Origin of the sequence: Streptococcus viridans, from assembly GCF_900636365.1 — a bacterium.
Taxonomy (GTDB): Bacteria; Bacillota; Bacilli; order Lactobacillales; family Streptococcaceae; genus Streptococcus; species Streptococcus viridans_A.
Genome location: NZ_LR134266.1, coordinates 1807573 through 1865243, shown reverse-complemented (window position 1 = coordinate 1865243; position 57671 = coordinate 1807573). Strand labels below are relative to the sequence as shown.

The 57671-nt window shown below is 43.4% G+C and carries 41 protein-coding genes and 1 other RNA gene (2 of these 42 only partly in view); 37 read left to right on the top strand and 5 right to left on the bottom strand.

The genetic code is table 11. The features are described from left to right. From EL081_RS09420 to EL081_RS09375, 10 genes are all read left to right on the top strand, one after another. A protein-coding gene (locus tag EL081_RS09420; protein WP_126404943.1) for an Ig-like domain-containing protein crosses the window boundary here: on the top strand, positions 1-675 show its 3' portion. Its footprint begins 6180 nt before the window's first position; only the last 675 of its 6855 coding nucleotides appear in the window; the start codon falls outside the window, past its left edge; it ends in the stop codon at positions 673-675. A 105-nt stretch (positions 676-780) separates the two neighbouring features. Beyond that, a complete protein-coding gene (locus tag EL081_RS09415; protein ID WP_126404942.1) occupies positions 781-4476 on the top strand; it encodes an alpha-L-fucosidase in 3696 nt (1231 codons plus the stop codon). A 230-nt stretch (positions 4477-4706) separates the two neighbouring features. Continuing rightward, positions 4707-5165, top strand: a complete 459-nt coding sequence (locus EL081_RS09410; RefSeq protein ID WP_126404941.1) for a CtsR family transcriptional regulator — start codon at positions 4707-4709, stop codon at positions 5163-5165. 7 nt (positions 5166-5172) lie between these two features. Continuing rightward, positions 5173-7602 (top strand): ATP-dependent Clp protease ATP-binding subunit, encoded by a 2430-nt coding sequence (locus EL081_RS09405; protein WP_126404940.1) that lies wholly within the window; start codon positions 5173-5175, stop codon positions 7600-7602. A gap of 11 nt (positions 7603-7613) precedes the next feature. Further along, entirely contained in the window at positions 7614-8102 is a 489-nt protein-coding gene (locus tag EL081_RS09400) for an ECF transporter S component (protein WP_126404939.1), read from the top strand. Further along, a complete protein-coding gene (locus EL081_RS09395; RefSeq protein ID WP_023024640.1) occupies positions 8083-8487 on the top strand; it encodes a DUF4430 domain-containing protein in 405 nt (134 codons plus the stop codon). Before EL081_RS09400 ends, EL081_RS09395 begins: the two co-directional genes overlap by 20 nt. Positions 8488-8649: 162 nt before the next feature. Next, entirely contained in the window at positions 8650-9384 is a 735-nt protein-coding gene (locus tag EL081_RS09390) for a hypothetical protein (protein WP_126404938.1), read from the top strand. A 202-nt stretch (positions 9385-9586) separates the two neighbouring features. Continuing rightward, entirely contained in the window at positions 9587-10645 is a 1059-nt protein-coding gene (locus EL081_RS09385; protein ID WP_126404937.1) for an AAA family ATPase, read from the top strand. A 12-nt stretch (positions 10646-10657) separates the two neighbouring features. Continuing rightward, entirely contained in the window at positions 10658-11440 is a 783-nt protein-coding gene (pnuC, locus tag EL081_RS09380) for a nicotinamide riboside transporter PnuC (protein ID WP_126404936.1), read from the top strand. Continuing rightward, positions 11441-12238 carry an NUDIX domain-containing protein gene (locus tag EL081_RS09375; RefSeq protein WP_126404935.1) on the top strand — a complete coding sequence of 266 codons (798 nt, stop codon included), beginning with the start codon at positions 11441-11443 and terminating at the stop codon, positions 12236-12238. A 366-nt stretch (positions 12239-12604) separates the two neighbouring features. Here the strand turns inward: EL081_RS09375 and dusB are convergent, their stop codons facing one another. Beyond that, on the bottom strand, positions 12605-13585 hold the full coding sequence (dusB, locus tag EL081_RS09370; RefSeq protein WP_006595451.1) for a tRNA dihydrouridine synthase DusB: 981 nt from the start codon (positions 13583-13585) through the stop codon (positions 12605-12607). Next, positions 13572-14444, bottom strand: a complete 873-nt coding sequence (gene hslO / locus EL081_RS09365) for an Hsp33 family molecular chaperone HslO (protein ID WP_277870564.1) — start codon at positions 14442-14444, stop codon at positions 13572-13574. The genes dusB and hslO overlap by 14 nt, the downstream gene beginning before the upstream one ends. A 111-nt stretch (positions 14445-14555) precedes the next feature. Here hslO and EL081_RS10225 point away from each other — a divergent pair, with 111 nt between their 5' ends. After that, a complete protein-coding gene (locus tag EL081_RS10225; protein WP_003002006.1) occupies positions 14556-14684 on the top strand; it encodes a hypothetical protein in 129 nt (42 codons plus the stop codon). Between the two features lie 253 nt (positions 14685-14937). On the opposite strand, the gene gshAB is transcribed toward EL081_RS10225, so the two are convergent. Next, entirely contained in the window at positions 14938-17193 is a 2256-nt protein-coding gene (gene gshAB / locus EL081_RS09355; protein WP_126404933.1) for a bifunctional glutamate--cysteine ligase GshA/glutathione synthetase GshB, read from the bottom strand. A gap of 296 nt (positions 17194-17489) precedes the next feature. On the opposite strand from gshAB, the gene EL081_RS09350 reads away from it, so the two are divergent. The 14 genes from EL081_RS09350 to EL081_RS09280 all read left to right on the top strand — a co-directional run bounded on the left by EL081_RS09350 (position 17490) and on the right by EL081_RS09280 (position 31982). Then, positions 17490-18782: an adenylosuccinate synthase gene (locus EL081_RS09350; RefSeq protein WP_070665062.1), complete on the top strand. Its 1293-nt coding sequence runs from the start codon at positions 17490-17492 to the stop codon at positions 18780-18782. A 219-nt stretch (positions 18783-19001) separates the two neighbouring features. Continuing rightward, positions 19002-19514 carry a tRNA adenosine(34) deaminase TadA gene (tadA, locus tag EL081_RS09345; protein WP_049474207.1) on the top strand — a complete coding sequence of 171 codons (513 nt, stop codon included), beginning with the start codon at positions 19002-19004 and terminating at the stop codon, positions 19512-19514. A 38-nt stretch (positions 19515-19552) separates the two neighbouring features. Further along, positions 19553-19648: signal recognition particle sRNA small type (ffs, locus tag EL081_RS09340), an RNA gene on the top strand. A 718-nt stretch (positions 19649-20366) separates the two neighbouring features. Beyond that, complete coding sequence (locus EL081_RS09330) at positions 20367-21716, top strand: glucose-6-phosphate isomerase (RefSeq protein WP_126404932.1); 1350 nt, start codon at positions 20367-20369, stop codon at positions 21714-21716. A 182-nt stretch (positions 21717-21898) separates the two neighbouring features. After that, on the top strand, positions 21899-23002 hold the full coding sequence (locus EL081_RS09325) for a hypothetical protein (RefSeq protein ID WP_126404931.1): 1104 nt from the start codon (positions 21899-21901) through the stop codon (positions 23000-23002). Between the two features lie 21 nt (positions 23003-23023). After that, positions 23024-23818, top strand: a complete 795-nt coding sequence (locus EL081_RS09320) for a hypothetical protein (RefSeq protein ID WP_126404930.1) — start codon at positions 23024-23026, stop codon at positions 23816-23818. 209 nt (positions 23819-24027) lie between these two features. Next, on the top strand, positions 24028-24759 hold the full coding sequence (locus tag EL081_RS09315) for a hypothetical protein (protein ID WP_126404929.1): 732 nt from the start codon (positions 24028-24030) through the stop codon (positions 24757-24759). Positions 24760-24769: 10 nt separating this feature from the next. After that, positions 24770-25507, top strand: a complete 738-nt coding sequence (locus EL081_RS09310) for a hypothetical protein (protein WP_126404928.1) — start codon at positions 24770-24772, stop codon at positions 25505-25507. A 21-nt stretch (positions 25508-25528) separates the two neighbouring features. Next, positions 25529-26509, top strand: coding sequence for a hypothetical protein (locus tag EL081_RS09305; RefSeq protein ID WP_126404927.1), 981 nt, complete (start codon positions 25529-25531; stop codon positions 26507-26509). Positions 26510-26673: 164 nt separating this feature from the next. Further along, on the top strand, positions 26674-27372 hold the full coding sequence (dapD, locus tag EL081_RS09300; RefSeq protein WP_126404926.1) for a 2,3,4,5-tetrahydropyridine-2,6-dicarboxylate N-acetyltransferase: 699 nt from the start codon (positions 26674-26676) through the stop codon (positions 27370-27372). Positions 27373-27434: 62 nt separating this feature from the next. Further along, on the top strand, positions 27435-28568 hold the full coding sequence (locus EL081_RS09295) for an N-acetyldiaminopimelate deacetylase (protein ID WP_126404925.1): 1134 nt from the start codon (positions 27435-27437) through the stop codon (positions 28566-28568). A gap of 12 nt (positions 28569-28580) precedes the next feature. Further along, positions 28581-29120, top strand: coding sequence for a 5-formyltetrahydrofolate cyclo-ligase (locus tag EL081_RS09290; RefSeq protein ID WP_126404924.1), 540 nt, complete (start codon positions 28581-28583; stop codon positions 29118-29120). Continuing rightward, entirely contained in the window at positions 29104-29790 is a 687-nt protein-coding gene (locus EL081_RS09285; protein ID WP_126404923.1) for a rhomboid family intramembrane serine protease, read from the top strand. The genes EL081_RS09290 and EL081_RS09285 overlap by 17 nt, the downstream gene beginning before the upstream one ends. A 227-nt stretch (positions 29791-30017) precedes the next feature. Next, positions 30018-31982: a C69 family dipeptidase gene (locus EL081_RS09280; protein ID WP_126404922.1), complete on the top strand. Its 1965-nt coding sequence runs from the start codon at positions 30018-30020 to the stop codon at positions 31980-31982. A gap of 225 nt (positions 31983-32207) precedes the next feature. Here EL081_RS09280 and galU read toward each other — a convergent pair whose 3' ends face one another. Then, positions 32208-33116 carry a UTP--glucose-1-phosphate uridylyltransferase GalU gene (gene galU / locus EL081_RS09275; RefSeq protein WP_126404921.1) on the bottom strand — a complete coding sequence of 303 codons (909 nt, stop codon included), beginning with the start codon at positions 33114-33116 and terminating at the stop codon, positions 32208-32210. 61 nt (positions 33117-33177) lie between these two features. Further along, a complete protein-coding gene (locus EL081_RS09270; RefSeq protein ID WP_117744778.1) occupies positions 33178-34194 on the bottom strand; it encodes an NAD(P)H-dependent glycerol-3-phosphate dehydrogenase in 1017 nt (338 codons plus the stop codon). A 274-nt stretch (positions 34195-34468) separates the two neighbouring features. Here EL081_RS09270 and EL081_RS10165 point away from each other — a divergent pair, with 274 nt between their 5' ends. From EL081_RS10165 to EL081_RS09200, 12 genes are all read left to right on the top strand, one after another. After that, the gene (locus tag EL081_RS10165; protein WP_232011418.1) at positions 34469-38731 is read left to right on the top strand and encodes a Spy0128 family protein; all 4263 of its coding nucleotides are present in this window, start codon (positions 34469-34471) and stop codon (positions 38729-38731) included. Positions 38732-38887: 156 nt separating this feature from the next. Next, positions 38888-39577 (top strand): gamma-glutamyl-gamma-aminobutyrate hydrolase family protein, encoded by a 690-nt coding sequence (locus tag EL081_RS09250; protein ID WP_125329260.1) that lies wholly within the window; start codon positions 38888-38890, stop codon positions 39575-39577. 237 nt (positions 39578-39814) lie between these two features. Continuing rightward, positions 39815-40261 (top strand): dUTP diphosphatase, encoded by a 447-nt coding sequence (locus EL081_RS09245; RefSeq protein WP_126405079.1) that lies wholly within the window; start codon positions 39815-39817, stop codon positions 40259-40261. 1 nt (position 40262) lies between these two features. Beyond that, on the top strand, positions 40263-40802 hold the full coding sequence (locus tag EL081_RS09240) for a histidine phosphatase family protein (protein WP_126404920.1): 540 nt from the start codon (positions 40263-40265) through the stop codon (positions 40800-40802). A gap of 13 nt (positions 40803-40815) precedes the next feature. Continuing rightward, positions 40816-42177: a DNA repair protein RadA gene (gene radA, locus EL081_RS09235; protein WP_126404919.1), complete on the top strand. Its 1362-nt coding sequence runs from the start codon at positions 40816-40818 to the stop codon at positions 42175-42177. 81 nt (positions 42178-42258) lie between these two features. Further along, entirely contained in the window at positions 42259-42954 is a 696-nt protein-coding gene (locus tag EL081_RS09230; protein ID WP_023024583.1) for a TIGR00266 family protein, read from the top strand. 146 nt (positions 42955-43100) lie between these two features. Further along, entirely contained in the window at positions 43101-43598 is a 498-nt protein-coding gene (locus EL081_RS09225) for a beta-class carbonic anhydrase (RefSeq protein ID WP_023024580.1), read from the top strand. A 169-nt stretch (positions 43599-43767) separates the two neighbouring features. Next, positions 43768-45783 (top strand): DUF2079 domain-containing protein, encoded by a 2016-nt coding sequence (locus EL081_RS09220; RefSeq protein WP_232011419.1) that lies wholly within the window; start codon positions 43768-43770, stop codon positions 45781-45783. 395 nt (positions 45784-46178) lie between these two features. Next, positions 46179-47702: an LPXTG cell wall anchor domain-containing protein gene (locus EL081_RS09215; RefSeq protein WP_126404918.1), complete on the top strand. Its 1524-nt coding sequence runs from the start codon at positions 46179-46181 to the stop codon at positions 47700-47702. A gap of 73 nt (positions 47703-47775) precedes the next feature. Continuing rightward, the gene (gene pgfS, locus EL081_RS09210) at positions 47776-48735 is read left to right on the top strand and encodes a glycosyltransferase PgfS (protein WP_126404917.1); all 960 of its coding nucleotides are present in this window, start codon (positions 47776-47778) and stop codon (positions 48733-48735) included. A gap of 20 nt (positions 48736-48755) precedes the next feature. After that, entirely contained in the window at positions 48756-51680 is a 2925-nt protein-coding gene (gene pgfM1, locus EL081_RS09205) for a glycosyltransferase PgfM1 (RefSeq protein WP_126404916.1), read from the top strand. Between the two features lie 285 nt (positions 51681-51965). Continuing rightward, on the top strand, positions 51966-57671 hold the 5' portion of the coding sequence (locus EL081_RS09200; RefSeq protein WP_126404915.1) for an SspB-related isopeptide-forming adhesin. 4023 nt of this gene lie beyond the right edge of the window; only the first 5706 of its 9729 coding nucleotides appear in the window; the start codon lies at positions 51966-51968; the stop codon falls past the right edge of the window.

Here is a 57671-nt window from a genome sequence, read left to right as displayed (position 1 = left end):
TCGGCCATTCCTGAAGAAGGGGTTAAGAATCTGGTTCATACGAAGCCAGAACTTATCATTGAGGCAGAGGGACTTGATTTTGCGCATGAAGAACGTCCAAATGATAGCTTGCCGAAAGGTGAGAAGAAGCTTGTGCAAGAAGGCCAAGCAGGACGCAAGCTCCATCTTGTAGAAGTATCACAAGAAAACGGAGTGGAAACACGTAAGGAAGTCGATGCTTTTGTCGAGGTGGAACCGGTAGCAGAGATCACAGAAGTCGGCACCAAGGAAGTTCCAACGGAAAATCCAAGTGACAAGCCAACACCACAGCCACAACCACAACCACAGCCGCAACCAGAGCCAGAGCTGCAGCCACAACTACAACCACAACCAGAGCCACAACCGCTTCCGAACTCAGAACATCCTCATGCCTCAGAAAGACCAGAGCTAGCAGAAACTTCTAAGTCATCTGTTGGGGTGGACCCTGTCAGTCAGAAAGGAATCGTTTCAGCAGGGAAGGAAGTCGAGAAAATAGCTCAAACACCAGCAGTTTCAGTAACTTCAGTTTCCGAAGGTAGATTACCAAATACGGGAACGGAAGAAAGCGTCGCAAGCCTTGTAGCAGGAATCCTAGCAGCAGGACTTGCTGGTGCTGTGCTGGATGATAAGAAAAAAAGAGCCGATAAGGCCAAGTAAAAAAGCTGGATAAATCAGTAAACATACGGTGAAAAATTCACAGGTAACAGAAAGAGGATGGGGGAGTCTCCACCCTCTTTACCTGATGACATAAAGGAATGGAATATGGGAAAAAGATTATTTGATCAGAGAAATCGATTTGGCATTCGCAAACTCTCAGTAGGGGTTTGCTCCGTAGTGGTAGCGACTTGTTTTTTAGGAGTCACTACCAGTTATGCAGAGGAACAAGCTGAGAGGAGTGAGACTCGTGAAGAACGAGTCGACACAAGTGATGTCGAACATCAAGGGGAGGAGGAAACAGCTGTGAAAGAGCACCAAGAAGAATCAGAACATTCCTCACCCGTAACGAGTGAGAAAGAAAGCCGAGCAGTCAGCCAAGGGACAGAAGCAACCCAACCAGCCACTTCTCTAGATGAGGAGCCTGAGATTGCGGATTACGGACCGCTTCCAAGTAAGGCCCAAATGCAATATCACCGCGAAGAACTAGCAGCCTTCATCCACTTTGGGATGAATACTTATTACGATCGTGAGTGGGGAGATGGGCAAGAAGATCCTTATTATTTCTATCCAGAGCATCTGGATACCGATCAGTGGATCAAAACCCTGAAGGATGCTGGTTTCAAACGGACCATCATGGTCGTCAAGCACCACGATGGCTTCCTCTTGTACCCTTCTAAATACACCGACCATACCATTGCCAAAAGTGGTTGGAAGGAAGGGAAAGGCGATATCCTAGCCGAGGTTTCTGCTTCTGCCAGCAAGTATGACATGGATATGGGGGTCTACCTCTCGCCTTGGGATGCTCACAGCCCGCTCTACCATGTGGATACAGAGGACCAATACAACGAATACTATCTCAACCAGCTCAAAGAAATCCTTGAAGATCCAAAATATGGTAACAAGGGCAAGTTCGTAGAAGTCTGGATGGATGGAGCGCGGGGCGATGGGGCTCAAAAAGTCACCTATACCTTCGACAAGTGGTTTGATGCCATTCGTAAGGCCCAAGGGGACATTGCCATCTTCTCGGCTGAGCCCACCAATGTTCGTTGGATCGGAAATGAGAAGGGGATCGCTGGAGATCCAGTTTGGCATAAGGTCAATCCAGATAAGATTCGTAACAATCCATCTAATAGTTACCTCAATCACGGGGATCCAGAAGGGAAGCAATACTCAGTGGGAGAAGCGGATGTTTCTATTCGCTCCGGCTGGTTCTACCATGACAACCAAGAGCCTAAGTCCTTGCGCGAATTGATGGACATTTACTTCAAATCGGTCGGCCGTGGAACCCCGCTTTTGCTTAATATTCCACCGAATCAAGATGGGAAATTTGCGGATGCCGATGTGGCCCGTTTGAAAGAATTCCGCCAGACTTTGGACCAACTCTACAGCGTGGACTATGCGGCGGGCGCTTTGGTAGAAGCTGACTCGACACGGCGCAATTCTCATTACTCAGCCAGCCATTTGACGGATGGAGATGAGAAGACCAGTTGGGCACCTGCCGATGATGCCAAGACCGGATCTTTTGTCCTCGATCTTGGAAAAGAGCAACATTTTGATGTGGTAGAGCTCAAAGAAACCATCGAGAAAGGCCAACGGATTTCCGGTTTCACCATCGATGTAGCGGTGAATGGGCAATGGGTTCCTTTTGGTGCTGGTTCAACCGTTGGATACCGCCGTTTGATCAAAGGTCAACCAGTTGATAGTCGCTACCTCCGGGTGTCCATCACCGATGCCCAAGCCACTCCAATCTTGAACGGCGTCTCTGTCTATAAGACGCCATCTAGCATTGAAGAAACCGATGGCTATCCGCTTGGTTTGGCCTATCATTCTGACCGGACTGCTGACCGTGCCAATAGCCAATGGAATGAAGAGGGAGAAGGCGTTCGAGGCACCTCTATGTGGACCAAGGAAAAGGGAGCTTCTGCAACCTATCAGTTCGAAGGGACCAAAGCCTATGTGGTCGCAACCGTAGACCCTGGTCATGGGGAAATGGATGTCTATGTCGATGGCCAAAAACTAGCGACGGTTAATACCCAAAGTCCAACCCGCAAACGCAGCCAAAAGGTTTATGAAACACCGGATTTGAAAGCAGGAGCCCATACTTTGACCTTGGTCAATAGCAAGGGAGATGCGATCGCAACGGAAGGGATTTATGCCCTCAATAACCAAGAAAAGGGTCTCTTTGAGTTTGCCCAGCCAACCCTAGCCGTTAAGAAAGGCGACCCAGCGCAAGTCGTTGTCAAGAGAAAGGGTGGCTCTAAAGGAAGTGCCAGTCTTAAATTAATCACAGAACCAGGAACAGGGGTTCATGGCAAGGTTTATAAAGATACCAATGTCACTCTCGAGTTTGCAGATGGAGAGACAGAAAAAACAGTCCAAGTCCCAACCCTTGATTTTGCAGGCAAGGCGACAGATGTCTATGACTTTAAGGTCAAATTGTTGCATCCGGATCAAGGAAGCCTGGTCGGCTTTATTCCAGAGCTGACAGTCCAAGTGATGAACGAGGACCTGCTTCCAGAAAATCGTAAAGAAGTGGACGACCAAAATCCAAAACTGTACTACAGCCAAGGCTGGCATCATGAGACAGACAATCAAAATTTCTCAAATGGCACAGAATCTTGGTCGAGTTTTAACCAAGTGACCGATGAGGAAGGCAAGAAACACATTGATGTGACCATCACCTTTAAGGGAACTGGTGTGGAGGTTCGAGGAGTGGTTGATCCAAGCCATGGTCTCTACAGCGTCACCCTAGACGGAAAAGAAATCGCCTTTGAAGAAGGACGTGGTCATGATTATGAGATTGAAGGCGATCATTACTTCAGTGGCTATGGAGACCAACGCAAGCTCGATCAGAGTTTGGTCAATCTGCAAGGTCTAGCAAAAGGCTACCACCAGCTACGCTTGCACCTAGATCCAGCCCTCAATGATCCTCAGTCATCTAGAGCCATCCAGGTAGACCGGTTTGTCCTATCAGGAAAAGATAGTCAGTTGCTCAGTCAAGAAGAGCTACAACAGATTATCAAAGAAGGAGTAGAAAAGATCAAGGCTACTTCTCTCGATCGCTTGAAAGCAGCCCTCAAACCGACTATTCAACATCAATTGACTGAATTGACTCAGTTGTTGAATCAAGAGCGACCAGATTTGGTTGTTGCAGCGAATCAAGTGGAAGCCCTTAAAACCATCTTAGAAGATGCTCACAATTATGAACCGTTGACGCAGACACGCCCAGACGAAGGTGTTCGGGATTTGATTCTTGAAAAGCCAGAACTGCTCATCGAAGCGGAGGAGATTCCATTTGAGAGTCAAACGCGTGAAAACAAGGACTTGGCCAAGGGCGAAAGCCGGATCCTTCAAGCAGGGAAGGTTGGACGCCGGTTGAAGTTAATCGAGGTTCGACAAGAAGAAGGCAAAGAAATTCGGACAGAAGTCGATGCCTTTGTCGAAGTAGAAGCCCAGGACCAGATAACAGAAGTCGGAACAGGAGTGGTAGAAGAAAATCCAATTATTCCGGATGTGCCGCTACCAACAAGTCCAAGTGAAGACTCACAAGAAACGAAACCGTTGCTTCCGCTAGAAGACAAAAAAGAAAGTGGAATTTCTCGGATGTTGACACCGACGGCGCTAAATGCGACTCCTCTTTCTCCTGTGTCTACATCAGAAGCCGTAAATCCAGATGCTGTGCAGTCGAAAGAAAAACTGCCACAGACAGGATCAGAGAAGGCAAGTTTCTTAGCTTGGATCGGACTACTCGGCTTAGGCTTCTTAGGCGGAAGAGTGAAATACGCTCGTAGGAAATCCTAAAGTCCCTTCTACAAGAGGTTAGCAATAGCTAGCCTCTTTTTTGGCCTCCTTCTGGCTACCAACAAGGGCCCTCCGATTCCATCTCGACGTAGTCTTTGCTTTATTTACAGGCGTAAAAATTGTATAATAGTCAGATAAGGTCAAGAATAACATCATGGATGGTGAGACCATTTTTGATTCTCTGAAAAGCAGAGAACTTATCTAGAATGAAAACGTCAGAAAGGAGCATCATGGCAAGTAAAAATACATCAGATAGCATTGAGGCCTATATCAAGTCGCTACTGGCCCAAGCAGGCATCGCAGAGCTCAAGAGAAGCGAATTAGCGGATGTCTTCCAAGTTGTTCCTAGTCAAATCAATTATGTGATCAAAACCCGCTTCACCGAAAGTCGAGGCTATATCGTAGAGAGCAAGCGTGGAGGTGGCGGTTATATCCGGATTGGCAAGGTCCAATTTTCAGATCAACACCAGATGCTAAAAGAGCTTGGCGCAAGCATCAGAGAACAAATCAGTCAGACTGTTTTTGGCGATATCCTTCAAATGCTATTTGAAGAAAAACTCCTTACAAAGAGAGAGGCAGAGCTTTTGTCAGTGACGACGACAGACGAGGTTCTGGGAAGTGAAGCCCATCGCTTACGAGCCAATATCCTACGAAAAATTATCCAACAAGTCGATAGAAAGGGAATGTAATCTCCTTATGAACTATTCAAAAGCCCTATTAGAAACGATTGAAGCCGCTCAAATCTTGGCGGGTCATTTTGAGTCCCAAACGCTAGATACCTGGCATATCCTAGTGGCCCTAGCCAATAATCCTTATAGTGTAGCTGGTTCCGTCTTAAGTGACTATCCTATGCAGATTGATGATTTTCAAGATGCGGCTGAGCACATTACGGGTCAAGTCTACCAACGGGATGGCCGCTATGAGGTATTTCCTTTTTCTTTCCGTGTCGAAGAAATCATGAAACGTTCCCAAGAGATTGCCCAGGCAGTCCATGCCAAAAGTCTTGGAACAGAGCATGTCCTCTTGGCGCTTCTATTAGAGCGGGGGACCTTGGCTTCTCAAGTATTGGAGTATGTCGGCTTCCGCTATGATGATCAGGAAGAGGGCATTAAAATCGTCGAGCTTCGTAAGAGCTTGGAACAACGAGCAGGTTGGGACAAGGAAGCTGTCAAGGCCATTCGTTCTCTCTATCGGGCCCAGCAACCCAATCGTCAAACCATGGGAAATATGATGGGCATGCCAGCCTCTACCAGCGGTGGTTTGGAAGACTACACCCGAGATCTGACAGAAATGGCTCGCAATGGCAGTTTGGAACCGGTGATTGGTCGGGGTCAAGAAATCTCGCGGATGATTCAGATTTTGAGCCGCAAAACGAAAAATAACCCGGTCCTGGTCGGTGATGCCGGTGTCGGAAAGACTGCTCTGGCTTTGGGCTTGGCCCAACGGATTGCCAGTGGAGATGTCCCGACGGAGCTGGCTAAGATGCGGGTCTTAGAGTTGGACTTGATGAATGTTGTCGCAGGGACGCGGTTCCGTGGAGATTTTGAAGAGCGGATGAACAACATCATCAATGATATTGAAGAAGATGGCCATGTTATCCTCTTCATCGATGAGCTCCATACCATTATGGGATCTGGCTCTGGGATTGACTCTACCTTGGATGCGGCCAATATCTTGAAGCCTGCCTTGGCTCGCGGCACCTTGCGGACCGTAGGAGCGACCACGCAAGAAGAATACCAAAAACACATTGAAAAAGACGCTGCTCTGTCACGCCGCTTTGCCAAGGTCTTGATTGAGCAACCCTCTGTTGCAGATAGCATCGCGATTTTGCAAGGGCTCAAGAAGACCTATGAACGTCACCACCGCGTCCATATTACGGATGCGGCTATTGAGACAGCTGTTGTCTATGCCAATCGTTATTTGACCAGTCGCCTCTTGCCTGACTCCGCCATTGACCTCTTGGATGAAGCAGCAGCGACCGTGCAAAATGAGGGGCCTCAAGCCGGTCTTCAGTCCGACTTGACAGCTGCTGATCAAGCCTTGCTCAAGGGGCAGTGGAAAAAAGTTGCTCAGTTGCTAAAAGAAGATGCCAGTCCAAAAGGCTACCAGCTAGAAGTCAAGGAAGAGGATATCCTGAAGACGCTCAGTCAATTGTCAGGCATTCCTGTGGAGAAACTAACCCAAACAGCGGCTAAGAAATACCTTGAATTGGAAGCAGAACTTCATAAGCGCGTGATCGGTCAGGATCAGGCTGTCTCAAGTATCAGCCGAGCGATCCGTCGTAATCAGTCGGGAATTCGGTCTCACAAGCGGCCGATTGGTTCCTTCCTCTTCCTCGGTCCGACTGGGGTCGGGAAAACCGAGCTTGCCAAGGCCCTTGCAGAGGTCCTCTTTGATGATGAGTCTGCTTTGATCCGCTTTGACATGAGTGAATATATGGAGAAATTTGCGGCCAGTCGTCTCAACGGTGCCCCTCCAGGCTATGTCGGTTATGAAGAAGGGGGCGAGTTGACGGAAAAAGTCCGCAACAAACCTTATTCAGTCCTCTTGTTTGATGAGGTGGAAAAAGCCCATCCAGATATCTTTAATGTTCTCTTGCAAGTCTTGGATGACGGTGTCTTGACCGACAGCAAGGGACGCAAGGTGGACTTCTCTAATACGATTATAATCATGACCTCAAACTTGGGAGCTACCGCTTTACGAGATGATAAGACAGTTGGCTTTGGCGCCAAGGATATTCGCTTTGACCAAGCCAATATGGAGAAACGCATCTTTGAAGAGTTGAAGAAGACCTATCGACCAGAGTTTATCAACCGGATTGATGAGAAGGTTGTCTTCCATAGCTTGACCAGTGACCAAATGCATGAGATTGTCAAGATTATGGTGAAACCGCTGGTTCAATCTCTAGCAGAGAAGGGCATTACTCTGAAATTCCAAGCGTCTGCTCTTAAATGGCTGGCGACTCACGGATATGATCCAGAGATGGGAGCACGTCCTTTGCGCCGGACCATCCAGACCCAGGTGGAAGACTACTTGGCAGAGATCCTCTTGAGAGGAGAAGTGGCTGAAGGGCAAACCCTCAAGGTAGGTGTTAAGTCTGGTCAGCTTAACTTTACGATTGACTAGGAGGATATGCAGTGCCTCTCAAACGCTTGACCCGAATCACCCTCTTAGCAGCCCTCTGTGTGGTATTGAGACAAGCCTTTGCCTTCTTGCCCAATGTCCAACCCATTAGTGCCATTTTCTTTTTACTGGTGCTATTTGAAGATTGGCAATTTGCCTGTTTGGTGATGGCGGTCACCATGTTTACCTCGGCTTTTCTCTTGGGGATGAGCCCAGTGGTGGTCGCTCAGATACTGGCCTTTGGCCTCCTCTTGACTCTTTGGCGGGGGCTTTACCGCCACTTGTCTTTGCAAGTCCAAACTCTGGTAGTCGGCATCTTATCCTTTCTCTACGGGATAGTGATTGACAGTCTTTATGCTGTCCTCTACCACATGCCTTGGTGGACCTATGCCCTGGTGAATGGCTTTAGCTTTAACCTGGCTCACGCCCTTTCCACCGCCTGTTTTTACCCTCTACTTTATGTAGTATTTAGGAGATTGTATCATGAAAAAAACACTTTATAGCTTCTTTGCTGTCCTAGCAGCTCTTGTATTGGTCAGTTGCGGACAAAGCAAATCATCGACTACGGAAAGCTCAGCTTCTAGCTCACAAGTAGCGAAAGAAAAACAAATTACCATTACGGTCAGTATCGCCCCTGAAGGGCAAGAAGCTCAAAGCAAGACCTTAAAGGTTGCTGAAAAAGCCAACCTGATGGAAGTCCTGAAAGCTAACTACAAGATTGAGGAGAAGAGTGGCCTCATCACCTCAATCGATGGCGTAGCCCAGGATGAAAGCAAGGGACTCTATTGGATGTACAAAATCAATGGAGAGATGGCACCAAAAGGGGCAGCAGAAACTACTGTCCAAGATGGAGATACCATCGAATTTTATCAAGAAGTTTATCAATAAGAAAGAGAGTGAATGCTTGGAGTAGGGCTCCATTTGTTCACTCTTTTTTTGAAACTAGTTTCTATTTTTTATAAGACTTGCAAATCCTCTTGACTTCCCTATAGATTAATGTTACAACTATATTACGAAATGTAACAAATGTTACAAAAGAGAGGTATTGCCATGAAAACGAAAGGAACCTTGTTTAGTCTATCTACCCTTGCTCTAACAGCTGTTCTTCTCTTAAGCGGCTGTGGATCAGAAAAGAAAAAGGAAACCAGTCCATCTTCAACTAGTAAAATTGCGCAAGTGAAACAAAGCTCTACAAGTAAAAAAGAAGAGAAAAAGACCACAAGCAAAACCACACAAAGCACAGAAGTTGCACAATCTCCTGCCATCGCTTCGAGCGAAACACAAGCGAGCCAAGAGAATCCGTCAACTCCAGTGACACCAAGAGTTCCAGAAGTCAGTCAAGGCCTGGTTCCAACTCCTTCCAAAGAAACAAAACCAGCAGTGACTCCAGCACCTGAAAAACCAAAACTACCTAGCTTGGAAGAAGGTCGCACGACTGCCAAAGAACAAGCCTCTAAGACAGAGAACCCACGCTATAAAGGTGTATTAGCTTATGCCTCAGGGGATTATTCTGGAGCAATAGGTAGTTGGACCGACGGTCGCGATACAGGCGTAAGCATCGGACAGGGTGGAAAAGTAACCATTCAAACTCCTGGTGGCGATGCAGTTGGCTATACAATTGGAAGCTATGAATACAACTTGGATCAAGGTCATTACCATGCTGGCTTGATTTCCACCCAAGATGGATCTGCAGCTAGCCTGGATATAGTTGTCGGTCAAGATGGTCAAGTGGCAAGTGTTCAAGTGACAGAAAATGGCCATGCGCATGCCTTGGTTCGGGAATAATGGCTCGCCACTGAGAAAATTTAAAAAATGATTGAAATCAAAGATTCAATTCTGTATAATAACATACAGAGTTGAATCTTTTTAATTTTTATTTTATAAAAATATATTTTTTTATAAAAAGGTATTGACAGATTGAAATTATAGTTTATAATAAAATCATAAGCAAAACATGTTTTGACATTATGATAAAGGAGCCAGTTAGATGAAAGAAAAAGTGGCAGTAGTATTTGGAACGTTTGCCCCCCTTCATCAAGGGCATATTGATTTAATTCAACGGGCAAAACGCCAATGTGACCGCGTTTGTGTGATTGTCTCTGGTTACAAAGGTGACCGAGGAGAAGAAGTTGGTCTTCCTTTGCAGAAACGTTTTCGCTATATTCGAGAAGGTTTTTCAAATGATGAACTCACCCAAATTTATAAATTAGACGAGACAGAACTTCCTCGCTATCCATTAGGATGGGAGCCTTGGTTGAAAACAGCCTTAGAAACCATTCAATATGATGCTGAGAGAGAAGAGCTCATCTTCTATGTTGGGGAAAAAACGTATCAAGAGGAACTTGAAGCGAGAGGCTTTCAAGCGCACTTACAGGAGCGCCAGTTTGGCATCTCAGGAACCCTTATCCGGGAAAATCCCAGCAAGTATTGGAAATACATTGCGCAACCCTTCCGTCGTCAGTTTACCAAAAAGGTCCTCATTATGGGGAGTGCTAGTAACGGGAAGACGACCTTGGCAAAAGATTTGGCCCGCTTCTATGATGCGCCAGTGAGCTTAGAATATGCTCGCGAGTACCAGATCAGAAACAATGTACGGGATGATGAGCTGACCCCCAAGGACTATTATTATCTCCTACTCGGACAATACGATCAAACCTCAAAATTAATCGATAGTAGTGCCAATCGAGGGCTAGTGATTGCGGATACGAATTCGCTAGTGACCAAGGGCTATTACGACTACTATATGGAAGTAGAAGGCCAAGAGACCAGTATGACGGATACCTTTGATAACCTATTCGTTAGTATCCTCGCTAAGGAAAAATGGGATTTGATCTTATTTGTCCAACCCATTGGATCCTATGTCAATGATGGCTTCCGTGATATGACCATGGCAGATGATGAAATTCGCACCAGTTTTTCAAATCACCTGGATCACCTCCGCCACCAATACCTCGCAGATATCCCAACAGCCTATCTCGGGCAAGACTACTTGGGGAATTACGAAGAAGCAAAGCGTGTCATCGATACGATTTATCAAGCTGATTAAAGGAGAAACAGCATGAAACGACTACAAGAAAAAATTCAAACATTTGGGGAGCATTTAAAAAATGTCCATCGAGAAGCTGGCAAACGTGGCTTCGTAGGAATTATGAAACTCCTTTGGCAAGACCTATTTGCAGGTCGCACTCTGACACAATGGCTCTATTTGCTTGCTTTATCTAGCGTGCCCTTTGTCCTAGAGTTTACCAATCAGGAAGCAAGTCACGATTGGTTAGGGCTCTTTGCCTCCTGGACAGGAATCGTTTGTGTTATACTAGTAGCAGAAGGTCGGGCTAGTAACTATCTCTTTGGAGCAGTGAACTCAGCGATTTACCTCGTCCTAGCCTTGAACAAAAACTTCTATGGAGAAGTTTTGACGACCCTGTACTTCTTCGTGATGCAACCAATTGGTCTCTATGTTTGGTTGTCAAATCGGATCAATGACCAGGGGGATGCAGAAGAATCTCACTTTGAGGCCAAGAAATTAACGCTAATGGAATGGATCAAGTATTTGGTCCTAACAGCTCTGATTTGGATCGGGATGGGATACGCCTATAAAAGCATCCACAGTGCTCGCCCTTTCCGTGATAGTATAACAGATGCGACCAATGGTGTCGGACAGCTTCTCATGACCGGTCTCTATCGCGAACAATGGATTTTCTGGATTGCGACCAACCTCTTCAGTATCTACCTCTGGTGGGGAAAGAGCATCCATATTCAAGGCATGTACTGGGTCTATACCCTTAACAGTCTTGTCGGTTGGTATCAGTGGAGTAAAGCAGTGAAAAAGGAGGTTGCTTAAATGACAGCAACAAGCATTCCGGAAGGAATGAACGAAAAGGAATACTACGAAAGGGTCGTCAGTGAGGAAGAATTCCTCCGCTGGTACAAGGAGCAGGATTACCCTACCTATGAAAATCCAAGTGTGACAGCGGATATGGTGGCCTACTGCTTTGTGGAGGGGCGCTTGAAGCTCTTGGTGATTCGCCGGAAAACGCATCCTTGTCAGCATCGGGTAGCCTTGGTGGGGGGGTTCTTGCAAAAGCATGAAGACGCTATTCAAGCTTGTATCCGAGAGGTTCAAGAAGAAGTTGGACTAGAATTAACGCCTCAAAAGGTAGAGCAGTTAATGACAGTTTCTACTCCTGGTCGGGACCCTCGGGGTTGGGTCATTACCATTGCTCACTTGGTTTATTTGCCAGCTGAAGCGGTAGATATGGTCCGAGCTGGAGATGATGCCAAAGAAGTTCTCTTCCTCGATGTGGACTTCAAACAAGGGGAATGTTCCCTAGATGGTCGTGTCTTGGCAGCTGAAGATTTTGCCTTTGACCACTATGAGATTGTGCAAGAATCCATCAAGCGGATCCAAGGGCGCTTAACTTGGAATCCGACTTTCCTCCATCTCTTAGAAGAGCCTTTTACCGTATACGAAGCAACCGAATTGGTGAACCTAATCCATCCAGATAAGGAAATTTTGACCAACAACTTCCTCGTGACCTATGGGTCCTATGTCGAAGAAGTGGGGGTTAAGCGGGTGCCTAAGAAAAAACCGCGCAAGACCTATCGCTGGAAAGAAAGTGAATCTCAAGCGGATCAATAAGATACAAAAACAGCATCAAAAAGTTGATGCTGTCAAATGAAGATAAGTTCTTCTAAAAACTTTCCTTAAGTGAGTACGGACGTCAGCGAACTTCTTCGAAGTTCCATGACTAATTATTGAGCCCTTCGCTCTTTAATTTCTGGGCTCAGGCTAAAACAGTTCCCCAAACTGTTTTACTCTCAATAATTCCGAGTGCCTGAAACATTTGTGTTTCAGGCGCTTTTCTCACAGCGGAAAGTTTTAGATTTACATAACTGACTAAAAAAATATGTCAGTTTTTTTGAAAAACCAGCTAGCTATTTTATGTTAAAAATAGTTAGTACATATTTTAAACAGCATCAATATTTCGATGCTGTTTTTTTGTCATTAAGCTTTTTCTAATTGAAGAAGTTCTTCAATCTCAGCTAGAGTGCTAGCTTGCGAAATGGCTCCGCGGAGTTTGGCTGCGCCTGAGGTTCCTCGGAGGTAGTGAGGAGCTAAGCCGCGGAATTCGCGAACGGCAATGTGCTCACCCTTGAGATTGATCAAGCGCTTCAAGTGCTCATAAGCAATCTTCATCTTGTCTTCAAAGGTCAAATCAGGCAGGATTTCTCCTGTTTCAAAGTAGTGATTGATTTGATTGAAGAGGTAAGGATTCCCCATAGCAGCACGGCCGATCATGACCGCATCGGCACCGACTTCTTCGATCCGTTGTTTGGCGTCTTGCACCGTCCGGATATCTCCGTTGGCGATAAATGGAATCTTGGTCAGTGCTTGTGCAACCTTGTGAAGGGTCTCAAGATCCGCATGACCCGTATACATTTGCTCCCGGGTCCGTCCGTGCATGGCAAGGGCGGAGACACCTGCAGCTTCAGCTGCGAGGGCATTCTCAACTGCTAGAGAAGGGTCAGACCAACCTGTCCGCATTTTAACAGTGAGGGGGATATCAAGGACGGATTGAACCTTGTTAATGATAGAGTAGATCTTGTCTGGGTCCTTGAGCCACATGGCACCCGCTTCGTTTTTGACGATCTTATTAACTGGGCAGCCCATGTTGATATCAACGATATCAGTTTTGGTATTTTCTTGGATAAATTCAGCTGCGCGTGCCAGGCTGTCCTCATCGCTACCAAAGAGCTGAATCGATACAGGATTTTCACCTTCATCAATATGGAGCATATGCAGGGTCTTTTCGTTATTGTATTGGATTCCTTTATCAGAGACCATTTCCATGACTACAAGCCCTGCCCCGAGTTCTTTAGCAATCGTGCGGAAGGCTGAGTTGGTCACACCGGCCATAGGTGCAAGGACCGTCCGGTTTGGGATCTCGACATTCCCAATCATAAAAGGTGTATTAAGATTTGTCACGAATGAGTTCCTCCAAGTCGTTTTTATCAAAGTGATAAGCCGTCTGACAGAATTGGCAAACAATTTCTGCTCCCTGGTCCTCGTCCTTCATTTCTTGAAGGTCTTTGGCTGGCAAGCTAGCCAAGGCATCCATGAAGCGTTCCTTGCTACAGTCACATTGGAAGCGGATCTCTTCTTCAGAGAGACGTTTGTAGTGATCTTCGCCATAGATGGCAGTAAGAAGGGCTTCAATATGGTCGTCAGAGGCTAAAAGGGTAGAAATGGCCGGCATTTCTTGGATACGTTTTTCAAAGCGGGCAATTTCTTCTTCCTTGACATTTGGCAAGACCTGCACCAAGAAACCACCGGCAACCTTGACCTTGTCTTCTTCATCAAGAAGGACATTGAGCCCCACTGCAGATGGAGTTTGTTGGCTTTCAGTCAAGTAATAAGCTAGGTCTTCACCGATTTCTCCAGTGACGAGAGGTGTCATGGAATGATAAGGATTGCCTGTGCCGTAGTCGGTAATCACTAGGAATTCCCCGTTTCCGACAAATGGTCCGACCACGACTTCACCGGTCGCTGTTTTCTTGATATCCACACCAGGATTTTGCACGTAGCCTTTGACGTTTCCTTGAGTATCTGCCACAGTGATGATAGCACCAAGTGAGCTAGTACCGAGGATTTTCACCGTTATCTTGGTGTTTCCCTTTTCATTGGCGGCGAGAATTTGACTTGCGATCAGGGTCCGACCGAGGGCCACAGTTGAGCTTGCTTGTGTCTGATGGTATTCTTGGGCTGCTCGCACGGTCTCTGTACTGTCTAGTACAAAGGCACGGAAGGAGCCACTTTCTGAGATAGTTTTGATAATTTTGTCCATACCTTTTATTTTAACACAAAATAGAAAAACAGGCGCAGGCCTGCGCTTGTTTTTTGGGGTTAGGAAGAATTTTAAGACCAAAAATAGCATAATAAAACAAAGGAGGCTAGCATGAACCAATCTTTGAAAGCGGCAGTCTATGGTTTGGCGGTAGCTGATGCATTAGGGGTTCCGTATGAATTTTTAACCCGAGGCAGTTTTAAAGCGATTGAGATGGTGGGCTATGGAAGCCAACAGTAACTGGCTGGAACTTGTTCAGATGATACTAGCCTTGTATTCGCGACCTATGATTCTTTTTGGGAAAAAGGGAAGATTTCCTCTGCTATATGCAGGAGAGGTTTGAAATTTGCTTGTTAGAGGATGATTTTACAGCAAATGGCTTGCTATTTTAAACTTGTAGGAGAGACCATGCTTAATCTTTTTAGGTTATCATCTAAAACTCTACCTCGGTTACAAAACAAAAACGCAGAGACATCTTCTGCGTTTTCTTACTTTATAGGTCTATTTCTGGGAAAAGTTTAGCTAGTATTTTCGGAGTAATGCTTTGTCCCGGCCCCTCAGCACAATAGGTGTGCATATACATAGAAGGATTGAAGTTGAGCTCGATGCAGGTACAGTTGGGATTTTCCTTTGTGGAAATAGCAGAGCTGTCAGGGATGATGAGATCAACGCCACAGGCCCAGGCTCCCATAGCCTTTGCCATGTCCGCAGCGAGTTCCTTATAAGATGGGTGCATGCTGTCTGTGACATCAATCGAGTCTCCGCCAGTAGAAATGTTGGAATTGCGCCGCAAGTCAACCTTGACTCCAGCAGGCAGGATATCATCTGCTCCATAGCCTTGCTGGTCCAGCATGAGCAGTTCAATGTCCCCCAGTTCAATGATTTCAAGCGGTGAACGATGATCTCGGCCCCGCAGAGGATTGTCATTTTTGATGGCAATCAATTCTCTCACGGTATGCTGACCGTCTCCGACGACATTGGCCGCCACTCGCAAGAGGACTGCTTGGCATTGTCCGTCTAAGACAAAGAAGCGGTACTCCGTTCCAGCGATAAATTCCTCCACTAAGACGGCGACATCTTCTGAAAAAGCAATCTCCAGAGCCTTGTGATAAGCTTCCAGGCTAGCTGGCTCTTGGAAGATAGAGATGCCCAGTCCGAAGTTGGTTGACTTGGGTTTGACAACAATTTCTCGGTTCTTAATCAAAGGGTAGTAGGCCAGTCCCTCTTCTAGAGAAGAAAATTCTGCTCCAGCCGGAACGGGAAAGTCAGCTGCTGCCAAAATCTTTTTGGTGACTGTTTTATTGGCCATGGCCAAAGGGATGACATAGTTATCCTTGGAGGTCATATTGCCGTTCTTGACATATTCTACATGACTACCATGCCAAAGCTTGAGAAATTGGTCCTTTTCATCTAAAATTTCGACATTTAGCCCCTTTTGAATAGCATCAAAGAGTAGCATCTGGGTGGACAGTTCCATATTTTCGTAGCCTTTGAGGGCATAAGGAGCAGTCCAGGCATAGCGGTGGTATTCTTCTGCTTTTTCTAGACCAAAAGCTGTTAAGGAATCTTGCTGGATATGGGGCAGGAGCTGTCCTGACAGTGTCAGCTGAGGATGTAAGAGAGCCTCTCTCATCTGGTCCAGCAAAGTTTGATAGTAAGTTGGCAGTTCAAAATGCTGGATGAGCCCTTCCATGGCTTGGAGAATGGCTGAGCTGTCTGCCTCATCTGGCAGGGCAGTCAGCGGGTGGCTACAAGCAATTTTCTGGTTCAAATCATGAGCAGCTTTTAATACTGCATCAACATTTTCTACATCATCTAGCCAGAGCAGGCCCAGTAAAAAGAGATGGACAGTATCTAAGGTCTCTTGGCTAATGCCCAAATGGTCAAAAGGATTGAGATCGAAGCAGCGGAATTCCAGATAGGTGATACCCTGCTCCAGATAGGCGCGATTGTGCTTCTGTCCACGGAAGCGAACGGCTGAGTAAAATTCTTTTTCAGCACTGAGCTCGCCAGACTGAACGTAGTTTTCAATATCGGTTACATATTGCTCCAAAGAAGTGTAGGACACCTGAATATTCTCGTCATTGACATAGCCATAGTCGCTGTTGCGAAAAGAGCGGATAGGCTGCGGGTATTCCTGACTGTAGAAGCCGGCTTCTGCCAGAGGAGCAGCACCGTAGAGATAGGTTAAGAGCCATCGGAAACGCAGAAAGTTTCGAGCCAGTTTGAGATAGAGGTCATTTTTAAAGTCCTTGAGTAAATGATAGGAGCTGACTTGAAAGAGAGCAGCGACCAGATCTTTCCCTAGCTCCATGTTGTAGTGGATACCAGAGATGGCCTGTAGTTTTTTGCCATATTTTTTCGCTAAACCCTCTCGGTAGTGGCGTTCGTATTCGTTTTCCAGACGGGCGATGATAATATCTTCTTCAGTCAGCTGCGGTGGCATGGACAGAGGCCACAGGCATTCACTCTGGTCAATTGAGCGGCCTGCCACATCGCTGATAGCTCCCAGTAAGCGCCGCGCTTCCTTAGTAGAGTGAGCAATAGGTGTAATTAGTTCCAGTTGTTGTTCGCTGAAGTCTGTTTGGATGGTCGGGTGGAAATTGCGGGAACCAAGCTGACTCGGATGAGCAGTTTGAGCTAAGTGTCCATCAGTTGTCACTCGCAGATTTTCCCTCTCCAGACCAAAGGTCGCTTGGAGAATAGGGCTTGATGTATCCAGTTTCTGCAGTAATTGATTAATCGTCATCGTTTCACCGTCCTATGGTAGTTATTTTAGTCTATTACAAACGGAAAAAGAAAGCAAATTTCCGCTACGATTTTACAAAAATTCCGAACTTTTATTTTAAATTAAGTACTAAAATTCAGAAAATACATATTTTGTAAAAATGTAATTCGTCTACATAAGAGAAAAAACAAATGAAATGATGAACCCTCCTTGAAAAATTGTCAAATTTTTCATATAATGAGGTATAAAACATAATCGCAGGTGAGATTCCTGCCTGCTTTTCAAGAAAGGACGAGCTATATAGCTCAGACAAAGATATGACATCAGTAGTTGTTGTAGGAACCCAGTGGGGAGATGAAGGAAAAGGGAAGATTACAGACTTCCTATCAGCCAATGCAGAAGTCATTGCTCGCTACCAAGGTGGGGACAATGCCGGTCACACCATCGTGATTGACGGCAAAAAGTTCAAGTTGCACTTGATTCCTTCTGGTATCTTCTTCCCTGAAAAGATCTCTGTGATTGGAAATGGGGTGGTGGTCAACCCGAAATCATTGGTCAAAGAGTTGGCTTATCTCCATGAAGAAGGGGTATCAACAGACAGCCTTCGCATTTCTGACCGTGCCCATGTCATCCTTCCTTACCACATCGAATTGGACCGTCTCCAAGAAGAGTCTAAAGGGGACAACAAAATCGGAACGACCATCAAAGGGATTGGACCAGCCTATATGGACAAGGCTGCACGTGTAGGAATTCGGATTGCGGATCTTTTGGACCGTGACGTCTTTGCGGAACGCCTTCGCATCAATTTGGAAGAAAAGAACCGTCAATTTACCAAACTCTATGATGCAGAGGCTTTGTCATTTGACGATATCTTCGAAGAATACTATGAATATGGTCAACAAATCAAACAATATGTAACCGATACTTCTGTTATCTTGAACGATGCTTTGGATAACGGCAAGCGCGTGCTCTTTGAAGGAGCCCAAGGGGTTATGTTGGATATCGACCAAGGAACCTATCCATTTGTAACTTCCTCAAACCCTGTTGCAGGTGGGGTGACCATCGGATCAGGTGTCGGCCCAAGTAAGATCGATAAGGTTGTCGGTGTATGTAAAGCCTATACCAGCCGTGTTGGAGATGGCCCATTCCCTACGGAGCTCTTTGATGAAGTGGGTGATCGGATCCGTGAAGTCGGCCATGAGTATGGGACAACAACCGGTCGTCCACGTCGTGTCGGTTGGTTTGACTCAGTTGTCATGCGCCATAGCCGTCGTGTGTCAGGAATTACCAACCTCAGCTTGAACTCCATCGACGTTCTGTCAGGTTTGGATACAGTGAAGATCTGTGTGGCTTACGACTTGGATGGAGAACGCATTGACCACTACCCAGCAAGCTTGGAGCAACTCAAACGTTGCAAACCAATCTATGAAGAATTACCAGGTTGGTCAGAAGACATCACCGGTGTCCGTCACTTGGATGAGCTTCCAGAAAATGCCCGCAATTATGTTCGCCGGATCGGTGAGTTGGTTGGTGTGCGCATTTCAACCTTCTCAGTCGGACCAGATCGTGACCAAACCAATATCCTGGAAAGTGTCTGGTCAAGTAAATAATTCAATAAAAGTTGGGAGTCTCTCTCAACTTTTTTGAGTCTTAAGAATACTTTAAGCCCTGTGGTCTATACTAAGACCATAAACAAAGACCTCCCAACTTTGTTTAGAATCCAAACTTTTTTTCATAATATCTCCCTATAAGAAGTCAACCATTGGTGGCTTTTTTTCTGGCTTCATCATATAATAGAACAAGAACATAAAAAGTAAGTGAGTGTACAAGTGAGAGACTATACCCTAGAAGAGAAAGAAGCTTTTATGCGAGAGGCTTTAAAAGAGGCAGAGATCGCCTTGGCCCATGAGGAAATTCCTATTGGCTGTGTCATTGTCAAAGACGGCGAGATCATTGGACGTGGGCACAACGCGCGAGAAGAATTGCAGCGAGCGGTCATGCATGCGGAGGTAATGGCGATCGAAGAAGCCAATCAGCACGAAGAGAGCTGGCGTTTGCTGGATACCACCCTATTTGTGACCATTGAACCCTGTGTCATGTGCAGTGGTGCCATCGGGCTGGCCCGGATCCCTCAGGTAGTCTACGGTGCGACCAATCAGAAGTTTGGTGGAGCAGGGAGTCTCTACGACATTTTGACAGATGAACGTCTCAATCACCGGGTGGAAGTAGAAACAGGAATCTTGGAAGCAGAATGTGCAGCCATTATGCAGACCTTTTTCCGCCAAGGCCGAGAACGAAAAAAACAAGCCAAACTCGCAGCCAAGGCCGAAACACAAGAATAAAAACCGGACCTTTGCAAAATCCACAAATTATGATATAATACCTATCGGAGCAACAGTTCTGCGTGAAGCGGGTCAGGGGAGGAATCCAGCAGCCCTAAGCGAAGTGAACTGTGTGCTCTTTTCTATTGCTCTTGATGAATCAAGCCTGCAAGGCGCAGATGAATCTTAGAGCAATGGATGCAGTTTTTCCCGCTAGGGAAAAAGCTGTAAACCTATGATAGTTCTTAGTGAATCAAGTCCAAGGGACGAAGATGAACTTAGGTACATTGACGCAGTTCGAGCAAAGCGAGAACTACGTTCCGATAAATGAACGTAGTGAATCATGCCTGCAAGGCGTAGATGAATCCTAGAGCAATGGATGGGAGTGGAACAGAACGTTTGTTCGTAGTTCCACCCCCGCAAAGCTGATTATGTTTTCTTCGGAGCTTAAAAAGCGAAAGAAGAAACAAATCAGCTACTGCGTTAAATTGCTTAACTAAAATTTATTTGGGGATGAACAATTAGTCGCTGAATAAAGTACCTTAACGAAACAAGCCTGCAAATCGCAGATGAGTTTAGAGATATTGATCCTGAGGAGCTTTGCGACGTGAGGGCTATAATTCACTAGCATTATCTCGAAATTCATTAGTGGATTCAAAGAATAATAGCGTAAAATAGAGCTTCGGAAGAGGCTCCTTTTTTTGTCTGTTCCGTTCAAAATAAGGCTCTATATGCAAACGATTGCTATTGCGTCGTTGCTTGATTTGTGAAAATAAAAAAATTAGCAAATGAAAACGTTTTACAGGATGGTTTCCCTTGATTAAATCCCAGTAAAGCGATATCATAGAGAAGAAGAAATTTTGGAGGAATAACATGTCTCATATTAAATTTGACTACTCAAAAGTTTTGGGTAAATTTGTTGCCCCACATGAAGTGGACTACATGCAAGCACAAGTTACAGCAGCAGACGAATTGATCCGTAAAGGAACTGGTGCTGGTAGCGACTTCTTGGGTTGGTTGGACCTTCCTGAAAACTACGACCGCGAAGAATTTGACCGCATCTTGAAAGCTGCTGAGCAAATCAAAGCTGACAGCGATGTTTTGGTCGTTATCGGTATCGGTGGATCATACCTTGGTGCGAAAGCTGCCATTGACTTCTTGAACCATCACTTTGCAAACTTGCAAACAAAAGAAGAACGCAAAGCACCACAAATCCTTTACGCTGGGAACTCAATCTCATCAACATACCTTGCTGACTTGGTAGAGTACGTAGCAGACAAAGACTTCTCGGTAAACGTGATTTCTAAATCAGGTACAACAACTGAACCAGCCATCGCTTTCCGTGTCTTCAAAGAACTCTTGGTGAAGAAATACGGTCAAGAGGAAGCTAACAAACGGATCTACGCAACAACTGACCGCCAAAAAGGTGCTGTTAAGGTTGAAGCAGATGCTAACGGTTGGGAAACATTTGTTGTTCCAGATGACATTGGTGGACGTTTCTCAGTATTGACAGCAGTTGGATTGCTTCCAATCGCTGCATCAGGTGCAGACATCAAAGCCCTTATGGAAGGTGCTAATACAGCTCGCAAAGACTACACTTCAGATAAGATTGCTGAAAATGAAGCTTACCAATATGCTGCAGTGCGTAACATCCTTTACCGTAAAGGCTATGCAACTGAAATCTTGGTAAACTATGAGCCATCGCTTCAATACTTCTCAGAATGGTGGAAACAATTGGCTGGTGAGTCAGAAGGGAAAGACCAAAAAGGGATTTACCCAACTTCAGCTAACTTCTCAACAGACTTGCACTCATTGGGTCAATTTATCCAAGAAGGAACTCGTATCATGTTTGAAACAGTTGTCCGCGTTGACAAACCTCGTAAGAATGTGATCATCCCTACTTTGGAAGAAGACCTTGACGGACTTGGATACCTCCAAGGAAAAGACGTTGACTTCGTTAACAAAAAAGCGACTGACGGTGTTCTTCTTGCCCACACTGACGGTGACGTACCAAACATGTACGTAACTCTTCCTGAGCAAGATGCCTTCACTCTTGGTTACACTATCTACTTCTTCGAATTGGCCATCGCCCTTTCAGGTTACTTAAACGCGATCAACCCATTTGACCAACCAGGTGTTGAAGCTTACAAACGTAACATGTTTGCCCTTCTTGGTAAACCAGGATTTGAAGAATTGAGCAAAGAACTCAACGCTCGTCTATAATAGACAACAAAACGATCTCGCAAGAGGTCGTTTTTTAATCGCTTTCAATATCTCAGAATGAGGTGGAAAAATAGACTGTTTTATGATATAGTAGAACTACTATATTTATACTTTGCACGTCAAACTATGGTCACGAAAAGTGGGGAGAATGACGGGCGCAGGTTGTTAGTAAAGGAGAGATTATGACAACAGAAGACAAGACACCTTTTGGAACACAAGAGGAGAACGTTTCTCAAGAGCCTTTTGGAACACAAGAGGGACAAACTGTTCAAGAGCCTTTTGGAGCACAAGGGGGGCAGACTGTTCAAGAACCTTTTGGAGCACAAAATGGCCAAACAGCTTATGAGCCATTTGGAGCACCAGGAGCGCAAGGCTTTCAACAGGCTTCTCCAGTAGAAGGACCACAAGCTGGAGGACAGGAACAATATTTCCAAAATCAAGCTCCTCAGGTAGAAAACAATCCTTTCTACCAACAAGGGAACCCTCAAGCCTTCCAATCGCAATGGAATGTTCAGCCAAAACCGAAGCGTGGATGGACGAAATTTGTTGTCTTCTCCCTACTTGCACTTCTTCTTGGTGGGTTAATTGGTGGCGGAGCAGGCTATTTCTGGGGAAATTCATCTAAGCCTCAAGCAGATGCTAATCGAACAAAACGCTTAGAACGCGCTAATGAAGAAGCAAAGAAGATAAAGAACAGCTTCATTACAGAAAAGAAGGAGACTGTTTTCACCTGGACTCTTAAAGACCTTGCTACCTTGAGTTATACCAACAAGGATGGTTATGGGTTGACTGCTGATCAGATTGTTGAAACCTATGGATTGGCTTCTAGTGTAGAGTACGATAAGAATAGCCTTACTCTTTATTGGGATCGCGCAAAGAATGCTGAACATCAGAATGTTTATTTCCGATTTGAAAAAGTGGATGGCAATTATTATTTGAAAACTGTGGAAGCTTATGATTTGCAAGAATTCTATGCAGATGAAGACGATGAAGATGAAGATACTTCTGCAGATCGTGAGTTAAGTACAAAAGAATTCAAAAATCTGAAAACAGGAGATAAGAAAACTGGTGAAGGTGGAACTTCCCTATCAGAAATTTTGAAAAAGCATAAATTAAGTGTTGTTCGAATTGGAACAGAAACAAAAATGACTGAGGACGGAGAAAAGTATGACTCTACTCGTGTTATTGCAACCGTAAGCTTTAAGGTCGGTGACGATTATAAGACATTACGCTTCGTAGCACAACCAGATGGAGATTTCTTATACATTGGTCCAGAACGTTATTAATTTAGAGGAGATAGATGAAAGATGAATATGAATCAATCACAGGCACCATTTGGTGTGCCAGAAACTGGTAATCAAAAGAAGCCAGGGAAAGGTCTGTTAATCGCTTGTGTTAGTGTTTTTGCAGTCTTAGGAGTCATTGCAGGTCTATTTCTTGGCCGTTCTTTTGGTGCAACAAATGCAAAAAGTAGCGAACCAGCCCTTCATCCAAAAGCTGATGCAGGGGAATCAAAACGCGATCAGGCTGGGAAGTATATTAATCCGGAAGAAGCCGAATTTTCTTGGAACATTGATGATTTAGCTGATTTAGAGTTTGGTACATACGAAACTCCAGATTTAGGAACAAGCATTGAAGATGTTGTGGATGCACATGGCAAGGCTTTGAAAGGCACGTTTCGAAGAGATAAAATTGATTTAGAATGGGGCGAGTTAGACGAAGATCAGGATGATACGCTGCCTTCTTATCGTACTGTTCGTGAAATGCGCCTTACGTTTCAGAAGAATGGAGACAATTATTATTTAAAAGACCTCTATTATTCAGGAAATTATAAAGAAGCTGAGGATGATTTTATGACCTCATCTTACTATGATAAACTGAAAGTGGGAGATGCCAAAACTGGTAAGGATGGTGTATCCTACAAGGAAGTGATTAAGGATCATACTATTTCTAGTCTTTCAATGTCTGCAGAAGAGGACTACAAAACTCATGATATTGTGACTACAATGAGAGTATCTTTTAAATCCTCAAGTTCCTCTGAATATAGGTTGACTTTTGTGAGACAATCAGATGGTGATTTCCTCTTATCTGAAAAAGAATGATGATGAAGAAGGGCTCTTCATTCATTCTTTTCGAAAGATGTAAGGGAGGAAAAATCCATTCACTTAAAACCCTAAAAAGATCTGGAATAGTATTTTCAGATCTTTTTCTGTTCTAGCGAGGACTGGCTATTTATGGTATAGTAGGATATGTTGACAAAGGAAACACGTGTGAACAGTTGGACGGAAAGGGATACAGATACGATCGCAGAATGGATAATGTAAAGGAAACAACAAGAAAACATCTGAAGACCCTCTTAGCTTTCATCCAAAAAAGAGGGATTATTTTCGGGGTCCTCGCAATGCTGGGCGTAGGCTACGGCCTTGTTGCTTCTGGAAGGCCACAAGACCAGCTAAATCCAGACCAGCAAGTGACCTTTCGTAAGGAAGAAGCTTATCTGCAGGCCTTCCTTGCGAAATCAGATCGACCAGAAGTTGGGGTGCATTTGGAGGAATTGCTGGAATTTAAAATAGGAGATGGGACTGGTGGACCAAGCACCAAGGGGACGACACCAGAGACCCTGGTCAAAAAATTAGGGGGAGCCAAGCAAGCTCGGCTTGAGTCAAAAGCTAGAACGCAGCTCCTTCGTCTCAGCTATGGAACGACACAAGATGGTCGAGATAGATACCAATTTGAATTTACCCATATGAAGGATGGCTACTATCTAACAGCTATTCAGGGCTATCAACCAACCTCTAAGCAGAATATAGAAAGTAAACAGCTGAAAAAGGCAGCCTTGACCAGTCTTGCTAGTGGGAAAGAGAAAACAGGCATGGAACTAGAAGACATTTTGCAAAAGGTTGGCTTGCCACAATCATTGCTTTTGAATCGTAAGGATGGAAAGACAGTTTTGGTCCTAACCTACCGTGCACAAGAGGGGCTGGTCTTTCTCACTTTGCAAGCCCAAAAAGATGCTCGCTATCATCTAGTCAAGGTCGAATAAGGAGGAGTAAATGGATACAGTCATCAAGAAGTTAACAATTCCTGGTCTCCTGCTGCTAGCGCTCCTCCTAGGGATGGGGTTAGAGGTCCTTAGTCATCCGCCGAAAAGTTCTACAGCGATAAGTGAAATAAGGAACTTATCAACTTTTAAAGCGAAAGAATTTCAAGGGGAGCGACTCTTAAAAGAAACGAATGAAAAAAAGGATTCGCCATGGACCTTGGACCAGATCGAGCGCTTCCCTCTGTCGATAAAGAACCAAAACGGTAGCCTGAAGCAGACTGGAAGTCGCCTGGAGACCCTTCTGAAGGAGATGGGGCACCCCCAAGAGAAAGTTCTCTTTCAATCTACAGCAAGTAAGCAACCCAGTCTCTCCCTGCTCTATCGATGGGACGATAGGGGAAAGGGAGCCTCCATCCGTTTGCTTTTTAGCAAGGGGGCTGATGGGAGCTATCTGCTAGAAGAGATCGACGCCAGTCTAGCCAATCTAGACCGGGAGGGGAACAAAGCTTTTTCAGAAAAAGTTTACCAGAGCTTAGAACCTGGAGAAAAGATGGATCTGAAAGCACTTCTAGGTAGCTATCAGGGCTTACAATCCTTCGTTCGACACCAGATCGGGCCTGATCAGGAAGGTTTTCAACTATCCTATCAGGATGAGAAGGGAAAAACGTATTTATTGGAGTTGGAACAGGTAGACGGTTCCTATTCCTTGTTGCGCAAGAGTCAACTAGATCCTAAGAAACAAAGTTAAGTAAAAAGAAGGGAAAATGGAATGGAAAAAGGTAGACAGATTCAAAGAGAATGGTCTAGGTTCCCAAGTAGGAATCGGGAAGTGTCTGAGGTCTTTTCGGATCGTGGGCCTGAAGGAGAAGCTTTTGAGAGTCCCAGTCTTCGGAGCTATCAAAAAGGGGTGAAGAGAAGCGTCCGTGAGGATGCTTTTCGAGGAGCAGGCTTGCCTCGTTTTGGTTCGCTTCTAGCAGCTGGAGTGGGGTTGGTTCTTCTCTTTAGTTTTATCATTGGGGTCATTGGCTATGTGAGTCAATCTTCCCAAAAGACAGAGCAGGCTACCCCTGTAAGTAAGAAACAGGACCGTCATTCTATCAGTTCGGCATCCTCTAGCTCATCATCTGCCTCCTCAAGCCAAACATCAGAATCTTCTAGCTCAACAAAGGAAGAGAAGAGTGAGTCAGATAAGAAATCGGGACAATTGACTGCCGATAATTCTCCCTATATAGATGGGGAGAATGGGATTCGTGCCTTTAATTTAGACGAGTTATTGGTTCTCAGTCGAAAAAATAAATTATCCAATGTGACCGCAGAAGAACTTGTGAATCAGTATGGAAAAGCTAAACGAGGTTATTTTTCTGATGTAAGTGCAGACAATCGGGGAATCACTTTACAATATGAACTACCGGATAATCGTGGAAATGTCAGTTTTAATTTATTGGGGCATGACGATAAGTATAGGGTCACTAATATCTATATGGGATATTACGCTACATCTTTGGAAGAACCAACTAAAACAACAGAAGAATTTAGAGCTCTCTTTTCTCAAGATGGACAGGAAATTCATGACGTTATTTCTCAAATGGGAACTCCTCAAGTCACGCATTTTTCCATCTCATCTTCTCAGAAAGTATACTCCTGCACCCTCTCCTATTCAACAGTAGATAACGAACAAGTTTCCCTAAATTTCGAGGAAAACTCTGAGCAGTGGTATCTAAAAGGAATAGCTGTTAAAAAGAAACCATAGCATGATTTTGGGAGATAGTACAAAGATACATTAGGATCTTAAGATTACTTCATCTGCCAGTGATTTAAAGGACTCTTAAAATTATGCTATAATAGTAAAATCAAAGAGTTTAAAAGGAGCCTATCTTCCTAGAGGACTGACTACATAGAACAAGAGGTATCGCCATGACTGCACAAAAAATGACTGCACAAGAGATTATCGCCTTTATCGGAAATGCAGAAAAGAAAACCAATGTAAAAGTAACCTTCGAAGGGGAATTGGTAGGATCTCTTCCAGCATCCGTTGTAAAACTAGGTAATGTCCTATTTGGAGACTGGAAAGAGATTGAGCCCCTTCTTGCTAACCTAACAGAAAACAAAGACTATATCGTAGAGCAAGATGGGCGTAATTCGGCAGTGCCTTTGCTAGACAAGCGTTATTTGAATGCCCGGATTGAACCGGGTGCGATCATTCGAGACCAGGTGACCATTGAAGACAATGCGGTAATCATGATGGGAGCCGTCATCAATATCGGGGCTGAAATTGGTGCGGGAACCATGATCGATATGGGAGCTATTCTTGGTGGCCGTGCAACGGTTGGTAAAAACAGCCATATCGGAGCAGGAGCAGTCCTTGCCGGTGTGATTGAGCCAGCCTCTGCAGAACCAGTCCGAATCGGGGATAACGTCTTGGTGGGAGCCAATGCCGTCGTCATCGAAGGGGTTCAAGTTGGTAATGGCTCCGTCGTAGCGGCGGGTGCGATTGTTACCCAAGATGTGCCTGAAAATGTAGTGGTAGCCGGTGTACCTGCGCGCGTGATCAAGAAGATTGACGAACAGACGCAACAAAAAACCGCACTTGAGGATGCCTTGCGTAACCTTTAAGAGAATATAGAAGTAGGAAGCTGGGGGATACCTCGGCTTCTTCTCAAAAGAGGAAGACTGATATGACACTTGATTTAGTAAGAATTCGGCAGGACCTGCATCAAATCCCGGAAATTGGACTAGAAGAATTTAAAACACAAGCCTATCTCTTGGAGCGCATCGCAGAAATCACCGAGGGAAAAGAATTCGTCGAGCAACGGACCTGGCGGACGGGGATCATGGTTTTTCTGAAAGGTTCCAATCCCGAAAAGACCATTGGCTGGCGGACGGATATCGATGGACTGCCTATTGTTGAGCAGACTGGTCTTGACTTTGCCTCCCGCCACGAAGGTCGGATGCATGCCTGTGGCCATGATGTCCATATGACGCTGGCCTTGGGCTTGTTGGAGCAACTGGTCCAAGTACAACCGAAGAACAATCTCTTGTTCCTCTTTCAGCCTGCTGAGGAAAATGAAGCTGGAGGCATGCTCATGTATGAGGATGGGGCCTTTGGAGATTGGTTGCCTGATCAATTCTACGGCCTCCATGTCCGTCCAGACTTAAAGGTAGGCGAGATTGCGACCAATCGGGGGACGCTCTTTGCAGGGACCTGTGAGGTGAAAATTACGTTTAAAGGTAAGGGCGGGCACGCCGCCTTTCCCCATGAAGCCAAGGATGCCCTAGTCGCTGCCAGCTATTTTGTCACCCAGGTTCAAACCATTGTCAGCCGAAATGTCGATCCTATCGAGGGAGCAGTTGTGACCTTCGGTTCCATGCATGCGGGAACGACCAATAATGTCATTGCGGAGACGGTCTTTCTGCATGGGACGATTCGGACCCTGACCATGGAAATGAACCTCTTGACTCAGAAGCGACTCGAGACGATTGCGAGAGGGGTTGCAGATGCTTTTGATATGGAGCTAGATTTTGAACTTAAGCAAGGGGGCTATTTGCCGGTGGAAAACAATCCGGACTTGGCAGATGAACTGATGACCTTCTTTGATCAAGCAGAAGATGTGGCCCTGATTGATATCCTGCCCGCAATGACTGGAGAAGATTTCGGTTACCTCTTGTCAAAAGTGGATGGAGCCATGTTCTGGTTGGGAGTGGATAGTCCTTATGCCCTCCATCATCCTCAGATGAGTCCCAAGGAAGAAGCCCTGCACTTTGGTGTCAAAGCCATTAGTCCTTTCTTACAAATGAAAGCCAACCAATAAAGAGAGATGGAAATGAAAGCAAGTATTCGAAAAAGTGTGTTGAAGAAGATGAAAGGATTGGAGCCGGAAATCAAACGGGTTGCCGATCAGTCCTTAATCCAGCGGTTGCGCTCTTTGCCAGCTTACCAAGAAGCAAGTGTGATAGCGACCTATTTGTCCTTCCCGCATGAGGTGGATACGAGTTTTCTGATTGACGCAGCTCAAGCCGATGGCAAGCAGGTCGTCATTCCGAAAACCTATCCAAAAGGACGTATGGAATTTGTAGTCTATGATTCGCAGAAGTTGAAACAAACATCCTTTGGCCTCTTGGAACCAGAGGAGGGGAGCCAAGCAATAGATCAGTCGGAGATTGACCTGATCCATGTTCCTGGAGTGGCCTTTCAAAAGGATGGCTACCGGCTGGGCTATGGAGGAGGCTATTACGATCGCTATTTGGCAGATTTCGACGGAGCGACTGTCAGCACCATCTATGCTTGCCAAGAAGTAGACTTTTCACCGGCTTCCCATGATATCCCAGTACAGGAGGTTCTTGTGGATGAATCAACTATTTGATAAGAAATACCCAGTGACCAGTAGCTTGCTTCTATTAACAACCGGCGTTTTTCTATCCATGTTATTACTTCGTGGCTTTGACTATGAATCGGTCCAGACTGTCTACGATTTTGGAGGTGTCCTAGGAGATGAAATCCAGGTAGATCCGAGCCAGAGCTGGCGTTTGCTTGCTGCCATGTTTGTTCATGTTGGCTTGCAACACTTTGTTTTGAACATGGTTATCCTCTATTTTATCGGAAGAATCGCAGAAGATTTATTTGGCTCGAAGGCCTTTTTAGCCCTCTACCTCTTATCCGGCTTGATGGGCAATCTTTTTGTCTTGGTCTTTTCTCCAGAAGTCGTCGCAGCTGGGGCTTCGACAGCCTTGTTTGGTATCTTTGGTGCTATTGTCAGTTTACGTTTTATCGCCCGTAGTCCCTATATTCGCTATCTGGGCCAACGTTATACCTCCTTGATTTTGATCAATCTCCTCTTTAGCTTCATGCCAGGGATTAGTCTAGCCGGTCACTTAGGAGGCCTGATAGGAGGAGGGATTCTAGCCGTTGTCTTTCCGGTCTATGGTGAGCAAGATAGCGTGAAAAAAAGCTGGCGCTGGGGAGCCGTAGTCCTTTACACAGCTGGAGCCATTCTTCTTTATTCTTGGCCTTTACTTGCTCATCCCTTTTTATGATTTGTAACGAATTTGTAAATTATCTGAAAACTGAGTGAAGTCTCAGTTTTTTTGTATATAAAATCCAAAAACAAGCAGCTACACTCAAAAAGTTGCTCGAAAAGTGAATAAAGACAACATGAGAAAGCGCTTGCAAAAAGGATTGAAAAGGAGTAAACTAACAATTGTAAATATCTTTCTTATCCATTCATAAAATGGATAAAATATTAAATAAAAGGAGATTTGCAATGAAAAAATGGTTGATTAAGCTCTCGTTAGTAGCGATGGCTATATTGCTCCTTCCGTTTCAAGCTGTTGAGGCTTGTTGTGGATTTATCATTGGACGTCAGTTGACCAAGGATGGTACCACCCTGTTTGGTCGGACCGAGGACTATCCTTATTATCCAAATGGCGGAAAACACAACAAAAACTATGTTGTTGTTGATGCCAAGAATTATAAGGAAGGGGACAAAATTCAGGACGAATCCAATGGTTTCACCTATCCTCATGCTGCCAGCGAAATGAAATACACAGCTGCTTATGATTCCGCTCGTGGAGATGGTAGCAATGGTGCATTTGGGGAACATGGCTTTAACGAAGCGGGTGTTTCCATGACTGCCACTGTTACAGCAATTCCAAATAAAAAGGTATTAGAAAAAGATCCACTAAAAGAAGATGGACTTCCAGAAGCTGCAATGCTTGACGTAATCTTACCTCGTGCAAAAACAGCTCGTGAAGCAATCGAATTACTTGGAAAAGTTATCGAAGAAAAGGGATCAGCTGAAGGAAATACAGTTGTAGTTGCTGACCAAAATGAGACATGGTATATGGAAATTCTTTCAGGTCACCAATATGTAGCGGTGAAGGTACCAGAAGATAAATACGCAGTCTTTGCAAATACTTATTACCTCGGTCATGTTGATTTGAATGATAAGGAAAATGTGATTGCTTCAAAAGATGTTGAAAAAGTAGCTAAAGAATCAGGAAGTTACAAGACTGATAAAGATGGCAACTTCCATATTGCTAAATCTTACGGACCTGAAAAATATGCAGAAGGGGACCGTTCTCGGACTTATGCTGGGATTACAGTACTTGATCCAGAGTCTAAAGTGACTTACGAGGATGATGAATACGAACTCTTCCGTTCTCCAACTGATCCAAATAAGAAATTTACTTTAGAAGATGCCTTTGCTATGCAACGGAATCGCTTTGAACACTTAAATGGACGCTTCGTACCGGACGATCAAATCGGTGTCAAGAAACAAGGTGACAATGGCGCAAACGACACAGTTCGCAAGGATCAATACAAATATGCACTAGGGAATGAAAATGTTATCGATGCCCATGTCTATCAAATTAATCCAAAACTACCAAAATCATTTGGTGGTACAGTTTGGCTAGGAATGGGACCATCACGGAACACTCCATATGTCCCATTCTATGGAAATGTGAAAGACACCCATGAAGTCTTTAAACCACAAACAGAAACCTATGATCCAAATTCTTGGTATTGGACTGTTTGGCATATTGACAACATGGCAATCAACAACCAAGATATCTTTGGAAAAACCGTCCAAGAACATTGGAAAGCACTAGAAAAAGGATTTATTGCTGATCAAGAGAAGAAGGATATTGAATATTATTCACTAAAAGATCAACCGGAAGCTGCAAAAGCTGCTGAAGATAAAGTAACGAAAGATGCCCTTGACTTGTCTGATCGCCTTTTCCAACACTTCAAAGATTATGAAAGATTAATGGAAAAACAATTAGAGGCAGCTGGACGCAAGTCAGATCCTTATCGTGCTTCTAAACCAGATAATTATAAAGATCCTGAAGAGTCTAAAGATCCTAAAGAGCCTAAGAAACCAGACACACCAAAAGTTCCAGAAAAACCACAAGTTGACGGAAATATTACAAAAATTGAAATTCCTGCTTCTTATTATAGGGCTACCCCTTCTAATAAGGATATCCCAGCAAATGCAGAAGGAAATCCAAACAATCGCTTTGGCTATGCTGCTAACAAGGATAAACAACCAGTTGTATCTCCTAAAGTAGAAACTCCTGTGAAGCCTGAAGAAACTGTTCAAGCTCCAGCTGAAGCTCCTGTAGCAGGAAACAGTGTAAACAACAATAATCGCTTCGGTTCTAATTTCAATCCAGGTGAAATTGAGACTTACCCAAATACAAATTATTCTTACAATGTTCATCCTTAAAAAATAGATAAACAAGAGAATAAATGAAAGAGGAGGCTGGGACAAAAGTCCTAGCCTCTCAATTATGCAGAGGTGGGACGACGAAATCGAATTCTAACGAATGACCGATTTCTGTCCCACTCTCTTCTTTTTTACAAGAAAAAAGAGATTGACCATTTTGTAGAGTGGCGAACCACTTACACCATATGGTCAGTCTCTTTTGCATCCTTCAGATTCGTATATGATCTAGTCCGAAGTTTGTTCAGATGTTTCTAATTTTTTTCCAAGATCAATGATGTATTGTTTGAGATCATCTTTAACCTGTGGGTGTTGCAAGGCATAATCAATAGATGTTTTCATAAAACCAAACTTGTCCCCCACATCGTAGCGTCTGCCCTTAAATTCACGGGCAAATACTCGTTGGGTCTTGTTTAAGGTATCAATGGCATCCGTTAATTGGATTTCATTTCCAGCGCCTGGTTTTTGGTTTTCCAAAATCTGGAAGATTTCTGGAGTCAATAAGTAGCGACCGATAATGGCAAGGTCACTCGGTGCCTCTTCAGGTGCCGGTTTTTCGACAAAGGTTTCAACGCTATAGAGTCCGTTGATGCCTTCCCCTTGAGGAGCAATGACACCGTAGGAAGAAACTTCTTCATGGGGAACTTTCATGACAGCAATGGTTGAAGCATGTGTCTCATCGTAGTCATTCATCAATTGCTTGGTGAGCGTAGTCGCTGTATCATCTGTGATATCCATGAGGTCATCACCCAGCATCACGACGAAAGGCTCATTCCCAACGAAGGCCTTCGCCTGAAGGACAGCATCTCCAAGGCCGTTCGGATGTTTTTGACGAATGAAGTGGAGGCGCATCCCGGTAGTTTCATCGACCAGTTTCAACAGGTCATTTTTCCCTTTTTCCTTGAGGTTGTACTCAAGTTCAAAGTTTGAGTCGAAGTGGTCTTCGATCGAACGTTTTGATTTACCAGTGACAACGAGAATATCCTCGATGCCAGCCTTAAGGGCTTCCTCAACGATGAATTGGATGGTTGGCTTATCCACGATTGGCAGCATTTCTTTGGCCAGGGCTTTAGTAGCAGGTAGGAAACGAGTTCCAAGTCCAGCCGCAGGAATGACTGCTTTTCTAACTTTTGTCATAATAATTCCTTTCTAACTGAAGAATGATTGGTTGTTGATCTGATTGGGAAGGAAGAATTCCTTAGTTCCACTCATTTTCTTCTTTAAATTCGTTGCTCATCATGAAGTTGATGGCTTCACGAATATCTTGCCCTTCATAAATTACTTGGTAGATGGCTTGTGTGATTGGCATGTAGACGTCTAGCTCTTGAGCCAGTTCGTAGGCAGCCTTAGTGGTTGAAATCCCTTCGATGATCATGCCCATGTTGGCTTCGATATCTTCCAGTTTTTCACCGCGACCGAGGGCATCCCCAGCTCGCCAGTTCCGAGAGTGGATGGAAGTCCCTGTCACGATCAGGTCCCCAACTCCGGATAGTCCACTATAGGTTAAGGGGCTGGCACCTAGTTTAACACCTAGACGGGTAATTTCAGCTAGTCCACGTGTGATGATGGCAGCCTTGGCATTGTCCCCAAAGCCGAGTCCATGGAGGGCTCCAGCACCAACAGCGATAATATTTTTCAAAGCTCCAGCCGTTTCTACCCCAATCACATCTGTATTGGTATAGAGACGGAAGTAGTGGTTGCTAAAGAGTTCTTGAACGTAACGAGCTGTTTCTAAATCCTTAGAAGCTGCTGTAATCAGAGTAATATCACGAACGATGGTTTCTTCAGCATGACTTGGCCCAGATACGACCACAATCTCGCTACGGAGAGAAGCAGGGATTTCCTCTTCTAAGATCTGAGAAATCCGTTTGTGACTGTTTGGTTCTAAACCTTTGGACGCGTGCATGACTTTGACAGGATGGTCCAGAGTCTCAGCGACTTGTTTAGCTACCAAGCGGGTTACCTTAGTCGGAACCACAAAGAGGATGGCATCTACACTGTCCAAGGCTGCTTTCAGATCGGTCGTAGCGGTAATCTGATCACTAATAACGATATCTTTAAAATAGCGCTGATTGGTATGATTGGTGTTAATTTCATCGATCTGTTCTTGGATATTTCCCCAGAGACGGACTTCATGGCCGTTATCATTGAGGACTTGTGAAAGGGCTGTTCCCCATGAACCAGGACCCAATACTGCAACGGTTTGTTTTTCCATTGTATCTTCCATTTCTATATCTATTTTCAAGCAAGTCTAGAAATCTAGGACTTGCATCTTCAAAAACGCTCCAAGAGAGCCTTGAAGAATGATCTTATTCTTCTCTCTATTTTAACATAATATAGGCAAAAAAACTTGTATAACTATCAATTGTTTTGTGAAGACAATTCATTTTGGAAGGAAACTAAATAAAAAATGTTACTTTATAGTTGCATTACTACTAGTTTGTGGTATAATAATTTCACTTATTATTATGAATATAAGGGGAGAAAAAATGAAAAAGTTGGCAATATATCTATTGATGACGCTTTCATTGTTGATGGTAAGCTTTACGCTTTTTTCAAAAATTGTAAATGCAGAAACGTCAAAAAAAGTGGATGTCATCACGGATGTAAAGATTCAAAATGATAAAGGTGAAGCTTTGACAGGACCGGTTGGTCGATACGATAGTTTTCGTCTGAATGCAAAGTTTGCTTTGGAGGGAAAAAATGTTAAAGCTGGAGATACCACAGAAGTTAGCGTTGCCTCTCCAATAGATATCAAATCTCAAGATTTTGAGATTAATGACTCAATTACTGGTAAATTGATCGCTAATGCAAAGGTTGACGCTGCGACTGGTAAAATTATCTTGACCTTTACAAAATTTGTGGAAGAAAAAAATGATGTTTCAGGTTCATTTTTCTTCTATGCTCAAGTTAATAAAGTAAAATCTCCAAATGATGGAGAGGTTCCAGTTAAGGTTTCTGTAAATGATAAAGTGAAATTCACAGGAAAAGTTACAAGTGGGACAATCGGTGGAGGTAACCGCTACTCTATCATTAAATCGGGTTGGAGCGAAAAAGGAAACAAAGAGCTTGGCTTCCGAATTTCTGTAAACAGAACGAATGAAGTCATTAATGATGCTGTTGTTACAGATACCTTGAAATCGCCAGGTATCACCTACAAGCCAGGAAGTTTCAAGATTAAAAAAGGAACTTGGGAATATAACAATGGTAAATGGGAACTCAAAAACGCAAAAGATGTTACCGCTGACTATACAGTGAATATTAATGGAAATTCATTTTCTATTAATCTAGGTAATATTGCTGCTGATGATCAATTTGCTATTGAATATGGGACAGATGTAAACTATGCTGTTGTTGATGGTGAAAAAATTCTTAACCAAGCTACTATCAAGGGAAGCAATAAGGATGAATACTCATCAAATAGTACAGTGAAAATCCAAATTGCTGGTGGTGAAGGTATTGGTTACGAATTTAGTATTAAAGTTACTAAGGTAGACGAACAAAACAGACCTCTTAAAGGAGCAAAATTCCAAGTTGTTCGACAAGCAACTGGTCAAGTGATTGGTGAATTCGAGTCAGATGCGAACGGTGAATTTACTGTCAAGAACATCCTTCGTGACAAATACATCATCAAAGAAATTCAAGCTCCGGAAGGCTATGGGTTGGCAGAAGATACAATTGTTGAAGCTAGTGAATTTACGACACCAACGAAACCTGTTAGCAAAACAATTGTAAACAAGAAAGAGAAGCCAGCCAAAACTCAAGCTACTATCGAGCTGGATAAAAATCTTACAGGTCGTGACTTGGTAGACGGCGAGTTTAGCTTTGAATTGTACGAAGGTGAAAACAAGCTTCAAACAACGACTAACCAAAGTGGGAAAATTACATTCGAACCGATTGAGTTCACAGCAGAAGGTGAACATACATACACTGTAAAAGAAGTCAAAGGTAATGATGCCACTATTACTTACGATGCCTCTGAAAAACAAGTGACTGTTAAAGTCACTCGTGATGGAGATGCCTTGAAGGCAGAAGTCGTCTATCCAGAAAGCAAAACATTTACCAATGCCTTCACACCAAACGCAACAACTGCAACAATTGAGTTGACGAAAGAGTTGACAGGTCGTGACTTGGTAGACGGTGAGTTTAGCTTTGAATTGTACGAAGGTACTAACAAGCTTCAAACTGTTACCAACAAATCTGGCAAAGTAACCTTTGATGCTATCTCTTACACAGCAGAAGGTGAACACACTTACACTGTGAAAGAGGTCAAAGGCGATAATGCCACTATTGCTTACGACACAGCTGAAAAACAAGTGACTGTTAAAGTTACTCGTGATGGAAATGCCTTGAAGGCAGAAGTCGTCTATCCAGAAAACAAAACATTTACCAATGCCTTCACACCAAACGCAACGACTGCAACAATTGAGTTGTCTAAAGAGTTGACAGGTCGTGAATTGGTAGACGGTGAGTTTAGTTTTGAGTTGTACGAAGGTGCAAACAAACTTCAAACTGTTACCAACAAATCTGGCAAAGTAACCTTTGATGCTATCTCTTACACAGCAGAAGGTGAACACACTTACACTGTTAAAGAGGTCAAAGGGGACAATGCTACGATTGCTTACGATGCTTCTGAAAAACAAGTGACTGTTAAAGTTACTCGTGATGGAGATGCCTTGAAGGCAGAAGTCGTCTATCCAGAAAGCAAAACATTTACTAATGCCTTCACACCAAACGCAACGACTGCAACAATTGAGTTGACGAAAGAGTTGACAGGTCGTGACTTGGTAGATGGCGAATTTAGTTTTGAATTGTACGAAGGAGCTAACAAGCTTCAAACTGTTACCAACAAAGCTGGTAAAGTAAGCTTTGATGCGATTTCTTACACAGCAGAAGGTGAACACACTTACACTGTGAAGGAAGTCAAGGGGAACGTACCAGGTATCACATACGATACAGCCGAAAAACAAGTAACCGTTCAGGTAACTAAAGATGGAGACAACCTAAAAGCAACAGTTGTCTATCCAGAAAGCAAGGTCTTTGCAAATACTTACTCAGCTCCAAGTCCAGCAAAAGCTCAGATTTCAGCCAGCAAGATTTTAGAAGGTCGTGACCTAAAAGATGGCGAATTCAGTTTTAACTTGTTGGATGAAGCTGGAGAAGTTCTTCAAACAAAACAAAATGCAGCAGATGGTTCTGTAGCATTTGACGAAATTTCTTATTCACAAGAAGATGCAGGAAAAACTTTCCACTACACGATTAAGGAAGTAATCCCTCAATCTCAAGAAAAAGGAATGACCTACGACCAAGCGAGCATCGAAGTTACAGTAACTGTTACGAAAGATGATGCAAGCAATACCATCAAGGCTACAGTGGCATATGGTGCGAAGACATCCTTCACCAATACCTTTGTCACAAGTGAAATCCCACCAACACCACCAGTCGTTGAAAAACCAGAAGCTAAGCTTTATACGATTCAGCTTCACAAGGTGAATGGTGAAGGTCGAGCTTTAGCGGGAGCAGTCTTTGGACTCTTTGAAGCGGATGGTAGCACACCAGTTGCCAACCCTTATGGCGAAGGTCAAGCGACAGCGACATCTGATGCTAATGGTCTTGTAAGCTTTGTAGGCTTTGAGGCTAAGAATTATGTAGTGAAAGAATTGACAGCACCAGAAGGTTACCAACTATCAACTGCTTCAATCGCTGTCTCTGCAACAGAATTGAGCGCTGCGACAGACTTGGTAGTGGATAAAGGAAATGTGGTGAACCAACCGTTTACTGAAATCCCACCAACTCCGCCAGTAGTTGAGAAACCGGAATTGACTCTCTACAGCATTCAATTGCACAAAGTTAACAATGAAGGCAAAGCCTTGGCAGGAGCAGTCTTTGGACTCTTTGAAGCAGATGGTGTGACACCAGTTGCAAATCCATATGGCGAAGGTCAAGCGACAGCGACATCCGATGCTAACGGTCTTGTGACCTTTACAGGACTTGAAGCAAAGGATTATGTAGTGAAAGAAATCACTGCTCCAGCAGGATACCAACTTTCTGAAGAAGCGATTACTGTTTCATCTAGTCAATTGATTGCTTCAACTGATCAAGTACTTGATCAAGGTAAAGTAGTCAATAAACCATTCACTGCTATTCCACCAACTCCACCAGTGGTTGAGAAACCAGAATTGAAGCTTTATACCATTCAGCTTCACAAGATAAATCCATTCTACCAATCTCTAGCAGGAGCAGTCTTCGGACTCTTTGAAGCAGATGGTGTGACACCAGTTGCGAATCCATATGGCGAAGGTCAAGCGACTGCAACATCTGATGCCAATGGTCTTGTAAGATTTGTAGGTTTTGAGGCTAAGGATTATGTGGTGAAAGAATTGACTGCTCCAGCAGGATACCAACTTTCAACCGATTCAATCACTGTTTCTGCAGCGGAATTAACTGCTGCGACAGATTTGGTAGTAGATAAAGGGAATGTTGTCAATCAACTGACTCCTCCAAAAGGGAAAACCCCACCACCTTCTACTGACAAACCAAGAAAAGAAATTCCATCAAATCCTCCAAAAGGGAAAACCCCACCACCTTCTACTGAAAAACCAGAAAAAGAAATTCCATCAAATCCTCCAAAAGAGGATAAAAAAGAAGTTCTTCCTTCTACTGGTCAATCAATGAGTGAAGGACTAGTGGCTACAGGACTCGCATTGGCGGTTGCTGGAAGTGCCTTGGTTTACAAAAAACGTGAGAATTAATCTCTAAAACAGGTTTTGTTCTAGCCTTGCTAGACAAGCCTGTTTTTTTGCTTTGGGTGATAAAAAATATTTATCAGGCCCTTAAAAAATACATATTAGACGCTCTAAGGGTGGGATGATAAAATAGGGAATAGAAATATTAAAGGAGGGAAGGCCATGTGTAGAACGATTGTTGGAGTCTCTGCCAATCTATGTGCAGTGGATCCAGATGGGAAAAATATCCATTCGTCTGTATCTTGTAAATTTGCGGAAACCATTAAGCAAGTAGGTGGCCTTCCTATGGTCATCCCAGTGGGGGACCCATCTTTTGCCAAAGATTACATCGAAACAGTGGACAAGCTCATCCTCAGTGGGGGACAAAATGTCCATCCTAGCTTTTATGGAGAAAAGATCGCCATTGAGAGTGACGACTACAATCTCGAGCGTGATCAGTTTGAATTGGCCTTGTTAAAAGAAGCGGTCCGTCAAAACAAGCCGGTTCTAGCCATCTGCCGAGGGGTTCAGTTGGTTAATGTCGCCTTCGGTGGGACTCTCCATCAAGAAGTGGAAGGACACTGGCAGGGCCTTCCTTTTGGCACTTCTCATTCAATTGAGACCAAAAAAGGCAGTGTGGTGGAGCGTCTCTTTGGGCAAGCTAGCCAGATCAATTCTGTTCATCGCCAAAGTATCAAGGACTTGGCGCCCAACTTTCGAGTGACTGCCATTGATCCACGAGATCAGACCATTGAAGCCATCGAAGCAGTAGATGGTCATCGCATCATCGGCTTGCAATGGCATCCAGAGTTCCTAGTCAAAGAAGAAAAAGGCAATCTCGAACTCTTCCGCTATCTGTTGCAAGAATTGTAAACTCTTTAGGATTTTTTAAGGAGAAAGGGGTAGACTAGTCTCATCAACAAAGACCTCCTAACTTTGTTTGATACAGTTTACTTTTTTCATATAATCTCCTGCAAAAGTCTCCTCGTTTGAGGGGGCTTTTGTGTCTTTGTCAGAAAAAATACGAATAGTAGTATAGGGGAGACGCTAGGGCAAAGTGATGGTATAATAGAAGAGATAGAAACTATTTAGAATAAAAGAGGAATCATGATGACAAAAATTCGTGGATTTGAACTTGTATCAAGCTATACCAATCAAGAATTGCTGCCAAAACGGGAGACAGCCCATGCGGCTGGCTACGACTTAAAGGTGGCAGAACGTACAGTGATTACACCAGGAGAGATCGTCCTCGTTCCAACTGGGGTCAAGGCCTATATGCAAGCTGGAGAGGTGCTTTATCTTTACGACCGTTCCTCTAATCCTCGTAAGAAGGGCTTGGTTTTGATCAACTCTGTGGGGGTTATTGATGGAGACTACTATGGCAATCCAGGCAATGAAGGCCATATCTTTGCTCAGATGAAAAATATTACCGACCAGGAAGTTATTCTTGAAGTTGGTGAACGCGTGGTTCAGGCTGTCTTTGCTCCTTTCTTAATTGCAGATGGAGATGAGGCGGATGGCGTACGGACCGGTGGATTTGGGTCAACAGGGCACTAAGATGAAGATTATCTTTGTCCGTCATGGGGAGCCAGATTATAGTATGCTTGATAAACTTGAAAATCCGCAACTCTATAGTGGTTTTGGTCGTGATTTAGCACCATTGACAGGAAAAGGTCGCAGTCTGGCAAAAGAAGTTGCTAAAACTGCATGTTTTGGAAAGGCAGAGATTATTATTTCATCGTCTGTGACGAGGGCTTTAGAAACAGCACATTATATAGCAGTTGAAACAGGATTGGACTTATTTGTGGAGCCGTTTTTTCATGAGTGGCGTCCAGACTTAGATGGCACTAACTCTGATTTAACTAGTGTATTGGTAGCTCATGAATATTATCTAAAACATCAAGGAGGTTTAGCTGAAGATTCTCCTTATCGCTATGAAACTGATCTAGAGATGCGTCATCGTTTTTTAAGAGCTTTGGAAAAATATAAAAATTATAAAACTATTATCATTGTAACTCACGGAATGCTCATGCGCCAGTTTGTGCCAAATGAGAAGATTGATTTTTGTCAAGTGATTGAGTGTGAGATAGAGATTTAGAAAGAGGTATCTTATCGCTAAGAAAAAAACGACATTTATTTGTCAAAATTGTGCCTACAATTCACCTAAGTATCTAGGGCGCTGTCCTAACTGTGGTTCTTGGTCTTCTTTTGTCGAGGAGGTTGAGGTCGCCGAGGTCAAGAATGCCCGTGTGTCCTTGACAGGTGAGAAAACCAAGCCCATGAAACTGGCGGATGTGACCTCTATCAATGTCCATCGTACCAAGACGGAAATGGAGGAATTCAACCGCGTCCTTGGAGGTGGTGTCGTCCCAGGAAGTCTCGTCCTCATCGGGGGAGATCCAGGGATTGGGAAGTCTACTCTCCTCCTTCAAGTATCGACCCAACTATCTCAAGTGGGAACAGTTCTCTATGTCAGTGGCGAGGAGTCGGCCCAGCAGATCAAGTTACGGGCAGAGCGCTTGGGGGATATCGATAGCGAGTTTTACCTCTATGCTGAGACCAATATGCAAAGCGTGCGTGCGGAAGTGGAACGCATCCAGCCTAACTTCCTTATCATCGACTCCATCCAGACCATTATGTCTCCGGAGATTTCAGGGGTACAGGGATCGGTTTCTCAGGTGCGCGAGGTGACGGCTGAGCTCATGCAGCTGGCCAAAACCAATAACATCGCCATCTTTATCGTCGGTCATGTGACCAAGGAAGGAACCTTGGCGGGCCCGCGTATGCTGGAGCACATGGTGGATACGGTGCTCTACTTTGAGGGGGAACGCCACCACACCTTCCGGATCCTGAGAGCGGTGAAAAATCGCTTTGGCTCGACCAATGAGATTGGAATCTTTGAGATGCAATCAGGTGGACTGGTCGAAGTCCTCAATCCCAGTCAGGTCTTTCTAGAAGAACGTTTGGATGGGGCGACTGGCTCTGCCATTGTCGTCACCATGGAAGGAAGTAGACCAATCTTGGCGGAAGTTCAGGCCTTGGTGACACCGACTGTATTTGGAAATGCCAAGCGGACGACAACGGGTCTTGACTTTAATCGGGTCAGCCTCATCATGGCTGTGTTAGAGAAACGTTGCGGACTTCTTCTCCAAAATCAGGATGCCTATCTCAAGTCAGCTGGTGGTGTCAAACTGGACGAACCAGCCATTGACTTAGCCGTAGCGGTGGCCATTGCTTCTAGCTACAAGGAGCTTCCAACCAATCCTCAAGAGGCCTTTATCGGTGAGATTGGCTTGACTGGGGAGATTCGTCGCGTGACTCGGATTGAGCAACGGATCAACGAAGCGGCTAAACTTGGCTTCACTAAGATTTATGCGCCAAAAAATTCTCTCCAAGGCATCGCGATCCCAAATGGCATTCAAGTGATAGCTGTCTCTACTGTAGGAGAGGTTCTTAAAAGAGTCTTTTCTTAACAGAATTTGGAATCGTTTGCAAAAAGGTTTTTCCTGTGCTATACTTTGTCTATACTTACTTAAAGATAGGGGTTAATTATCATGCAATTTTTTACAGATAACAATGTGCAGTTCCCTTTGGTCGAGCTATCTCTCAATCAAGGTGAGACTGTTTATATTCAGCGAGGGAGTATGGTCTACCATACACCTAATGTGACCCTCAACACCAAATTAAATGCCAGCGGCTCCGGTGTAGGACGCTTTGTAAAAGCAGTTGGACGGTCAATGGTTTCGGGTGAAAGTACTTTTATCACCCAGGTTTTTGCCCAGTCTAATAATGCTTACCTAGCCTTGGCGCCTGACTCACCAGGTCAGGTTGTACCACTGTATTTGGGTGAAAAGCAGTATCGATTGAACGATGGTGCCTTTCTAGCCCTTGATGGAACGGCCTTCTATACAATGGAGTTCCAATCAATCGGTAAGGCTCTTTTTGGTGGTCAGGGAGGATTCTTCGTCATGACGACCCAAGGTCAGGGAACTCTCTTGGTGAATGCCTACGGCTCTATTAAAAAAATTGAGCTAAACAATCAAGAAATCACGATTGATAATGCCCATGTCGTTGCTTGGAGCCAGTCGTTGGATTATCGTATTCATTTGGAAAATGGTTTCTGGCAATCAATCGGAACAGGAGAGGGAGTCGTCAATACCTTTAGAGGGACTGGTGAGATCTATGTTCAAAGTCTCAACCTTCAAACCTTTGCTGGCTTGCTGAATCGCTATTTACCAAGACGATCATAAGATAAGAAAGGAGTGTAGAAGTCGGTTTGCTTTTGCTCTCCTTTTTCATGTAGGCTGACAACTGACAATCTGGGAAAAAGATGGTAAGATAGAGTGTAAATAATTTGGTGTTCAAACTATTTTACCAACCAGAAAGGAAGTTCCTAATGTCCTATTTTGAGAATTTTTTAAAAGCCAATCAAGCCTATGTTGAATTGCACGGAGATCTCCATCTTCCGATCAAACCGAAAACGCAAGTGGCCATTGTGACCTGTATGGACTCTCGTCTTCACGTGGCACCAGCACTGGGGCTTGCTTTGGGAGATGCCCATATTTTGCGGAATGCAGGTGGGCGCGTGACAGAGGACATGATTCGTTCCTTGGTCATCTCACAGCAACAGATGGGGACTCGAGAAATCGTGGTCTTGCACCATACAGACTGTGGAGCACAAACCTTTGAGAATGAAGGCTTCCGTCAGCATCTGAAGAAGGAACTGGGAGTTGATGTTGGAGACCAAGACTTCCTACCCTTTCAAGATATCTACGAGAGCGTCCGTGAGGATGTTGCTCTCTTAAAAGCATCGCCACTGATTCCAGACGACGTCATTATCTCAGGAGCTGTCTATGATGTCGATACAGGATTGATCACTGAGGTGACAGATTAACGTAAATCGTTAGCTTTTCGGCTAACGGTTTTTGTATGCAAAGATGAAACTGAAAATTGATAGGGGTTGAAAATATAAGGAATCAAATGGTTAGAGAGGTTGCAAAAATATTAGTCCAAACTAGGTTTGAAGTATAAAATTATGATAAAATATCAGTTGGAGGAATTTTATGATAAAAAAAGTTTTTAGCGATTTGTTTGCGAAAACGGATTATGCTATTATGTGCGGTATCAGTGCCTATTTGACCATGCTTATAGTAGACCTGTTGAGTGCGACCTCACAGGATCTGTTTTTGACACTCGCTCCCTTGTCCATATTAAAAGTGGGAACCTTTTTTATTGTGGGAGGTGCCTTAATTTGTTTACATGACAAGTTGACGAACTCAGATATAGGTAGTATCACGATGAATCTTTCTTGTGTGACTCTCCTCGTAGCTATTTATAAGAGTATGTCCTTCTTTTTATCGTTGGGTTTAATTCTTTTAGCTCTGATTTTGTTTATAGGAGGGATGTTTAATAAAGAAAAGTCTTCCTATTTGTATTTATCGGTCATCTTGCTAGCCATACCGCGTTTACTAACTTTGGGAAGCTCGAATTTTCAAGATCAAGTACTTGGCTTCCATGCTGTTGATCTTTCCAGTACCCGATTTCTTTCAATCATCTGGCCGGTCGTTATTGCCTCCATTATCTCAATTGTGTTTATGATCCTCTATCTCAAATTTCCAATCTTTAACTATTTAGAGCGACATAAAAAAATAGTTCAAACAATCGTGTTTTCGCTAGTTCTAGTTTACGTCTTTTATCTTTCTGTTGTAGTGGTTTACAAAGTGAGGACGAATGAGTTGTCATCGTTTGATATTGGGATCTTTTCTCAAATGTTTGAACGGATGAATCACGATTTGACTCCGATAACGACCTTAGAAAGAGATAGAGTACTCTCTCATTTTGCTGTCCATATTTCACCGATCTTTTATCTAATGTTGCCATTCTATAATCTCTTCCCATATGTAGAGACTTTAGAAGTTTTACAGTTGCTCGTAGTTTTTTCAGGGATTATCCCATTGAGATTAATCCTTCGTAAATTAAAGTTTTCCAATCTCACAAATACCTTGGCCGTCTTATGGTTTGTGTTGTTGCCAGTGATGACAACGGCAGGGGGATTTCATCTGCATGAAAATTGCTTTTTAGTCCCATTAGTGTTTTGGGTATTCTATTTTATTATTTCGGAACAAAAATGGAAGATTCTACTAGCGACCATGTTACTATTGTTCGTGAAAGAAGATGCCTTTATCTATGTACTTAGTATGGGTTTGTTCTTCCTTTTTCAAAAACGATTTGATTTATCCAAACAGACAAAAAGATGGCTTTTCTTTACAGAGATTGTCTTGCCAATCGTCTATTTCGTTTTTGCCATGTATTTTCTGAGTGCCTATGGTGAGGGAGGAATGATTTCACGGTATGACGGATTCTTGCTCAATGGGGAAAGCGGGATGGTAATGGTGATTAAGAATCTATTCTTCCATCCAGGCTATGTCATTAGTACGCTACTGACTGCCAAAAGATTAGGGTATTTATTCTTAATGTTTGCTCCGTTATGTTTCTTAGGACTACTCCAACGGCGTTGGTCGACTTATTTTCTTGTGCTTCCACTAATAGTGATTAACTTATTGTCCAATTGGTCCTATCAGTATGATATTGGTTTCCAATACAGTTATGGAAGTGGTGCTTTGGTTTTCATCATGGCTCTTCTAGCATTAGAGGATTTGAAAGAAACTAACATCCTACAGGAAAAAATGGCGGTAGCTATCGTGATAGTAGGAATTATTTTTTCTGGTAGTCTTCTACACCACTTTACTCATAATTGGTCCTTTAATATCGGATATTACCGTCAAAATAAAGAAATGTTTGACGAAATCCAAAAGACTTTAGGAAGTTTGCCAAAGGATACTTCAATCTTAGCTGAGGGAGCCTATACGCCATCTCTTAGAGGTCATAAAAAACTCTTTGATATTTTCTATCACAATGATAAGAAGGCGGATCAGACAATTGATTATATTGTGATCCCTCAATCTCAAAAGGATCAAAACGAAGAATACAATCAATTATTAGCGGGTTATGAAGCTTTAGGATACCGGGAGAGTCAGTATTCGTCCGCTCACGTTTATATTTTAGAGAAGGTGAAGTAAAAAAGCGGTTCTCTCGTCTGTTTGATTAGCATTCATCAACATATTTTCTGAGATATTTTCATCATAATAGACGATTTTAGAAGGCAGTAGTTGCATAGTGACTACTGTTTTTTTATATAGGTCGCTTTCTTTTGTTCCTGAAGTAATGAAAACGACATCTGAAAAACCAAGAAAAGCTTGTGAAAATTTAATGAAAAACATGAACAATAAGACGATTTTCGCTAGGCATCGAATCGCTGACGATAGCCTTCGTTTCAGTGTTTGAGAGTCTTTGGCTCTTCTATGAAATCGAATTGACAAAAAACTGAACAATTAGTGAAAAATAATTAAAAAATCTTGCATTTATAAACAGATATGTTACAATAATAATCAAATAATTTATAAAGGAGCATAATATGCAGACCACAAAAGCACGCGTGAAGCGAGTTTTAGCATTTATGAGTCTTTTAGTTTTATCCTTGACAGTTTTTACGACAGTCTTTGCGACTGAAGTAACCAGTTATACGATAAAAACTGAAATTAAGGTTGATAACCAACCGTTAACTGCCGACACGAAGATCACTACTGGTCAAACGATGGAGGCGACAAACGAGATTAGTTTCCCTGACTCACAGCAGATCAATGCTGGTGACACATTGGTTTTAGATCTTCCAAAAGAACTAGGCCTGGTGACCAAGCTAGAGTTTCCGATTGTACACGAAAATGGTGAAGTAATTGCCAATGCAGTGACAGATCCAAGTACGCAAAAGGTGACCATTACCTTTACAAACTATTTCACTGAGAATTACAAAGATAAGGTAATGACCTTGAAGTACAATGTCCGTCCAAATGCAGCAAACCTGCCAAAGACGGGGACTTACTACTTTACATTTGGTAGCACTGACTTCACATTGAACTACAACAAGGACGATGGTGAAGCTGGTGACTATGAAATGAAGTATGGTTACCAAGATCCACAAAATCCTAAGCGGATAAAATGGCGTATTGTCTTGAATGCGGTTCAAGACAAGTTGAACAATATGGTCATCAAGGACGACTTCAGCGACAGCGGACAAGTCTTAGTAGAAGGTTCTCTACGTGCTGTTCGTTATGCAACTCAGCCAGAGAAGATTCCGAATGAGGCGGCTCTTCTTAAATTGGATCCAATTGATAACTTTAGCAAAAAAGCCGAGTTTACCAGAAATGCTGATGGTGATATTACAGGATTCACGATTAATTTTGGGGATAACTGGAACTGGGCTATGTACATTGAGTACACAACAGAGTTGAAGTCAGCACTTCCTGAAGGAAGTAAAGTGGCCAATGTCCTAGAATGGTCAGCTAGCAATTTTGACAAGTCTCGCTCAATCAACGCCTTGACTCGTTTGGAAAGTGCTTCAGGTAGCGGTAGTGGGGATCGAACAACTACAACCACGACGACTACTACAACTACTACAACAAGCACAACCACTACTGAGGAACCAACGACCACGTCAACGACGACTGAGGAGCCAACAACTACGTCAACCACAACGACTGAGGAACCAACAACCACGTCAACCACGACGACTGAGGAGCCATCAACCACGTCGACTACGACGACTGAGGAACCAACAACCACGTCAACTACGACGACTGAGGAACCAACAACCACGTCGACTACGACGACTGAGGAACCAACAACTACGTCAACTACGACGACAACCACTACGACAACTACGACTGGTGGAGGACGTCCAACAACCACTACGACAACAACAACTCCAGGTGGTCCAACTACTGGTGAAACCGCTGAACCAACACCGGGAGGTGGTACTGGTGGAGGTCGTAAGAAACTTCTTCCAAGTACAGGTGAAGTCGTAGCAACTGGTCTTGTAATTTCAGGAGTCATTGTCCTCATCGGTGCGATCGTGTTAAAACGAAAAATTTCTAATAAATAAACAAAGAGTTTCCGTATGATGGAGAGAGCGAAAGCTCTCTCTTTTTTGGGAGAACGATAGATGGAGAAAAGGGATGAAATTATCAATACTCATTACACTACTCAATGAGGAATTAGTACTAGCTCAGACTCATGCAGCTATTTCGGCCCAGCTGGAAGACATGCTTGGGAAAGATCTTTCGGATTATGAAATCCTTTATATTGATGATGGGAGCAATGACAGGACCTTTGAGCTGATTGCAGGAATTGCCAGAGACAATAATCGGGTCAAATATATTCGCTTTAGTCGAAACTTCGGCCGAGAGAGTGGTATCTTGGCTGGCTTTAAGTATGCGACGGGAGATGCGGTCATGGTCATGGATGGTGATTTGCAACATCCGCCTTATCTCATCCCGCTCTTTTTAGAGGCCTACAAGGAAGGCTACGATATTGTCAGTGGTCAGCGGACTCGTGACGGTGAGTCCTTTGTGGGGAGTACCTTTGCTCGTCTCTTTTACTTCCTATCTAACAAATCGATGGATGTCCATTTGACGGATGGGAAATCCGAGCTCAGACTTCTTAGTCGCAAGGCTATCAACGCCTTTGTCTCCATGCCAGAATACAACCGCTTTAATAAAGGTCTGTACGAATGGATTGGCTTCAAGGAGAAAGTCATCCCCTACAAAAATGAACTTCGCAAGGCTGGAAAGAGTAAGTTTGGCTTCAAGAAATCCATGAACTATGCCATTCAAGGGATTATTTCCTTCAACGATCGCCCTCTTCGAGTTTGTATCCAGTTTGGCTTTATCTGTCTGGGCTTGGCTATTCTTTACTTGGCTTTTGAGTTGATGAAGTATATCTTTGCTCCGGGGGATTATGTGAGTGGGTATTTCACCACCATTGCGGCCATCATCCTCTTTAGTGGGGTGCAGCTAATCTTTATCGGAATTCTTGGAGAATATATCGGGAAGATTTATTACGAAGTGAAACGTCGCCCTCATTTCATTATTGAAGACACCAATATTGAGAAGGCGAAAGAAGATAGTATCGGATAAGGAAGATAGGAGATAGAAGAATGTTTGTCTGGACCAAGCCTTGGCAAGAACTTTGGAAGAGAAAACCCAAGGGCTTGCTGTATGCTTTTAGCGCCATGCTCCCAATGGCCATCATGCTGGTCGTTTGGGCTTTTATGGGTACTTTTCCCTTTGGAGACAAAAGCTTGATGGCTGTTGACTTTGGTCAACAATACATCAGCTTCTTTGGCTTGTTAAAAAATGCCGTGCTCTCCGGAGATTTATCTAGTTTGAGCTATTCCTTTACCAAGTCTCTGGGGGGAGATATGATAGGGGTGCTCGGCTACTATTTGATGAGTCCTTTTAATATCATCTATATTTTGACGCCCCTCAAGTACTTTGGGTTTGCGGTCTTCTTGACCATTTGGCTTCGTTACGGAGCTATTGGGATGGCCTTTGCCTTCCTTTTGATCAAGCGGTATAAGGGCTTGGAGTCTAGGAAATGGCTGGTGCCCCTCTTTGCGACGGCTTATGCTCTGTCAGGGATGCTGGTGTCGTATCAGATGAATGTCATTTTCTATGATGCCATGATCATGCTTCCCATCGTCATCGTCTACCTAGAAGAACTATTGGATGGAGGCGCTCCCTATCGCTATGCCTTTGCCTTAGGCTTGACCGTCTTGCTCCAATTCTATATGGGCTATATGATCTCCATTTTCATCGCCTTGTATGCATGCTACTATGTATCGCCAAGGCTGACGGTCGAAGGAGATTGGAAGAAGAAAATAAGAAACGTCAGTCTTCCCCTCTTGCAGGCAGTGATCTATTCGATTATCGGGATTGCGCTAGCCTCAGTCATTCTCTTACCGGTCTTTTTCAACCTCATTGAAAGTAAGGGCCAGGTCGGAGGAGGGATGACCTTCTCATTGGCCTTTCAAATAAATCCCTTAGATATTTTTGCCAAGCTAGTTGTGGGTGGCTTTGATAACACCTCAGGCTGGTCTGCGGGGCCAAACCTTCCCAATATCTATATCGGAGCTTTGGGCCTACTAGGCTTTGTATCCTATTTCTTGTCGAAAAAAGTTGTCAGAGTCAAGAAGTGGGCTGCCGGTCTGGTCACCCTCGTCTTCTTTATTTCTTTTGTCAATGAATTCGTCAGCAAGATTTGGCATATGGGGCAAAATCCAGCTGGTTTCTTTTTCCGCTTCTCTTGGCTATTCTCTTTCTTTATGCTCATTCTGGCCTACCAAGCGATGAAAGAAAAAATGGTGCTTTCTCGCCTGGCCAACCTAGTGATTGGTCTGGTGTTAGCGTTGGCAGTTGTCTATGTCTATTCGCAGAACTATAGCTTCATTGCCAAACTTCAACCGTCTGGTGTCACCCGTTACATCACCCGCTTTACCGCCCTTCATTTGTTGGCGCTCCTGGTTGTTGCCTCCTATGGCTTTTATAGCTATTGGGACAAGTCCAAGAAGAGCCAGAAAGAAAAGCTCATTCGGATTGGCTGGACAGCTGGCTTCCTTGTCCTTGCCCTTGTTCTTCTAAAAGCAGGTTATTTGTTGTCCCAAGTCGGGATCACCGTTCTGATATACTTGCTTGTCCTTCTGGTCTTGAACCAAAAATGGTCTCGCTTGTCAGTCGTGATCTTATCCGCCTTGACCTTTTTTGAGCTGGGCTACAATGCCTATCTCTCTCAGGTGACCTTAGGCTATGACAGTGTCCATAAGTTTGCAGATGCTGCTGTCTCGGTCAAGCGTGTGACGGACAAGGTCCAGGCTGATGCGGATGAGAAGTTTTACCGGATTGCGACCGACTTTGCCTATTCTCGAACAGTCCCATCCTTGGTATCTTATCCGGGCTTGAGTACCTTCAGCTCGAGCTTAGAACGGTCGACCATGGACCACTTTGCTTACATGGGAGATCTAGGGGTCAATGCAGCCACAGAGTATACCAATGGGACGCCTTTGACGGATGCCTTGTACGGTGTTCGCTATTACATGCATGCCAAGGAGTTCGATCCAAAAGAGATGGAAGCACATCCAGAAAAGATGTATTTCTATCGTTTTACCAACCGCTTTGACATGGGGCGTTACTACACAGAGACAGTCTATGAAGACAATCGCTTTGTCGTCTATAAAAACCCTCATTCCTTCCCTTTGGCCTATGGGACCAATTCCCTCGTGAAGAATATTCAGTTTGGGGCTAATAATGCCTTTGCCAACCAGAACATTATCCTCAACTCGATGGAAGGCCATCAAAAGAACACAGGCGATTATGTAGAGTATTTCAAACCCTTGGCTTTCACTGGGATTGAAACGGAGAATTTAATAGAAGAAAAGGTCAACAAGGAGACAGGAGAGGCCGTCTATCGACGGGCAGATTCTTCTAAGGAAGGTATTATCCGCTATAAGGTCATTCCACGTTCCAACAATACCTATTACTTCTTTGTGCCGGCGTCCTTGATTCCCAAGCAAGATTACTCTGTCCTGGTCAACAACAAATGGTTGCCAAATAGTAAGACCTTTACCCAAAGGCAAATCTGGCAACTGACGGACATGACCGAAAATCAAGAGTCGGTGATTGAGTTTCGCTTTAGAACGGATACCATTGACATGAGCCAGGCGGGTGTCTATCGGGCCGAGCTGGATCAGATCCAAGAAGTACTTGAGAAGCGCAAGCAGCAAGGTTTGAAGGTGACCAAGTTCAGCAATACTCATATCGAGGGGGAGGTCACTATTACAGATGATAGTGATGTCATGATGACCTCCATCCCATACAGTGCCGGCTGGCAGGTGAAAGTGGATGGTCAAGCTGTCACGACCGAAAGAGCCTGGAATAGCTTCCTATCTTTCCCAATCACCAAAGGAAAACATCAGGTCGAGTTTGTCTTCAAAACCAGAGGAAGCTTAATCGGTGCCCTACTGTCTATTGTCGCAGTTATGAGTCTCGTCATCATTAGAAAAAGATGGAAAGAGGAGCATTCTTAAGCTTCCCCAGGTGTAATAAATTTCTTAAAAAGTTGAGATTTCGGTCTCAACTTTTTTCTATATTATTAAGAATAAAAAAGTGTCAAAAAATGAATGATAAAAAAATGGACTAAATGGGAAAAAAAGTAAAAAAATGTTAAAAAATAGAGGGAAAATTCATCTGAATATTCAGAAAGTTTTACGGTAAGTAACAACTTTGATATATTTAGTTGACGGTAGTCAACAAGTCTGGTAATATTTGTTATGTATCAAACAATAAAAATATGAAAAAGGAGATACAAATAAATGAAGGAAATGTTTAATAGACGTCAGCGCTTTTCTTTGCGAAAGTATAGCGTTGGCGTTTGTTCTGTATTACTAGGGACAGCGCTTTTTGCTGTCGGAGCTCCGACAGTAGCTGCGGATGACGTTAGTGCGCCTACTGACACAAGCAAGGAAACAGTAGCAAGCGTTCAATCTGAGTCGACTCAAACGGCGCAAGATACTGCTACTACAGCTCCAGGTGAGACCTATGCTGAGGGAGCAACAGCACCTAAAGTGGATCTCTCAAACACTGCTTTAGCACCTGAAGCAAAAGCGGCAACGGAAACTCCAGCTGCAACTTCAGAAAAAGCTGAGGAAGCAAAACCAGCTACAACTGAAGCAGGCGTTACTGCTGAAGAAGCTGCTAAACCAGCAGAAAAAGCAGCTGAAACTAAACCAGCTGTAGCTGAAGCAAAACCAGCAGCAACTGAAGCAAAACCTGCTACAGATGAATCAAACAAGCCACGAGTACGTAATCGTCGTGCTGCTACGAATGAAGCTGTAACTGGAGACCACAACTCTAACCCAGTAGCCGTAAGTACTTACTTAAAAGATGGGGAAAAAGTAACTCCAGAAATCAAAGATGCTAACGGTGCAACTGTAAGCTCTCAACCTGTACCAGCTGGGTACGCAAGAAAAGAAGGAGATGTGTATACTTACAGTATCATAGACCTTACTCGCTTCAATGAGAGATATAATACAAATTATTATACCCGTGCGTATAAAAGATTTGATGATTCTACAGAAACAACTGTTGAATTAATTGATAAAACTACTGGTAATGTAGTAGAAACTAGAACTCTTTCTGCGTCAAGCGGTATTCAAAAATTCACAACTACAACTGCGGCCTCTAATGGTCAATTAACTGTGAAATATGATTACGACAAAGGTTTAGGAGCAGGAGCTGGTAAAACTGACGAACCATTTATTCAATTTGGTTATGAAGTTGGTGCTAGTATTCAAGCTTTAGTAAATCCAAAAAATGAAGCTGAACAAAAATTATATCAAGATGTTTATAACGCTCGTACATCAACTGATATTATTAACGTTGTGGAACCAGCTTATAACGGTCGTACAATTACTGATTCAAACGCTAAAATTCCAAAATTTGTCGAAAAACCGACTTACTATAGAGTAGTCGATAAAAATAATGCTACATTCAATGCAAATAAAACTGATGTAACAGTTCAAGACTACGTACCAAATGGTAATGAAGTTGATTTAGCTAAATATGCAACTAAAGCTATGGAAGGACAACATTTCACAGCGTCTGGTGAGCGTCAATTTGATGGATACAAACTTTACCAAACAGCAAATCCAGATTCGACAACTGGCTTTGTAAGTCGTCCTTACGTAGTTGGTACTAAATTCATGGACGCTGAGCGTGCAGGAATTAAACGGATTAAAGAAATCGTAGGTGAAGATGGATCAGTAGTAGTTCGTGTTTATCTTCTTGATCCAAAACAACAAAGTAAACGTTCTGATGGCACCTTGGAAACAGATGGCTACATGTTGTTAGCAGAAACCAAGCCGATTAAACCAGGTGATTATAACAAACAAGAATTAGCAGTTAAGAAATCACCACTTCACACCATTCCTTTCACAGATAGTAAAGGTGTAAACCATCCAGACGGGAAAGAAGTTTCATTTGACTTCCAAACAGCTGCTGGATACACACCGAAGAAGACTGTCTTCGTTCCATTCTTGGGAGATAACATTGGTCACCTTTCACCAAATAGTCAATTAACAAATGGTGCATATGTACAAATTGGTACAAACGTTGACTTATTAAACTCGTTAACACCATATAAACCGACTGTTTACTACTATGTAAAACAAGAGCCAGTCGAAGTTACTCCAGAAGTTGAAAAACAATTGGAAGGACGTGTACTTGTTGACGGTGAGTTTACTTTCAAGTTAACAGAAAAGAGCAGCAGCCCTGATAAACATGAAGAAACAGTTACCAATAAAGATGGTAAAGCTACATTTAGCAAACTTACCTTTAACAAAGCTGGTACTTATAAATACAATATCACTGAACAAAAGGGTTCTGATACAAACGTTGACTACGATGCAATGACAGTTACGATGACTGTTACTGTAACTGAGAACCAGCAAGGAGATTTACAAGCTACAGTTAAATACAGTGCTGAAGGTGGATTCAAATCAAGTGCTGATGATAAAATCTTCAACAACTATGTTGTAGCACCAGTTAAAACTAAATTCGACTTCACTAAGAAATTAGCTGGACGTGAGCTTAAAGACGGAGAATTCAAATTCGTTCTTAAAGATGCAAACGGACAAGAAGTTGAAACAGTAACTAACAAAGCTGATGGTACGGTAACCTTCACAGAATTGTCATTCGACAACTCTAAAGTTGGAACTCACACTTACACTGTAGAAGAAGTTATCCCTGTAGCTAAAGAAGCTGGAATGGTATATGATACTATGAAAGCTACGATTACTGTAGAAGTTGCTAAAAATGGTCACACATTAACAACTGTATCTAACGTAGTTTCTGCTGGTGGGGTAGACGCTAATGGTAAAGCAACTGATGGGACAGCGGATAAAGAGTTCAATAACAAAATAACTCCTCCAGAAACACCTGAGTTCCAACCAGAAAAATTCGTCCTTAAAAAAGAAAAATTTGACCTAACAGGTACAAAATTAATGGACGATGACGATGAGCTTCAGGATGAGTACACAGAAACAAATGCAAATCCATATGCTGATCAAGTCAAGAACAACGAAGCAGAAAACATCAATACCAAGACTGTTGAACGTGGTGATAAATTAGTTTACCAAGTATGGTTGGATACTAAGAACTTCACTGACAAGAACAACATCCAATCTGTAGGTATTTCTGATACATACGATGCAGATAAATTGACTGTTAACAGTGCTGATATCAAGGCTTATGACAGCGAAACAGGAGTTGATGTAACATCTAAATTTGATATTACAGTAGCTAACGGAGTCATTACAGCTACATCTAAATCTTCTATGAACAAATCTTTAGGTGATGCTGATAACACTCAAGTTATCGACACAACTAAATTTGCATTTGGTCGCTACTACAAATTCGATATCCCAGCAACTGTTAAAGAATCAGTAGCAGGTGGAGTAGACATCGAAAACAAAGCCAACCAAATCGTTCATGTTTACAACCCAGTAAGCAAATCTGTAGAAACTCCAGAAAAACCAACTCAAAAACGTGTAAACTCTGTACCAATCACTGCAGAATTCAACTTCACAAAACGTTTGGAAGGTCGTGAGCTTAAAGCCAACGAATTCAGCTTCGTACTGAAAGATTCAACAGGAAAAGTTGTTGAAACTGTTAAGAACGATGCGGATGGTAACGTTAAGTTCTCAGCATTGAAATTTGAAAAGAGTCAAGTTGGTGAACACAAGTACACCGTTGAAGAAGTTGTAGGAACAGACACAACTGTAACATACGATGCTATGAAAGCAGAAGTGACTGTAAAAGTATCTCACAACGGTACATCTAAAGCATTGGTTGCTAATGTAACTGAACCAGCTGACAAAGAGTTCAACAATACAGTAACTCCTCCAACAGAACCTAAGTTCCAGCCAGAGAAGTATGTATTGAATAAAGAGAAATACTCTATCACTGATAACAAGCTTCTTGATGATGATGCTGAGTTGGCAGACAAGTACGCAGATACTAATACGAACCCATACGCAGACCAAACTAACAACAACGAAGCAGAAAACATCAATACCAAGACTGTTAATCGCGGAGATAAGCTTTACTACCAAGTATGGTTGGATACAACTAAATTCTCAGCTAACAACAAAGAAAACGTTCAATCTGTAGGAATCACTGATGACTTTGATGAAACGAAGGTTGACGTTGATTCAACTAAGATCAAAGCCTACGATTCAGTATCTGGTAATGATGTAACAAACAAATTCGATATTAAAGTTGAAAATGGTGTAATGACTGCAACCCTTAAAGCTGGCTTCACTAAGTCATTGGGTGATACAGAAAATACTCAAATCATTGATACAACTAAATTCGAATTCGGACGTTACTACAAGTTTGATATTCCAGCAGTAGTTAAAGCAGATGTTGCAGGTGGCGTAGACATCGAAAATACTGCAGCTCAAGTAGTGAACTACTACAACCCAGTAAGCAAGACTGTTGAAAAACCAAACAAACCAACTGAAAAACGTGTCAACAGCGTACCAGTACCAGTAGAGTTTAACTTCACTAAACGCTTGGAAGGCCGTGAGTTGAAAGCTAACGAATTCAGCTTCGTGCTTAAAGATTCAACAGGTAAAGTTGTTGAAACTGTAAGCAACGATGCGGCAGGAAACGTTAAGTTCTCAGCTATCGAATTCAAGAAAGAACAAGCAGGCGTTCACAACTACACAGTAGAAGAAGTTAAAGGAAGCGACGCAACCGTTACCTACGACACCATGAAAGCGAATGTAACAGTAACTGTTTCTCACGATGGAACAGCTAAAGTTCTTGTAGCTACTGTTGGTGACATTGCGGATAAAGAATTTAACAACCGTGTAACACCTCCAACTGAACCTAAGTTCCAACCAGAGAAGTATGTATTGAATACAGAGAAATACTCTATCACTGATAACAAGCTTCTTGATGATGATGCTGAGTTGACAGATAAGTACGGAGATACAAATACTGATCCATATGTTGACAAAGCTAACAACAACGAAGCAGAAAACATCAATACGAAGACTGTTAACCGCGGAGATAAATTAGTTTACCAAGTATGGTTAGATACAACTAAATTCTCAGCTGACAACAAAGAAAATATCCAATCTGTAGGAATCTCTGATAACTACGATGAGGCTAAATTAGAACTTGATGTTACTAAGATCAAAGCTTATGATTCAGTATCTGGTAATGATGTAACAGATAAATTTGATATCGTTGAAAACAACGGTGTGATTACTGCAACTCTTAAAGCTGGCTTCACTAAGTCACTTGGCGATGCAGAAAACACTCAAGTGATCGATACAACTAAATTCGAATTTGGACGTTACTACAAGTTTGATATCCCAACAACAGTTAAACAAACAGTTAAAGCTGGTGTAGATATCGAAAACACTGCTGCACAAGTAGTCAACTACTACAACCCAACAACTAAGAAAGTTGAAACTCCAGAAAAACCTACTCAAAAACGTGTTAACAACGTACCAGTACCAGTAGAATTCAACTTCACTAAGAAATTAGAAGGTCGTGAACTTAAAGATCAAGAATTCAGCTTCACACTTAAAGATGCCGATGGTAAAGTTCTTGAAACTGTGAAGAACGACGCTGACGGAAAAGTTAAATTCTCAGCTATTGAGTTCAAGAAAGGTCAAGAAGGAACTTACAACTACACAGTTGAAGAGGTAGTAGGAAACGACGCAACCGTTACATACGATACAATGAAAGCGAATGTAACAGTCACAGTTAAACACGATGGAACAGCTAAAGTTCTTGTAGCTACTGTTGGTGACATTGCGGATAAAGAATTTAACAACCGTGTAACTCCTCCAGAAGAACCTAAGTTCCAACCAGAGAAATACGTTGTTTCTGAAGAGAAATACGATATCACAGGTGACAAGCTCGTTGACGATGACAAAGAGTTGGCAGACAAGTACGCAGATACCAATGCGAACCCATATGCGGACGATGCATCTAACAACGAA

What these genes read in the sequence shown, in the direction of transcription:
- EL081_RS09305 (WP_126404927.1), top strand. Translation starts at nt 25,529, where the DNA reads ATGGAAAAAGGTAGACAGATTCAAAGAGAATGGTCTAGGTTCCCAAGT.
- EL081_RS09280 (WP_126404922.1), top strand. Translation starts at nt 30,018, where the DNA reads ATGAAAAAATGGTTGATTAAGCTCTCGTTAGTAGCGATGGCTATATTG.
- pgfM1 (WP_126404916.1), top strand. Translation starts at nt 48,756, where the DNA reads ATGTTTGTCTGGACCAAGCCTTGGCAAGAACTTTGGAAGAGAAAACCC.
- EL081_RS09330 (WP_126404932.1), top strand. Translation starts at nt 20,367, where the DNA reads ATGTCTCATATTAAATTTGACTACTCAAAAGTTTTGGGTAAATTTGTT.
- EL081_RS09230 (WP_023024583.1), top strand. Translation starts at nt 42,259, where the DNA reads ATGCAATTTTTTACAGATAACAATGTGCAGTTCCCTTTGGTCGAGCTA.
- EL081_RS10225 (WP_003002006.1), top strand. Translation starts at nt 14,556, where the DNA reads ATGAACCAATCTTTGAAAGCGGCAGTCTATGGTTTGGCGGTAGCTGAT.
- EL081_RS09350 (WP_070665062.1), top strand. Translation starts at nt 17,490, where the DNA reads ATGACATCAGTAGTTGTTGTAGGAACCCAGTGGGGAGATGAAGGAAAA.
- gshAB (WP_126404933.1), bottom strand. Translation starts at nt 17,193, where the DNA reads ATGACGATTAATCAATTACTGCAGAAACTGGATACATCAAGCCCTATT.
- EL081_RS09290 (WP_126404924.1), top strand. Translation starts at nt 28,581, where the DNA reads ATGAAAGCAAGTATTCGAAAAAGTGTGTTGAAGAAGATGAAAGGATTG.
- EL081_RS09245 (WP_126405079.1), top strand. Translation starts at nt 39,815, where the DNA reads ATGACAAAAATTCGTGGATTTGAACTTGTATCAAGCTATACCAATCAA.
- EL081_RS09395 (WP_023024640.1), top strand. Translation starts at nt 8,083, where the DNA reads ATGAAAAAAACACTTTATAGCTTCTTTGCTGTCCTAGCAGCTCTTGTA.
- EL081_RS09410 (WP_126404941.1), top strand. Translation starts at nt 4,707, where the DNA reads ATGGCAAGTAAAAATACATCAGATAGCATTGAGGCCTATATCAAGTCG.
- EL081_RS09250 (WP_125329260.1), top strand. Translation starts at nt 38,888, where the DNA reads ATGTGTAGAACGATTGTTGGAGTCTCTGCCAATCTATGTGCAGTGGAT.
- EL081_RS09390 (WP_126404938.1), top strand. Translation starts at nt 8,650, where the DNA reads ATGAAAACGAAAGGAACCTTGTTTAGTCTATCTACCCTTGCTCTAACA.
- hslO (WP_277870564.1), bottom strand. Translation starts at nt 14,444, where the DNA reads ATGGACAAAATTATCAAAACTATCTCAGAAAGTGGCTCCTTCCGTGCC.
- EL081_RS09320 (WP_126404930.1), top strand. Translation starts at nt 23,024, where the DNA reads ATGAATATGAATCAATCACAGGCACCATTTGGTGTGCCAGAAACTGGT.
- EL081_RS09325 (WP_126404931.1), top strand. Translation starts at nt 21,899, where the DNA reads ATGACAACAGAAGACAAGACACCTTTTGGAACACAAGAGGAGAACGTT.
- pnuC (WP_126404936.1), top strand. Translation starts at nt 10,658, where the DNA reads ATGAAACGACTACAAGAAAAAATTCAAACATTTGGGGAGCATTTAAAA.
- pgfS (WP_126404917.1), top strand. Translation starts at nt 47,776, where the DNA reads ATGAAATTATCAATACTCATTACACTACTCAATGAGGAATTAGTACTA.
- EL081_RS09270 (WP_117744778.1), bottom strand. Translation starts at nt 34,194, where the DNA reads ATGGAAAAACAAACCGTTGCAGTATTGGGTCCTGGTTCATGGGGAACA.
- galU (WP_126404921.1), bottom strand. Translation starts at nt 33,116, where the DNA reads ATGACAAAAGTTAGAAAAGCAGTCATTCCTGCGGCTGGACTTGGAACT.
- EL081_RS09375 (WP_126404935.1), top strand. Translation starts at nt 11,441, where the DNA reads ATGACAGCAACAAGCATTCCGGAAGGAATGAACGAAAAGGAATACTAC.
- dapD (WP_126404926.1), top strand. Translation starts at nt 26,674, where the DNA reads ATGACTGCACAAAAAATGACTGCACAAGAGATTATCGCCTTTATCGGA.
- EL081_RS09310 (WP_126404928.1), top strand. Translation starts at nt 24,770, where the DNA reads ATGGATACAGTCATCAAGAAGTTAACAATTCCTGGTCTCCTGCTGCTA.
- EL081_RS09385 (WP_126404937.1), top strand. Translation starts at nt 9,587, where the DNA reads ATGAAAGAAAAAGTGGCAGTAGTATTTGGAACGTTTGCCCCCCTTCAT.
- EL081_RS09285 (WP_126404923.1), top strand. Translation starts at nt 29,104, where the DNA reads ATGAATCAACTATTTGATAAGAAATACCCAGTGACCAGTAGCTTGCTT.
- EL081_RS10165 (WP_232011418.1), top strand. Translation starts at nt 34,469, where the DNA reads ATGAAAAAGTTGGCAATATATCTATTGATGACGCTTTCATTGTTGATG.
- EL081_RS09220 (WP_232011419.1), top strand. Translation starts at nt 43,768, where the DNA reads ATGATAAAAAAAGTTTTTAGCGATTTGTTTGCGAAAACGGATTATGCT.
- EL081_RS09295 (WP_126404925.1), top strand. Translation starts at nt 27,435, where the DNA reads ATGACACTTGATTTAGTAAGAATTCGGCAGGACCTGCATCAAATCCCG.
- EL081_RS09405 (WP_126404940.1), top strand. Translation starts at nt 5,173, where the DNA reads ATGAACTATTCAAAAGCCCTATTAGAAACGATTGAAGCCGCTCAAATC.
- EL081_RS09415 (WP_126404942.1), top strand. Translation starts at nt 781, where the DNA reads ATGGGAAAAAGATTATTTGATCAGAGAAATCGATTTGGCATTCGCAAA.
- EL081_RS09240 (WP_126404920.1), top strand. Translation starts at nt 40,263, where the DNA reads ATGAAGATTATCTTTGTCCGTCATGGGGAGCCAGATTATAGTATGCTT.
- EL081_RS09225 (WP_023024580.1), top strand. Translation starts at nt 43,101, where the DNA reads ATGTCCTATTTTGAGAATTTTTTAAAAGCCAATCAAGCCTATGTTGAA.
- EL081_RS09315 (WP_126404929.1), top strand. Translation starts at nt 24,028, where the DNA reads ATGGATAATGTAAAGGAAACAACAAGAAAACATCTGAAGACCCTCTTA.
- EL081_RS09215 (WP_126404918.1), top strand. Translation starts at nt 46,179, where the DNA reads ATGCAGACCACAAAAGCACGCGTGAAGCGAGTTTTAGCATTTATGAGT.